This is a genomic window from Methanobacteriaceae archaeon, from assembly GCA_030656015.1.
GTDB lineage: Archaea > Methanobacteriota > Methanobacteria > Methanobacteriales > Methanobacteriaceae > UBA349.
Genome location: JAUSNX010000004.1, coordinates 576,714 through 618,379, shown reverse-complemented (window position 1 = coordinate 618,379; position 41,666 = coordinate 576,714). Strand labels below are relative to the sequence as shown.

General features: G+C 34.1%; 31 protein-coding genes (1 of these 31 only partly in view). 15 read left to right on the top strand and 16 right to left on the bottom strand.

Annotated features, from left to right (window positions below; all coding sequences use genetic code 11):
- Positions 1-266: 266 nt before the first annotated feature.
- Entirely contained in the window at positions 267-1,277 is a 1,011-nt protein-coding gene (gene hmdB, locus Q7I96_06150; protein MDO9627190.1) for a 5,10-methenyltetrahydromethanopterin hydrogenase cofactor biosynthesis protein HmdB, read from the bottom strand.
- A gap of 418 nt (positions 1,278-1,695) precedes the next feature.
- On the opposite strand from hmdB, the gene hmdC reads away from it, so the two are divergent.
- The 5 genes from hmdC to mvhB all read left to right on the top strand — a co-directional run bounded on the left by hmdC (position 1,696) and on the right by mvhB (position 7,815).
- Complete coding sequence (hmdC, locus tag Q7I96_06145; protein MDO9627189.1) at positions 1,696-3,228, top strand: 5,10-methenyltetrahydromethanopterin hydrogenase cofactor biosynthesis protein HmdC; 1,533 nt, start codon at positions 1,696-1,698, stop codon at positions 3,226-3,228.
- 543 nt (positions 3,229-3,771) lie between these two features.
- Positions 3,772-4,200 carry a hydrogenase iron-sulfur subunit gene (locus tag Q7I96_06140; protein MDO9627188.1) on the top strand — a complete coding sequence of 143 codons (429 nt, stop codon included), beginning with the start codon at positions 3,772-3,774 and terminating at the stop codon, positions 4,198-4,200.
- Between the two features lie 14 nt (positions 4,201-4,214).
- Complete coding sequence (gene mvhG, locus Q7I96_06135; protein ID MDO9627187.1) at positions 4,215-5,141, top strand: F420-non-reducing hydrogenase subunit MvhG; 927 nt, start codon at positions 4,215-4,217, stop codon at positions 5,139-5,141.
- Positions 5,141-6,559: a F420-non-reducing hydrogenase subunit MvhA gene (gene mvhA / locus Q7I96_06130; GenBank protein MDO9627186.1), complete on the top strand. Its 1,419-nt coding sequence runs from the start codon at positions 5,141-5,143 to the stop codon at positions 6,557-6,559. The genes mvhG and mvhA overlap by 1 nt, the downstream gene beginning before the upstream one ends.
- A gap of 17 nt (positions 6,560-6,576) precedes the next feature.
- Complete coding sequence (gene mvhB, locus Q7I96_06125; GenBank protein ID MDO9627185.1) at positions 6,577-7,815, top strand: polyferredoxin protein MvhB; 1,239 nt, start codon at positions 6,577-6,579, stop codon at positions 7,813-7,815.
- 294 nt (positions 7,816-8,109) lie between these two features.
- Here mvhB and Q7I96_06120 read toward each other — a convergent pair whose 3' ends face one another.
- Positions 8,110-8,757 (bottom strand): VTT domain-containing protein, encoded by a 648-nt coding sequence (locus Q7I96_06120; protein ID MDO9627184.1) that lies wholly within the window; start codon positions 8,755-8,757, stop codon positions 8,110-8,112.
- An 85-nt stretch (positions 8,758-8,842) separates the two neighbouring features.
- Positions 8,843-9,025, bottom strand: coding sequence for a CooT family nickel-binding protein (locus Q7I96_06115; GenBank protein ID MDO9627183.1), 183 nt, complete (start codon positions 9,023-9,025; stop codon positions 8,843-8,845).
- Between the two features lie 204 nt (positions 9,026-9,229).
- Between Q7I96_06115 and Q7I96_06110 the strand changes: the two genes are divergently transcribed.
- Complete coding sequence (locus Q7I96_06110) at positions 9,230-17,920, top strand: hypothetical protein (protein ID MDO9627182.1); 8,691 nt, start codon at positions 9,230-9,232, stop codon at positions 17,918-17,920.
- 107 nt (positions 17,921-18,027) lie between these two features.
- On the opposite strand, the gene pyrC is transcribed toward Q7I96_06110, so the two are convergent.
- Positions 18,028-19,359: a dihydroorotase gene (gene pyrC / locus Q7I96_06105; GenBank protein MDO9627181.1), complete on the bottom strand. Its 1,332-nt coding sequence runs from the start codon at positions 19,357-19,359 to the stop codon at positions 18,028-18,030.
- A gap of 288 nt (positions 19,360-19,647) precedes the next feature.
- Between pyrC and Q7I96_06100 the strand changes: the two genes are divergently transcribed.
- Together Q7I96_06100 and Q7I96_06095 are read left to right on the top strand one after the other, a co-directional pair.
- Positions 19,648-20,781, top strand: a complete 1,134-nt coding sequence (locus Q7I96_06100; GenBank protein MDO9627180.1) for a nucleotidyltransferase family protein — start codon at positions 19,648-19,650, stop codon at positions 20,779-20,781.
- On the top strand, positions 20,772-21,587 hold the full coding sequence (locus tag Q7I96_06095) for a peptidylprolyl isomerase (protein ID MDO9627179.1): 816 nt from the start codon (positions 20,772-20,774) through the stop codon (positions 21,585-21,587). Before Q7I96_06100 ends, Q7I96_06095 begins: the two co-directional genes overlap by 10 nt.
- 230 nt (positions 21,588-21,817) lie before the next feature.
- Here the strand turns inward: Q7I96_06095 and Q7I96_06090 are convergent, their stop codons facing one another.
- From Q7I96_06090 to Q7I96_06055, 8 genes are all read right to left on the bottom strand, one after another.
- Complete coding sequence (locus Q7I96_06090; GenBank protein MDO9627178.1) at positions 21,818-23,470, bottom strand: histidine kinase dimerization/phosphoacceptor domain -containing protein; 1,653 nt, start codon at positions 23,468-23,470, stop codon at positions 21,818-21,820.
- A gap of 60 nt (positions 23,471-23,530) precedes the next feature.
- Positions 23,531-24,808, bottom strand: a complete 1,278-nt coding sequence (locus tag Q7I96_06085; GenBank protein ID MDO9627177.1) for a histidine kinase dimerization/phosphoacceptor domain -containing protein — start codon at positions 24,806-24,808, stop codon at positions 23,531-23,533.
- A complete protein-coding gene (locus Q7I96_06080) occupies positions 24,795-25,889 on the bottom strand; it encodes a hypothetical protein (GenBank protein MDO9627176.1) in 1,095 nt (364 codons plus the stop codon). The genes Q7I96_06085 and Q7I96_06080 overlap by 14 nt, the downstream gene beginning before the upstream one ends.
- Positions 25,890-26,409: 520 nt before the next feature.
- Entirely contained in the window at positions 26,410-26,772 is a 363-nt protein-coding gene (locus Q7I96_06075) for a DUF2085 domain-containing protein (protein ID MDO9627175.1), read from the bottom strand.
- A gap of 99 nt (positions 26,773-26,871) precedes the next feature.
- Positions 26,872-27,336 (bottom strand): B-box zinc finger protein, encoded by a 465-nt coding sequence (locus tag Q7I96_06070; GenBank protein MDO9627174.1) that lies wholly within the window; start codon positions 27,334-27,336, stop codon positions 26,872-26,874.
- A 174-nt stretch (positions 27,337-27,510) separates the two neighbouring features.
- Positions 27,511-29,109: a serine--tRNA ligase gene (gene serS / locus Q7I96_06065; protein ID MDO9627173.1), complete on the bottom strand. Its 1,599-nt coding sequence runs from the start codon at positions 29,107-29,109 to the stop codon at positions 27,511-27,513.
- A gap of 169 nt (positions 29,110-29,278) precedes the next feature.
- Positions 29,279-29,512, bottom strand: a complete 234-nt coding sequence (locus tag Q7I96_06060) for a KEOPS complex subunit Pcc1 (protein MDO9627172.1) — start codon at positions 29,510-29,512, stop codon at positions 29,279-29,281.
- Between the two features lie 107 nt (positions 29,513-29,619).
- Positions 29,620-30,408 carry an AAA family ATPase gene (locus Q7I96_06055; GenBank protein MDO9627171.1) on the bottom strand — a complete coding sequence of 263 codons (789 nt, stop codon included), beginning with the start codon at positions 30,406-30,408 and terminating at the stop codon, positions 29,620-29,622.
- A 525-nt stretch (positions 30,409-30,933) separates the two neighbouring features.
- Between Q7I96_06055 and rplJ the strand changes: the two genes are divergently transcribed.
- The 4 genes from rplJ to Q7I96_06035 all read left to right on the top strand — a co-directional run bounded on the left by rplJ (position 30,934) and on the right by Q7I96_06035 (position 35,821).
- Positions 30,934-31,416 (top strand): 50S ribosomal protein L16, encoded by a 483-nt coding sequence (gene rplJ, locus Q7I96_06050; protein MDO9627170.1) that lies wholly within the window; start codon positions 30,934-30,936, stop codon positions 31,414-31,416.
- Between the two features lie 215 nt (positions 31,417-31,631).
- Positions 31,632-33,914 carry a phosphoenolpyruvate synthase gene (ppsA, locus tag Q7I96_06045; GenBank protein ID MDO9627169.1) on the top strand — a complete coding sequence of 761 codons (2,283 nt, stop codon included), beginning with the start codon at positions 31,632-31,634 and terminating at the stop codon, positions 33,912-33,914.
- Between the two features lie 78 nt (positions 33,915-33,992).
- A complete protein-coding gene (gene mfnA, locus Q7I96_06040) occupies positions 33,993-35,156 on the top strand; it encodes a tyrosine decarboxylase MfnA (GenBank protein MDO9627168.1) in 1,164 nt (387 codons plus the stop codon).
- 170 nt (positions 35,157-35,326) lie between these two features.
- Entirely contained in the window at positions 35,327-35,821 is a 495-nt protein-coding gene (locus Q7I96_06035) for a fumarate hydratase C-terminal domain-containing protein (protein ID MDO9627167.1), read from the top strand.
- 27 nt (positions 35,822-35,848) lie between these two features.
- Here Q7I96_06035 and upp read toward each other — a convergent pair whose 3' ends face one another.
- On the bottom strand, positions 35,849-36,484 hold the full coding sequence (upp, locus tag Q7I96_06030) for a uracil phosphoribosyltransferase (protein MDO9627166.1): 636 nt from the start codon (positions 36,482-36,484) through the stop codon (positions 35,849-35,851).
- A 215-nt stretch (positions 36,485-36,699) separates the two neighbouring features.
- On the opposite strand from upp, the gene Q7I96_06025 reads away from it, so the two are divergent.
- A complete protein-coding gene (locus Q7I96_06025) occupies positions 36,700-37,743 on the top strand; it encodes a PQQ-dependent sugar dehydrogenase (GenBank protein ID MDO9627165.1) in 1,044 nt (347 codons plus the stop codon).
- Positions 37,744-37,828: 85 nt separating this feature from the next.
- Here Q7I96_06025 and Q7I96_06020 read toward each other — a convergent pair whose 3' ends face one another.
- From Q7I96_06020 to cobZ, 3 genes are all read right to left on the bottom strand, one after another.
- On the bottom strand, positions 37,829-38,368 hold the full coding sequence (locus Q7I96_06020; GenBank protein MDO9627164.1) for a tRNA (cytidine(56)-2'-O)-methyltransferase: 540 nt from the start codon (positions 38,366-38,368) through the stop codon (positions 37,829-37,831).
- A 177-nt stretch (positions 38,369-38,545) separates the two neighbouring features.
- The gene (gene cobS / locus Q7I96_06015) at positions 38,546-39,364 is read right to left on the bottom strand and encodes an adenosylcobinamide-GDP ribazoletransferase (protein MDO9627163.1); all 819 of its coding nucleotides are present in this window, start codon (positions 39,362-39,364) and stop codon (positions 38,546-38,548) included.
- A 125-nt stretch (positions 39,365-39,489) separates the two neighbouring features.
- Positions 39,490-40,617 carry an alpha-ribazole phosphatase CobZ gene (cobZ, locus tag Q7I96_06010; GenBank protein MDO9627162.1) on the bottom strand — a complete coding sequence of 376 codons (1,128 nt, stop codon included), beginning with the start codon at positions 40,615-40,617 and terminating at the stop codon, positions 39,490-39,492.
- A 54-nt stretch (positions 40,618-40,671) separates the two neighbouring features.
- Here cobZ and Q7I96_06005 point away from each other — a divergent pair, with 54 nt between their 5' ends.
- Together Q7I96_06005 and larC are read left to right on the top strand one after the other, a co-directional pair.
- The gene (locus Q7I96_06005) at positions 40,672-41,004 is read left to right on the top strand and encodes an MJ1244 family protein (protein MDO9627161.1); all 333 of its coding nucleotides are present in this window, start codon (positions 40,672-40,674) and stop codon (positions 41,002-41,004) included.
- A gap of 212 nt (positions 41,005-41,216) precedes the next feature.
- Positions 41,217-41,666: the 5' end (the start) of a nickel pincer cofactor biosynthesis protein LarC gene (gene larC, locus Q7I96_06000; GenBank protein MDO9627160.1), read on the top strand. Its footprint extends 759 nt past the window's final position; the window shows 450 of its 1,209 coding nt (coding positions 1-450); its start codon is at positions 41,217-41,219; the stop codon falls past the right edge of the window.

Genomic DNA, 41,666 nt, shown 5'->3' with positions numbered 1-41,666 from the left:
AAAGACTGACCCATTTTATATTCTCTTAAAACCATGAAAAACACCATGAAAAAACTATAAACAACTAAATAAATAATAGAACAACCTACAATATAAAATTAACCCCACACAACAAAAAAAACAATTATGAGTCAACCTCATTAATAAATAAAAAAATAAAACATAATCAAGTAAACTCAAAACAGTAAGAATACTTTAGAAAATAAAAAATATTTTAAAACTTATAAAATTAGTTGGGGGGGAGATATTTAATGTTATTTATTTATTTATTTTGACGCATTTAGATATTCTATTTTAAGCCCCATTGATTCTACAACTTTAACTACTTCTTTAAGATTTCCATAAGCTGGGGAACCCACACCTTTAACATGAGATGGGTAATGGTCTGGAATCACCGTAGCTAAATTATCTGCACCGGCCATTAAAGAATATTTAACATTTTCTGGCCCAATAGTCGGTGTAGGAACGGTAATTCTAATATCATGGTACATTATTCGAGTAATGGCTATGGTTTTCATTTGTTCTTCAAGAGAACATGGGGGGTGACTGGCCATTGGTGTGTCTTGATAAGGATTGAATCCCATAATGGGTATTTCTCCCAGACTTGAAAATTGTTTAAGGAAAAATAAATGATTTACTCGGTCTTCGTATGATTCTCCTAGCCCAATTAAAAGCCCAGATGAAAGTTCCAGATCAAGTTCACTTACCATTTCACAGATTTTTATCCGGTTTTTGAGTTTTTCACCTGGCTTTAGTTCATTGAAAATGCTTTCATTCACGGTTTCCAGATTGCAGCACACAGTATCTGTTTCATAATGAGAAAGTTCATTTAAGGATTCAGTATTTAAATCAGATCCTACATTTACCAGAAGTTCTAAGGATGTATTCTCCTTAACTACTTTAGCAGCAGTTACTGCTTGTTGGCCATGGTAACCGTGGGCTCCGGAACAGCTAATCCGAGGGATACCAGAATTTTCCACTGAAAGTGCGGCTTTCAAAATTTCATCCTCTTTTTTATAAAATGGATGATAGTATCCTTCAGATGAGGTACGGGCTGCAAAACCACAGTATTTGCATTTAGGTGTCACCTGGCAGACATTGGTAAGATGCACAGTTGAGGTGAGTTTGATTTTTTTGCTTTTCTGGTCTCGGATGGTAGCCGCTGTATCCATGACTAGTTGAATTTCTTCAGGTGAAGTCACATTAAATAGTTTTAGTAACTCCTCTTTCTGAAGATTTTCACATTCCAATGATTTATTAAGGATTTTTTCTATCAAATTAACACCTAAACCGATTTTGTGAGAATTATTATGTAATATATTTATGAATATGTTATAAGTTTGAATTTAAGAGATTATTTTAAAATGATTTTTATCGAATAAATTAATCTATTTTTATTATCTATTTTATGTTGATAGTTATTTTATTGAATATTTTAACTATAGCTAGTTCACAAAAATCATTAATAAAAATTATTATTAGTATTTATTATTAGTTTTAATTCAGTATAAATTTATAATTATTATAATAGTATTTTAGTATAATGATATTCTGAAATTTTTATATAATTGACAATTTAATATAAACTTAATATAAAATATAAAAATTTACTCAAAAATTATTAACAAAACTAATTATTAAATAATTTTTACTAGTATCAAAATATTAATTTATTAGTTTATTTCAGGTGAAAAGATGCATGATATTATTAAAGACGCAATTAATGATTTAGATGCTGCATGGGAGCTTTCTAAACTAAAAAAAGATCCTTTAGAAATCATAGACGCGGTTTCCCAGCTCAGCAGAGCAGATGCCCAAAAACTGGGAATGAACTTCAAAACATTCCCTTTAGGATGTGATTTGACTGAAATTTTGGCGGGAACATGCGCCTCTGACTTGGATAAAATTGATTTAATAGGTAATTGTGTTCTATCAGATAGTATTGGGGCATCTATTCATGTGTGTGCCTATGCATTTGCTGATATTGCTGAGGCCAATGGGATGAAACCTCTGGATTTAATCAGGGAAGTAAGAGAGGCCACAGACGTCCCAATGGATTTAGATCATTTTGGCCGTTTTGGACCTATGAGGTTTCCTAAAGAGATTATTAAATGTCCTGGACAGTGTTATATGCAGGGCCCTCCATTTGATGGCTGTCCTAGGGACAGAATTCATTCCCGGCTTTTTGATAAAGAGGAAGATGGGTTGGCCGATAGGGAAGAATGGATAAAGCTAGCCTCTTCGGTGGCTATTAATTTAACCTCTGTTCAGGGAGGAGAAGGCCATGCTGCACCTCTAGATGAAGCGCGTGAAGTTGCAGAGCTGGCCAAAAAACATGGAAAAGGTATCGAATCTATAATGTTTGTAGGGGATGGATATGATGATTTGATAGCTGGTTTTAGCACGGCTTTGGAAATGGGGGCTGATGTTTTCGTCTTAGAAGGAGGCCCCTTCAATCAGGCTCCAAACCGACTAGATGCTTTTGCCAAGGCCATTACCATTGCTAGAATACTAGTTCCTGGAAAAATAGTGGCTACCAATGGTGCCTATGAAGATGAATGCCGTGTAGGATTAAGAGCAGGACTCAATGCTATTATTACGGGTTTCCCTCAAAATCACCATGGATATATGTGCGGATATTCTCCTAAAACTGCTAAAAGAGGTAATTTTGGTCTTCCACGGGTTATGCAAATTATCCGAGAAGAGATTAATTGTGGCTGCGGATGTGGTGGGCAAACTCAAGCCCCAATTGGAAAAGGCGAGCTGGAGGCCCTGACTGCCTCTGTAAAAGTTGTTGGTCCTGAAAATGTTTATCCTAAAAAGATTGGAGATTCAGTTTTAGGAGATGCCCATTGGGTATGTGTGGCAGCAACACCCCTTTATGCCAAGGCCCGTGTGGAAAATACGGTTTCAGATATTGTTAAAATGGTTGAAAATGGTCAAATAAAAGATTCTGTGGCCCTATTTGGTGGAAGATTTGTTTCTTGGGCCATGGCCAAGGAACTAGATGGCTTGGTGGATGAAATTATTATTAGTGACACTGATCCTTGGGTAGAAAAAGTCACGGTTGATAATCTTAGATCTGAATTGAAAACGGATATTATTCAAGCAAACTCTGATGATAAAAAAGCTTATAATGATGCTCAAAGTTCAATTATAACTTCCACGATTCCAGGGTTGGCCCAGAGATTATCTAAAAATCTCCCAGGATCTATAACTCTGGTTTAATTTCCTTAATTATTTTTTATTTTTTAATTTCAATTTTCTTGGAACTTTTTGCAACTATTAATTAGTAATTTTTCTAGATATCCTAATTGATTATTATTTAATTTTTATTAATGGATGTTCGAATTTTTTAATTTTTATTTAGTAGCATTATATTTGATTAATAGAAAATTACTTTAAAAAATTTGATTAGTTCTATGGAATTTAATTTATAATATAATAATTTATAAATGTATTACTGACTATAGGAAATGAGTTGAGAATAGCGCGGACCCTATCTTATAATATAAAATTAGATTTAATTATTTTTTATTTTAGTTTACTAGATTATAAAATAGCATTTAATCGTAAAAAAGAACTGTAATTAATCCTTCAGCTATGTAATACTAAAAATAAAATTATTAATCTAATATATAAAATTTTCTACTTGTGTTTATAAGTAACCTTTATACTTACTTGGTTTAAATCCATATAACAGGTACAATTAATAAACCAATTCATGGTAAAATTGATAGTACAGTATTGTAATAGCAAGGAGGAAACTCTATGGCTGAGGATGACGTAAAAATTGTAATGTTTTGTTGCAACTGGTGCTCCTATGGTGGGGCTGACACTGCTGGTACAGCAAGGATGCAATACCCGACAAATATCAGAGTAATTCGAGTAATGTGTTCTGGAAGAATTGAACCGCAGTTTGTTTTGAAGGCCTTCCGTGAAGGCGCAGATGGTGTTTTAGTAACTGGATGCCACCACGGTGACTGTCACTATGACGCAGGAAACTACAAACTTGATAGAAGAATGAGATTAATTTATAAACTTGCAGAAGAAATGGGAATTGGCAGAGATAGAATTTATCACGACTGGATTTCCGCTTCTGAGGGCGAAAAATTCGCGGATACCGTTAAAATGATGGTTGATCGAATAAAAGCTCTAGGACCATCCCCTTTAAAAGAACAAATTCAGGCTGAGGCCTAATTGGAGGAAAGAAAATGGCCGAAAAAGCAAAAATAGGAACTATGTGGCTGGGCGGATGCTCTGGATGTCACTTGTCCATTGCTGATTTCCACGAAGCAATTTTAGATGTTATGGAATTGGCAGACTTCGAATTCAGCCCAGTTCTAATGGACACTAAATATGATGAAGTTCCAGAATTAGATGTTTTAATAGTTGAAGGTGGAATTCGAAACGAGGAAAACCGAGAATTAGCCGAAATGCTAAGAGAAAAAGCTAAGTTCCTAATTAGTTATGGAACTTGTGCGGTTTACGGTGGAATCCCAGGATTAGGAAACCTTCACTCTGTTGATGACTTAACTCAAGAAGCTTATATTAACTCCCCAAGTACTATTAACCCAGAAGGTATAATTCCTAATGAAGAAGTACCGCATCTGGAAAGCAGAGTAAGACCACTAGCTGAAGCAATAGATGTGGATTTATCCGTACCTGGATGTCCTCCACGATCTGATGTGGTTGCCCAAGCAGTATTGGGATTATTAAAAGGAGAAGCTGTGGAATTACCATCCACCAACCTGTGTGAAGTATGTCCAAGAGAAAAACCACCAGAAGGTTTAGCTATGGACTTCATCAAAAGACAGTTTGAAATTGGTAAACCAGAAGAAGAATTATGCCTAATCTCTCAAGGATTAATATGCATGGGACCAGCTACTCTATCATTATGTGGAGCAGAATGCCCAACTATTGCTATCCAATGTAGAGGATGTTACGGACCTACTCCTAAGGTTCAAGACCAAGGCGCAAAGATGATCAGTGCTATTGCTTCTGATTATGGGATCGAACAGGATAAGACTGTTGACCCAGAAGAGGTTGCTGATCAACTGGATGATATAGTAGGTACTTTTTACACTTACACACTCCCAGCTGCTTTAGTGCCAGTCAAAATGAGAAAGGAGGGTAAATAATGGTAAAACTCACTATGGAACCTGTAACTCGTATTGAAGGGCACGCAAAAATTACAGTGCACCTGGACGACGCCGGAAACGTGGAAGACACCCGTCTACACGTTATGGAATTTAGAGGTTTCGAAAAATTCATGCAGGGCAGACCTGTAGAAGAAGCAGCACGGATAGTACCTCGTATTTGTGGTATCTGTGATGTTCAGCACCACTTGGCTGCGGCCAAAGCTGCAGACCAGTGCTACGGATTCCAAGATGATGAAATCTTGCCTGCCGCTTATAAAATGAGAGAACTAATGAACTGGGGTTCATTTATGCACTCTCACGCGCTTCACTTCTACTTCTTAGCTGCTCCTGATTTTATTGCTGGAAAAGATAGAAAAACCAGAAACGTATTCCAAATTATTAAAGATGCTCCTGATTTAGCTCTACAAGCTATTCAACTCAGGAAAAACGGTCTAGATATTGTTAAAGCTGTTGGTGGACGACCTATTCACCCAACTTCATCCACTCCGGGTGGTATCTCCACTGAACTGGATGCTGAAACTCAAAAAGACTTACTTGGAAAAGCTCAACAGAACGTCGAATTAGCCCAAGCTACTTTAGATTTAGCTATACCAATATTTGAAGAAAATATTGACTTGGTTAACACTTTAGGTAACATTGAAACTCGACACACTGGTTTAGTTAATGATGGTGTATGGGATGTTTACAACGGTGATGTACGGATTAAAGAAAAAGACGGAAGCATTTTCCGTGAATTCAAATCCAACGAGTACTTAGACACTGTTGCTGAGCACGTTAAACCTTACTCTTGGTTAAAATTCCCTTACATCAAGGAACTAGGATACCCAGAAGGTATTTACCGGGTTTCCCCATTATCCAGATTAAATGTTGCTGATAAAATGCCAGACGCTGCACCATTAGCTCAACAACGCTTCACGGAATTCCATGATGCTTTTGGCTATGGTCAACAAACCTTACTTTACCACTGGGCACGTCTCATAGAAATGTTAGCTGCTGCAGAATGTGCTGCTGACGCTCTAGAAGGAGATTTATCTGGACAAAAATTCCCAGACGCTATCGAAAGACAAGCTGGTGAAGGTGTAGGAATTGTAGAAGCACCTCGTGGAACTTTAATACACCACTACAAAACTGATGATGACGGCCTCATGACCGACGTCAACATTGTAGTTGCAACCATCCAGAATAACCCTGCTATGGAAATGGGTATTCAGAAAGTTGCTAAAGACTACATTAAGCCTGGTGTAGAAGTAGACGACAAGATCTTCAACTTAATGGAAATGGTTATCAGAGCATACGACCCATGTCTATCCTGTGCTACCCACACCATCGACAGCCAAATGAGACTTGCCACCTTAGAAGTGTTTGACAAACAGGGTAACCTAATCAAACAAATATAATATTGCAGGTGGTAAAAATGATAGTAGTCAATAAAGAAGACTGCATTAAATGTGGAGCCTGTCAAGGTACCTGCCCCACCGCAGCCATAGAAGTAACACCAAGCAATGTTATTTACTGTGATATATGTGGCGGAGATCCTAAGTGTGTAGCTACCTGTCCTCAGGATGCTTTAAAAGTCGAATCCATGGTTATGGATGAAGAAGGTACCACTCAAGAACGGATCGTTTTCAATCCAGTTAAGTGTAATGAATGTGGCGACTGTGTAGATGTCTGCCCTCCTCAAACATTGAAATTGGAAGAAGGAAAAGTCCAGAAGATCCCACTGCAAGGTTTCTGTGTAATGTGCCAGAAATGCGTTGACATCTGCCCGGTAGATGTTATTGGTATTGATGGTATCAAGGAACCTGCTCATAAGGAATTGAATATCGAAGGAGCTATTTTCATTGCTGACTGTGTCGGCTGTGGAATGTGCGTCCCTGAATGTCCAGTAGATGCTATAACTCTCCCAGAAATTGGTGGAGTTATTGATATCGATGAGGACACCTGTATTAAATGTGGTGTCTGTTCCCAGACCTGCCCATGGAATGCAGTATTCATTTCTGGTAAAAAACCTGAAAAACGTACCAAAGACATGAAGAAGTTCGAATTGGACGCGGAAACTTGTATAGGATGTAATTCCTGTCTAGAAGCCTGTCCTGGAGACTTCATCGTAGCTAAGGATTCTAACCTTACTGTGGAACTACCTGCAATCTGTACTGCTTGTGGTTTATGTGAGAAGATTTGTCCTGTGGATGCTATTGATCTGGAAGTTGAACTGGGACCTGCTAAACCTGCCAGTGAAGAAGGCCTCGTTTATGATGCTGAGAAATGTGATTTCATCGGAGGTTGTGCCAACATCTGTCCAAACGACGCTATTCGGGTAGTTACCAAGACTGGTATGCAATTACCAGAACAGGTAAAAGTAGACGCAGAATCATCATACTCCATGTGTACCCGGTGCGGTGCATGTACTATGGCCTGTCCAAAAGATGCTTTATCTTTAGTGGAAATGGACAAAGTCGTGGATGGTCAAGTTGTCAAAAGGAAAAGGGTTCAGTACAATCCTTCTCTGTGTGATGAATGCGGTGATTGTGTCGACGTATGTCCATACAACATGCTGAAAATCACTGAAGACAAAGTACCACTCAAAGGTTTCTGTATCCTTTGTGACCAGTGCATACCTGCCTGCCCAAAGAATGCATTGTCTTTAAAATAAATAGTTTAGACGGTTTTAAACCACTAAACTCTATTTTATTTTTTTTATTTTTACAAGAACTGGAATTTAAATAATTAATTGTAGTGATCGTTTTCGGGACTTAAATTAAAAATCAAACTTATTTAAAAATTTATTTTTCTAATATACTTATAATTCCCATAAATGAAAATTTAATGTCTGAATTTATATTATTCATCAGGGTTAAATGGTTAATATTCATATATTTTTAATTCTAAAACAAGACATTAAAATGTAATATTAAAATATCCAAAAAAATATCATGAGAATATTAGTCTAAAATGATTTTTTATTTTTTAGGTATTTAATATATATCAAGTATCCTATAACTAAAATAATAATTCCCATAACTACTATTTGTTCTAAATTAGATATTTGTTCGGCTAATTGTTTGTAAGCAATTCCAAATTGCCATCCAATGAATCCCAGTGCGGAAGCCCGAACTAAACTTCCTAAAAAAGTAATAATGATATAATCTTTTAGGTTGAATCGTATGAAACCGCAAAAGGTGCTTATAGCTACACTTGGAACAAGAGGTATAGCCCTTAAAGTGAAAAGGATTATGTCATCACTTTTACTTTCAGCAAACTTTTTCTGTGTTTTTTCCACATCTGCCCAACTAAGGCCCAGATATTTACCCCATTTTACGATGAATGGTTTTCCTAAATAATAGCCTAGGCCATATAATAAAAGTGAACCTATGGTTAATCCCAGTGAAGCAGGGATGGAGACATTCAAAAATAGTTTAATAAAACTTGAAATGTTCAGGGGATCCGTTCCCATTATAAGAAAGCTACTTCCCATAACCACGATGGCCGAAGGAATGGGGGCTATTATTTCTTCAAGTAAACTCCCCAAAAATACCCCAAGAGCACCATAAGACACGAAAAAACTTTTTAGAGATAAAAACAGTTCATTAATCATTTAGATCACTGTTTTTTAGAATATTTCTAATATTTTCTGCAAATATAATTTAATGCACTAACCACACAAAGCTTTTATTTGCTCATTATTTTTCTAAATTAATATATATTCCGTGTTTATCAAGGTCTATTTCACTTATATGTCCTTTAATAGTTTTCTTTTGGTTTAATATGTCTGTTAAATCGATTTGATTTCCATCTATCTTTATCAATAAAACATCTTCCATTATTAAAGATCCATCTGTAGAGTATGCTGTCGATTCGCACATATTATCTCCTCATTTTATATTTTAATAGCATATTATTTTCTATTCATTTATTATTTACTCATACCTAATTAAATTTTTTTATTAGGATAGAATTTTTGCTATAAATACTTCTTAAGCTCAAATGGATAAACTTATATTAATCTTTGACCAAAAACATATTTATTATAATAACGTTTAATAACAAGTTTAGTGGGGGATATGGACTTGAAAAAAATATTTTTAATAATTTCTTTAGCAATATTAATTTTATCTATTGGTTCTGTTTCAGCAGCAGAAAATTTCACGGGTGATAATGCTACAAATAATAGTGTTTCATTTGTTTCTAATCAATCTTATCAATCTAATGATTTTAATAATTCAGTTAATTCTAATCATAAATCAGTTTCAATATCGGGTGTAGTTTCTGATTGCATCACAAGTAAACCATTTCCTGGAGTTAGTGTAAAAGTAAAAACACTATCTGGCGTAGAATTAGGCCAGACAACTACTGGTCAAAATGGTATTTATAATCTTTCATTTTTAAGTAATGAAACAAAATTTATTGTTATAGCCGCATATGCTGGACACCTGTCTCCCACACAACAGGTTTTAACCGTTTTAAACAATAGTACTGGAATAACTAGTGCTGTAGCTAACTTCCGGTTAGGACAGCCTTCAGTAGCAATTGGTTCTCCCGGTGAAACATTTATTAATGAAAGTTTTTCACTACAAGTTACTTTTGATAATCCGTCCAATACCACTGGGTTTGGCCCAATTGTAGAACTTTCTCTCCCATCTCAAATTACATTTAATAGTGCTAATTATTTAGGTAATCCCATAAAAACATATGATCTGGGAATATTCGGATTGTCTGGTCAAATTTTTAACCCCCTTACTCACCAGATGGCAAATGGTACTCCGGGTTACCATTTATATATTTTAGAATATCCCTTTGGAAGTTTTACCCCGGACCAACCTGTAGCACCAGTAACAGTTAATTGTTTCATGGCTGCTAATGCAACTATTGCGGTACCCCTAAATGTGAGTGCAGTTCCAGTATTTAGATTTGGTGATGACCCCATTGATAATCCTTCTACTGATCCGGCAATATATGGGCCAAGAGTTAACAGTACAGTTACTCCAACCGTAATACGTCTTACAAAAACTACTACTGTAAGTGAGAATGAAATTTCAACAGGACCTAACTATCCAGTTACTTACATATTAACATTGGATATTGCATCAGGGGCAGTAGTAAATAATGTTACAATTTCTGACTTACTTTCTGGTAATATGCAATTCTTAAATATGGTTAATCCTTCTGGTGGGAATTTCACTGCTCCAAATAGTACAACTCGGGGTGGAATTATAAATGTTACATTCGGAACTCTTGTAGGCATAGCAGGTACTGATAAAACAGTTACTTATCTTGCTTATGCTCCTGAATTTAATAGTACTTCCCAACCAGTTATAGATCCACTTACTGGTTTACCATCGTCAGGACCAAATGATTCTTGGGCTACAGGTAAATATGGTAACCTTACAGTTACAGATAATGGAACTAATACTAATTATAATATTACTTTGAGATCACTATCTATACAAAAATCTGTTTTGGATCTAAATGGGACTAATGTAAAACCAACTGATACTTTGCAATATACTATTGCATTTCAGGTATCTGATTATTTCCAATTTAAGGATATAATAATTACTGATATAATCGGTGATGGTCAAAGCTTCCTATCATCATTCATACCTTACTTAATTATCAATACCAATGGGACAACTAATAACATTACATTTAATTCAAGTAATTATATTGTTACTCACAATAATGCTACAGGGACATGGACCATAGTATTCAATGTTTCTCAACAGATGATAGATTCTGGACTATCTGGCATATTAACTGGAGGACTTTACAATAACCGTTCCATTAATTTAGGGGCCACCACGGGAAGTATATTTTTCAGGTCTCTAATTGATATAGCTTTCGAAGATCCAGCTAACTTTCATGGGGGTAACCCTTTCTTAACATCTAATGATGATACTACAAATGCAGTAAATATTGCTGCGGGATTAACTAATTCTCCTAATAATGTTACTGAGAGCAGTGGGACCTCAATTACAATAGTGGCCCCAACTATTGAAAAGAAATTATATGCTATAAATGGGAATACTACTAATCTAACTAACTTTATAAAGCCGGGTGACTTAGTGACTTTCTCTTTAAGAGTTGCTGTGCCCACAACTAACCTGGAAAACTTTACTATTAAGGATTTCTTGCCTATACCTTTCTTTAATGCTACTCAAGTTTCTTTAACAAATAGTACTCAGGGAGACACGCCACCAGGTGTTGGACAATGGTGTTTGGCTAGTGATGATACTTTAAGCAGTTTTTTGGGCAGGGTGCCTACATTAACTATTGGTGCTTTGGATAATACTCTTTCATTTAGTTATGGTCTGGTAAATAGTACAGATCAAAATGTTAGAATAGCCCATATCTTATTCACAGTCAATGCTACGAATAATCCAATGGCGGATGGCCTTTACTTGACTAATTTAATGAATATCATGTATGAGAACAGTCCGGGAGCTATTTTTTCGGATAATGCTATAATTTCATTTATTACTCAGGAACCGGCTTTGAATATAACTAAAGGTATCTTGAATACCACTGGAGCAGGAACTATTTCTCCACTTCCAAGCATATTACCTATTAATGGAAATCTTACGGGGGCTGATGCTGGAGATAAAGTAACATTTGTTATCACCATTGGAAATCAGGGAAGTTACAATGCGTATAATACAATAATTAAAGATAATATTTTATCAGGATTTGTCAATTTTAATATAATAAGTGTGGTCTATGGAAATGGAACTCCCATTATTAACTACACTGGTAATTTAACCAACGCTACGGGTCTAATATTGAATAATATTATTCCAGGCAATTCCACAGTTTTAATCACTTATAGTGTTGATGTGGCTTCTAATGTGTATCCTCGTCAGATAATTAATAATACTGCTCAAATTACTAATTACGGTTCAACTGATGGTGGACCTAATTATGTTCAAGATCAAAGTTTATTCCAAGATCAGGCTAGTGTAACTATCGCAGATCCTACTATTTCTAAGAATTTAGTAAATAGTACTGATCCTGGAACATCTGGAAATAACCTTACCATTGGTGAACAGGGAACATTCCGCATTACAGTCACCCTACCTGAAGGCCAAATTCAAAATCTAAGAATATCAGATATATTGCCTTCGGGACTTGCATATGATGGTAATTATACAATAGATCTGTCTGGATTCAATGGAACTTTAGGAAGTCTAACTTTCGCAGTGGTTGGAAATAATATAACTTTCTTATTCAATGGAAATAGCACAATTTTAGGAGATAACAATAATTCTACAAACACGTTTTATATAAATCTTAAAACTGTGGTGCTCAATAATTTAGCTTCTAATCCTATAACTGGCACGGTTCTTTCCAAAACAAACACAGTGAATCTTAACTGGGACAATAATCCGGGATCTCAATTAACTACTAACTATAATTTTAATGTTTTACAACCTCAACTGAACTTGATTAAAACTATTACTCCTAACCCTGCTGTTGGAGGCCAAATTGTAACAGTTAGACTAAATTTAACTAACAATGGTTTATCACCAGCATATAACATTACAATTACTGATTCATTAAATGGGACTGCATTTAACTGGGCTACTGTTGTTGCCAATAGCACACCTTATGGATTCTCATTTAATTACAATTCGTCAACTGGAATAGTGACTTACACTGATGGAACTTTACTCAATGGCCAGAATGCAATTTTCACATTCAATGTGACATTGATGAATAATATAATCTCTAATTCATCTTACAATAACTCTGCCACGGCAACCTATGATTCATTAAATATTACTACAATTCCACGGACTGAAAACAGGAATTACACGGTTACTAATAGTACTTTACTTAGAACTGTAGCCCCATCAATCACTAAAGGTATTTTCAACACTTCTGAGATTGATTCAACAGGAACTAATATTTTTATAGGGGAAGTTGTGACTTATCAACTTAATATTACTATACCTGCCGGAGTTACTCAAAATCTAACAATAAGGGATGTTTTAAACAATGGACTCTCTTATATACAGTTAAGATCATTAATTAGTAGAAGTAGTGGTAATATTACTGCCACAGGATTCAACTTTACTTCTCTAAATATTACTGATTTCCAAGCAATAAATGAGACTACTATTAGCCCTTTGACATTTTCTCTGGGTAATGTTACAAATAATAATCCTAATAGTTTAAATGAAACTATTAGCTTATTATTCAGTGTAGTTTTAAGAAATGATGCTGTGAACACTGGTAATAGAACCATAGGCAATATAGGCAATATAGATTTCCTTAATGCTACCAATCAAAGCCGAACTATAAGTAGCAATACTCAAAATATCGTGGTTAGATTACCTAATTTAAGTGTAACTAAAACTGCTAGTAATACTGCTCCTCAAGGAACTGATTCTATAACATTTACTATTGTGGTTAGAAATAATAATGGGGCCATGGCACCAGTTTATGATGGAGTAATATGGGATATGGTTGACGCTAACTTTGTAAATGTTCGAAATATTACTATTACTAATAGCACTCTAATTAATTTTAATCAAACATTTGATAACAGTACAGGAAACCTTACAGTTACCTTTGATAGGCTTCCTGTAAACCAAAACTTAACTATTACATTTGTGGCCGATTTAAAACAGAACATAACTTTTAATCAAACCACAGCCAATCGGGTTAATGTAACAGGTACTAGTTTGCCGGGAACAAATGGATCTGGTGGCCAAACACCTGGCGCACCAGGCACATCTACTGGTGAAAGGACTGGGGATCCAACCATGCCTGCTGGTGCAGTTAATAACATAAATGCTACTGCTCTAGTGAATATCACTGCTCGTTCACCATCTATAAATAAGACTTCTGGCGGATCTAAGAATGTAAACCTCACTATAGGGGCCACAGCTCCTCAAACTATAGTTATTAGTATCCCGATTGGTACTACCAATAATTTGAAAATAACTGACTTGGTTCCAAATGGACTTAGTGTGGTAGCTGGATTATTTAATTATACTATAGGTTCGAATTTAACAGTTCAAATCAGTACTCCTACAGCAATTTTCAATAGCACTACAAATACATGGGAGTTTGTCTTTGGACAGGTAAATGCAACTCAGTTCAGCAATATTACTATTGATTATACAGTAATGGTTCTTAATGTGATAGGTAACCAAAATGGAGTTAATTTAACTAATAATGCAACTGTTTATTATCAAGGTGCTACTGGTGAAGTCAATGGAGGTTCTTCTACTACAACTACTAGAGTAATTGAACCAGATTTACAAATAATTAAGACTGCTAGTACCAATATTAAACCTGGAGATATTTGCACATTTACTTTGAATATTTCACACAAAGTTTCCAGCACTTCAAATGCTCATGATTTAATTATTGTAGATAATATTCCTGCAGGAATGACTTATCTGGATACTACATCTCTTCCAGGTGCATGGACCGCAGATGCAACGCAGCCTGGAAAAATAATATTTAATGGCCCAGCTCTTCTACTAGGCCAAAATGCAACCATTATATTTAGATGTGCAGTTAATAATAACGCTTCTCTAGCAGGAACTAATATAACTAATATAGCAAACTTAACTTACAGTTCTCTTAGTGGAAATGATACTAATGAAAGAATTTACAATACTTCTGGAAGTTCTGTAACTCATATACTGGGTGCGGATATATTTGTTACTAAAATCGCCCCACCTACAATATATGCTGGTCAGCAAATTAACTTCACTATAAATGTGGGAAATAATGGTCCAGATACTGCAATTAATGTGGTATTAAATGATCTTATAGATCCAGTTTGGTTTGCTAGGATGAATAATGTCCAGTATATGCTTAGTGGTATTTGGTACAATTTAACCAATCCACTTACACTAAATCTTGGAAATATCTCTTCATTAAGTAACATAACCATACTGGTGAGTGGAACTATTAATTCTTCAGCTCCAGTGGGAATTTTAAATAATTCAGTCAATGTAACAAGTGATACTCCTGATCCAATTTCCGGGAATAATTCTGCCCAAACCAGTACCACGGTGCAACAGCTGGCAGATATAGTAGTTGATAAAAATGGTCCTGCTATAGTTATAGCTGGAAACAATATTAGTTACACAATATTAATTACTAACAATGGGCCTTCTGATGCATTGAATGTGCATTTATTTGATTCCATACCTGCCCAACTAATAAATATTATATACTCTACAAATGGAGTAAACTGGATTACATGGCCTCCTGCGGGTGGTTTTATTGATTTAGGTACTTTAATAGCAAACCAATCAAGCACAGTATGGGTTAATGCTACAGTACCATCTTCTACTGCGAATGGCACAGTATTAAATAATTCAGTAAATGCGACAACTACTACTCCAGTTAATCGGACTGCTACGGATTCTGTCAATACCACAGTTAATACACAAGCGGATTTACAAGTAGATAAAAATGGCCCTTCAATTATCATAGCAGGTAATCAAATATTTTATACAATATCTGTCACTAATAATGGGCCTTCTGATGCATTGAATGTACAGGTTTATGATAATGTCCCTGCACAATTAAATAATGTCAAGTACTCTTTAGATGGTATAAATTGGATTAATTGGCCACCCATTGGAGGTTATATTAATTTGGGAACTATTTTAGCCAATATAACTAATAATACTCGAATAATTTACTTGAATGGAATTGTTAATCCATCAACTGTTAATGGAACTGAATTAAACAATACTGTAAATGTAACTACCACTACTCCTGATCCAACACCAAATATTGATACAGTAATTACTACTGTGGAATCTATTGCTGATATTCATGTTTCTAAACTAGGGCCTGCTTCTGCAATTGCAGGTCAAGATGTAATTAAATACACAATAAGTGTGGGAAATAATGGTCCTTCAGTGGCTCATTCCACTATGCTTTATGACAATATTACATTCTTAAGTAATGTTCAATACTCTCTAAATGATGTAAACTGGTCTTCTTGGACGGGATCACTTTTACTAGGTGAATTAAATCCAGGTTCGGTTACTAACATATTTATAAGAGGTTTATTACCTGCTAATGCCAGTGGTACTTTAAATAACACAGTTACAGTAAATACAACTTCTCTTGATGAACATCCTGAGAATAATACTGCTTCAGCACTTACTAATGTGAATACTACTGCGGATGTTTATGTGGTTAAGTCGGTTGTGGGTCCGGTTGTTGCGGGTTTGAATGTTACTTATAATTTGTTGGTGGGTAATGTTGGTCCTTCGGTGGCTCGTGATGTTGTTTTAACTGATCTTGTTCCGGTTAGTGTTTTGAGTCCGGTTTATTCGGTTAATGGTGTATCGATGGGTATTTGGTCTGGTACTTATTTGGTTGGTAATTTGACTCCTGGTAGTGTGGTTAATGTTACTATTAGTGGTTTGTTGTCTTCGGATGCTTTGGGTGTTTTGAATAATACGGGTAGTGTGAATTCGTCCACGTTTGATAATTTCACGGATAATAATACGTCTAATGTGTCTTCTTTGGTGAATACTACTGCGGATGTTTATGTGGTTAAGACAGGCCCAGTAATTGCAATACCTGGAAAAGATGTGGTAACCTATGTAATTACTGTGGGCAATAATGGTCCTTCTGACGCTAGAGAAGTTGTATTAACAGATTCAATTCCATCTGTAATATTGAGTCCGTTATATTCCATGGATAATGGTTTTACTTGGAATACTTGGTCTGGAAATTTATCACTTGGCAATATGACACCTGGAAGCGTCCTAGAAATTTTAATAAGAGGTGCATTGTCATCTTCAGCAACAAAAGCATTTAATAATACTGCCATAATTAATTCATCAACTTATGACCCAATACTTGAAAACAATACTAGTACAGCTGAAGTTAAAATTAAAACAGCAGATATTGCAGTAATAAAATCAGTGAATGTTTCCAATCCAAAATACTGGAGCAATGTGATTTTCACTATCCGAACAATTAATAATGGTCCAGATGGGGCTACTGGGGTCAAGGTAAAAGATATTCTACCTGCTGGTCTGAAATTCATTTCATACTCCACAAATCGAGGAACATACAATCATAATACTGGTATTTGGGATATTGGTTCGATTAATAATGGTTCTTATGTATTGCTTAACATAGTTGCTCAGGTTGTCAAATCCAATGTATTTATTGTAAATACTGCCAAAAAATACTCCGAAAACGAGTATGATCCATATCCTGAAAATGATTCTGATAATGCGACTGTAAATGTGGCGGCTGCAGCAGATCTTGGTATTAAAAAAACAGTTAGTGCTAAGTCAGCTTACTTCGGTAAAAAACTCTACTTCACAATTATAGTCCAAAACTGGGGTCCAGACACATCTACAGGAGTTACTGTGAAAGATGTTCTTCCTAAAGGGCTTAGATTTGTGTCATACACTACTAATTATGGTACATATAATCATAAAACTGGAATTTGGAATATAAACCTTTTACCGGCCCATAAAATAGCTAAACTCACCATAACCTTTTATGGTGTTTACTCAGGGAAAAAAATTAATGTGGCTAGAGTTTCATCCAAAACTTATGATCCAATTATTAGGCCGGGCGATTCTAAAGTATCAAGTGCTACAGTGTTAATTAAGAGACCTAAACGCCATTATCGCCCCCACCATAGTCATCAAAACACAGTCCCAATGCAGCATACAGGTTTACCATTAGCAGCATTAATAATGGCCATATTAATGATAATGGGTGGTGTTATAAGTAGTAAAAAGACAAAAAAATAACTAAATGGTATATAACTGGAAATCTGTTTATTCTATTTTTATTTTAAAATAGTTTTTTTTTAAATTTGATCAATAGAATAGAATATTTTTTATTTTAAGACGTAAAATTAAGGGTAGGCAGGAATTCCTTGGTTTTGGTACACATCATTATTTTCCATGACTAAGTTACCTCTACAAATGGTCATTATGGGGGCTCCATGGTATTTCATACCTTCAAAAGGAGTGTAATGGCCTTTACTATAAAATTCTTCTGAATTTATAATTCCCTCTCTTTTGAGATCTATAATTACTATATCTGCATCCATACCTATTTTAATAAACCCTTTATTTTTCAAATTAAATATTTTAGCTGGATTTTCACATAAAAGTCGTTTTATAGAATCTAAACTAATTTTTTGTTCATGGTATTTTGATAGAAGTAATTTAAGAACAACTTCTAAGTTGGGAATGCCCGGTGACGAATCCCAAACCCCTTTTTTCTTTTCTTCTATGGAATGGGGTGCGTGATCTGTTCCAATTAAATCTATTTTACTCAAATTTTCCCAAGAGACTTTTTCAGAATATTTTCGAAGAGGAGGATTAGTTTTGGATAAATTACCAAATTTTTTAAATGCAGAAGAATCTAAAAACAAGTGTTGAGGAGTAATTTCAGCTGAAATATTATTTAAGAATGACTTTGAGCTATTTATCATATCTAAAGATTTTTGAGTGCTTACATGGCAAAAATGGGTCTTGGTCTGATAATGATAAGTCAAGGCTATGGCTTGAGCCACAGCAACTTCTTCAGCCACTGATGGTCTGGCCAGAGTGTAATCCGATGGAATATTTTGTTCTTTTGATTTTAACTGTTCTGTACATTGATTCACGATGTCTTTATTTTCAGCATGTAAAGTAATCACAGGTTTTGCTAAGTTTGAATTATTTTGAATATTAATATCATTATTTTCTTCTATGGAAAGTTCAGAGATAGTTTTAAATGATTCCTTGAGAAAACCACCATCAACAGTATCCATGAATATTTTAAAGGAAGCAGGGCTCAAAGGTGCGATTTTTTCTATTTCTTTTAAATCAGATACTCCTGCATGCAGCCCGAAATCAACAATACTTTTTTTTGAAGCGATTTCAAGTTTGTTTTGGAAATTTTTAGCAGTATTGGTAGGCGGAACTGTATTGGGCATGTCCAGAATAGTGGTAAATCCACCATTAGCTGCTGCATGGCTTCCACTTTTAAAGTCTTCTTTATATGTCAGCCCGGGATCTCTGAAATGTACATGGACATCAATTAATCCGGGTAAAACCAGATTTTCTTTAGCATCAATAGTTTTTTCAGCTTTTGAAGGAGTTTTCCCTATATCTACTATCTTGCCTTGGTTTATACTGATGGAACATAAATTCCTTTCTGATGAAATCTTACAGTTCTGAATACACAGGTCTATCATAATTGACACCAACATCCATATTTTAATGCTACTATTGATTTTATTGCAATTACAACTAGTAATATTGTAATTATTCTATCTAACGGTTAAATTATTAATCGATAAATTAAAATTATATGCTCAGATTCAATATCAATTTTTACTTAACTCATATTAGTTTAAGAATTTTGCTGGATTAAAAAACATATTTGTTAATTTTATATTTTCTATCATTAATTATGTGTATTATTATATTTTAAACAGAACAATTTATTATTTATTTTAAATATAAAATAAAATTAAGATAATATGATGGAAAGAGAAGAACTGGCCAAAAAAATAATGCAAAGGGATAGGAAAATAATTTTTAGTGATGCAGCTAATACAAAGCCAAGCTTGGAAGAATCTGAAGAAGAATATTCTTCTAAAAGAGACATGAAAAACGATCCTAAAATAATTGCTGACTTCACAGAATACTCTCCCCTACATAAAGGCCACCTACATTGCATGAGACAGGCCCAGAATGCATTTCCCGATGCTCTTTTTGTGGCCATTGTCCCTGGACCTACTGAGCGCAGTGGCCGTGGGTTGCCTTATATAATGACTCGCCAAGCCCGTGCCAGAACTGCAGTAGCTGTGGGAGCTGATTTGGTAGTGGAAGGCCCACCTATGGGAATAATGGGATCTGGTCAGTACTCTTTGTGTCTGGCCAAGATGTTCCAGGCCCTGGATGCAGATATCATTCCCCGAGGTTATAAACCCGCGGAAGGATTCGATTTAATCATGGAGAGAATTTCTATAGGTCATGGTGTGGCCCCTAAACCATATAAAATGGTGGATATGGAAACTAAAGAAATATTGCTGGAAGGAAAACTAAAGGAAGATAATTATGTTATTGCTTCACTTTCTAAATCACTTAAAAAAGTTAGCTTTGATTCCAAGGATAAATTCTTTTTTGTTAAAAGAATAGAAGGTGTTAGTGGCACGCTTATTAGAAAATCTGTTCTTGATAACGACCTGAGCATGGTGAAAGACATGCTTCCTCCAGAAACCATTGAAGTTTTAAGGGAAGAGATAGAGAGTAATTATGCACCACTTCATAATGTAAGAAGTGAAGAATTAATACTGGAAACAGTGAATGAATCTTCCAGAGATGAATTATTAAATCTCTCTTTATTAAATGAAACCACAGTTAATGATATTATTGATAAAAGGCCTTATAATTCTTTAAATGAGGTTATTAAATCTATTTCTCAAGGTTTCAGTACTCATCATAAAAGTAGGGTTTTATCTTCTCTGGAGGCAAAAGTAGATAAGGAAACAATTTCTAAATATATAGAAAATTACCCTTCTCTTATTCGTGTATTAAATTATAAAGATAAACACGTTTTACAAGAGTTTAAAAATAGAATACCTCACAGGAGGCTAAAAATATGGCAGTGAAAGAAGGAGACTTTATAAAATTAGAATTTACAGGACGAACCAAAGAGACCGGTGATGTCTTTGACACTACTATTGAAGAAGTAGCTGAAGAAGCTGGAATTAAAGTTGATAAAAAGGCCTATGGGCCCATACCAGTTATTGTAGGTGGAGGACACTTACTAAAAGGCCTAGATGAATCTGTAGCAGGAATGGAAGAAGGAGACAAGAAAACAGTCGAACTTCCTCCTGAACAAGCTTTTGGTGAGCGAGATGCTAAATTAATTCAGCTAGTTCCTATGAAGGAATTCAAAAAGCAAGGTGTTAATCCCTATGTGGGTATGACTCTCACTGTGGAAAACCACAATGGGCGAGTAATAAACATTTCTGGTGGCCGAGTACGAGTGGATTTCAACCACGAATTGGCCGGCAAAACTTTAGAATATGATGTGGAAGTTATAGAAGTCACCACTGATGACTTGGAAAAAGTCAAAAGCATGATCAAACTCCACTACCCTAACCCAAATTTGGATGTTTCCAAGACAGAAATCACCTTTGAAGATGGTAAAGTTGTTATTTCCATGGATGAAGTGGCTAAATTTGATAACCAGCCTTATATGGATATTACTTTTGCCCGATTCAGAATTTCCCGTGACATCTGGGAAAACATCGAAGGCGTAGAAAAAGTAGAGTTCACTGACGTCTTTGAAAAAAAGGCTGAAGAGGAAGCTGCTGAATCTGCTGCGGAAGAAGTGGCCGAAGAAGTTATTGAAGAAGTAGCTGAAGATATTCCAGAAGTTTTAGATGCTTCTGAAGTGAAGAAAGAATAATTTCTTATTTTTTCTTTTTTCTATATTATTTATTTTCCAATTCTATTTTTATTTTTAAATTTTTTTTTTTTTTTAAATAAAATTATTGAATTTTATTAGTATAATTTCTTTAGTATATTGATCTGATAATAATAATAATAATTCAGAATTAACATTCAATTCAAATTTATTTTTATCTCTTTTAAAAAGTAATTATTAAAAAAAAATACTAATAATGGTGTTTTTAAAAATTATTTATATAATTCTTTAAATTTAATTTTAAAGTCAGTTCCATTTGTTTTATTTAATTCCATTTCCCCATCAATTTGTTCAGTTAAACTAGTAATCAACTGCATTCCTAATGTCCCGGTATTTTCTAAATCCAGATCCTGAGGGAAACCTATTCCATCGTCTCTAACATTCAGAATAAATATGTCCTTTTTTTTATGGAAATTTATGTATATTTCCCCTTTTCTACCATCTGGAAATGCATGTTTCATACAATTGGTTACCAGTTCATTTAAAATCAGTCCAAGGGGAACTGTAGTGTTTATATCTAACATTAGGTTTTCAACATCCATATTTAGGCTGATAAGGCTGGGATCGGCCACATAAGTGTGGAAAAGATCGGTGGATAATGTGCGAATATATTCTCCAAAATTTATTCGCTTTAAATCACTGGATCGGTATAATTTTTCATGTATAAGTGCCATTGAGTTTGCACGACTTTGACTTTCTTTAAAAATACTTAATGCTTCTTTATCTTTAATGTAGCGAGATTGGAGGTTAAGTAGGCTGGATATTACCATTAAATTGTTTTTCACCCGGTGATAAATTTCCTTTAAAAGCATTTCTTTTTCTTTCAAAGAAGAACTCAGTTGGTTTTGAATGTGCTTACGCTCTTCTATTTCTGCTTTCAATGCCAGATTAGATTCCATTAATTCTAAAGTTCTCTCTTTTACCCGAATTTCCAATTCTTCTTTTGATTTCTGTAATTCCTCCTTAGCATTTTTTTGAGATATGGCGCTTGATATGATATCTCCAACAATTCTAAGCAAATATAAAATGTCATCGGGCCATATCAATGGCTTATGGACTGAATCAAAACCAAGAAACCCAATAAGATTCTTATCCGCAATCAAAGGAACAACTACTACTGATTTGATGTTTTGACTTTCCAATATCTCTTTTTCATTATTTGCTTCTGGAGGGAGTTCTGAAACGACTGGAACATGGATAGTTTTAGATTTATTTAGATTCTTCATCCACCATGGAAATTCACTGACATCCAGGCCTTTTAAATTTTCAATTTGAGGTTCTATACCTTTAGCACACCATTCATGAGTATTGTCCATTTTTTCTTTATTATCATAAAATAAAAACACATAACTACGGTCAACACCTGCAAAATCACCCACTAGGTGCATGGTTTCGGTGATATTTTCATCTACTTTACTTATACCAATATCAATAAAAGAAGCTGAAACATCCATTATGATTTTTTCAAATTCTAATCTATATTTCAAATCCTTTTCTACATTTTTTAATTCACTGATATCTCGGCTATTAATTACACTCCCAGTAATCTGCTTTTTATCATTAAATAAAATATTTACGATGCTTTCCATCCAGATATACTGTCCATCGGCTTTCCGAGAGCGGTGCTGAATTTTAATAGATGAATCCATATTTAAAGCTTTTTTAACACTATATTCGAGCTTTTCTATATCTTCGGGATGTAAAATTTGATTTAAGGGGGTTCCAATTATTTCTGAGGGAGTATATCCTAATATCTTTTTAATGGAAGGAGTTGTATATTCGACAATTCCTTGTGAATCAAGTTTTACTATAACATCTAGGGTGTTACTGGTTATGATTCTTAAAAGTTCATTATTTTCTTTCATAGGATTCCTCCCAGATTAGCAATATTATTTTTATTTTAATATATAATTCTAAAGATATATTCACATTCTATCCTTATATTTCAATTCTTTAAATTTAATCTTGAAAAGTGTACCTTGGCTTCTATCTAGAATTATATTTCCGTCAAGCTGTTTTACTAATGAATTTATTAATAGTAAACCCAATGTTTTTATTTCTTCAAATTTTATATCTTTAGATATCCCTACTCCATTATCCCCTACACATAGTAAAAATTCGTCTTTTCCGAGTGGTTTTAAATCAATGTTTATCGCACCGGACATATTATCTGGAAAAGCGTATTTTAAAGAATTAGTGACTAATTCTGTAATAATCAAGCCACAAGGTATAACTGTATCCATATTAAGCCAGATATTTTCAAAGTTTATTTTTAGTTTAATAAGATCTGGATCTTTTTTAAATGAAACTAATATTCCATAGGTTATGGATTTAACGTATTCCATCATGTTTATTCTGGCCAGGTCTTTGGATTGATATAATCTTTCATGGACCATAGACATGGATCTAATTCTGTTTTGACTTTCCTGAAAAATCTCACGAGCTTTTTTATTATCAAGGTAATTTGATTGAATACTAAGCAAGCTTGAAATTATCTGCATATTGTTTTTTACTCTATGATGGATTTCTCTAAGAAGCACTTCTTTTTCTTTAAGGGAGTTTTTAATTTCATTTTCAACTTTTCTAAGTTCAGTAATATCTAAAAAAGAAACAACAATTAGTTCTGTCTCAGGAATCCTATCAATTGTTAGAATGATATTTTTAATTTGTCCATCTTTAGAAATTCCAGTGGTTTCATATCTGCGAGGTATTATTTCAGGAGTGCTTTTTCTTAAATTTTCATAAGATTTTATTTTTACAATATCTGATGGCGCAATGAATTCTGTCCATTGTTTACCTTCCATTTCTTCTTTAGAATAACCGGATAATATACTGGTTTCTTCATTGATAAGGGATACATTACCATCATTTTCAAGAATTATAGTAGCAGTTCCTGTATTTTCAAATATTGATCGATACATAATTTCTGATTTTTTAAGTTCATTTTGTATCCTTTTTCTTTCAGATATCTCTTTGCGGAGTTTTTCATTAATATGTTTTAATGAAGATGTACGTAATTTGACTAGATCTTCCAAATGTTCCTGATATTCTTTTATTTTTCGCTCTGCTTTTTTACGTTCGCTGATGTCTCGAGCAATACCTAGGATAAGTTGTTGGTTATTGAATTCTATTAATTGTGTATAAACTTCCACGGGTTTTATAGAACCATCTTTTCGAATATTTTCAGATTCAAAAAAAAACATGCCCTTTTTCCATAAGTTCTTTAACACGGAATGGCATTTTATTCTGTTCTTGTTGAGATTCCATTTCATGGAGTGAGATATGCATCATTTCTTCTTTATTGTAGTTCAGTGATTTGTAAGCGGATTCATTCATATATATGGGATTTCCATCCAAATCATGTAACATAATGGAATCATTAGAGGAATCTAATAGTTTTGCTTTTAATTTTAGTTCTTGCTCGGTTTTTTCCCGTTCAATAATTTCATTTTTTAATTCCAGGTTTATATTTGCCAGATCTTCTGTTCGTTGTTTAACTCTAATTTTTAATTCATCATGGGATGATTCTAACTGGTTATACAGTTTTTTATTTTCATTTAGGACCAATATATGTCTTATAATAATTAATCCTATTATTATACCAATACTTAATGCTAAAATATGGAATTCAGTATTTATTTTATTGTAATGGCCCCATATTAGTAGAGAAAATGGAACTAGAATCCAGAAGTAAGTTAAATAATTATACCAAGAAGTTACTTTTCCTGAAATTTTGTTTTTAGAGAAATATTCTGGGTTATTGGCCTTAAAATACATTTTTTCAGCATGTAATATTCCGGATAATCCTATAAGGATAAATGAAACCATCCAACCAGCATCTATGGCACTTCCCGATACATAAGTTCCTAATAATGATTGATAAGCAAACAAAAAATCTGATATTATCATGGCTATGATGCCTAATATTAAAAGTATCAAAGAACCTTTCATGGGCTTTGTCAGAGGCCTGAAAATTAATATTAATAATCCAAATATTAATAATAAATCACCTATGGGATACGCTGCAGATATTAATGCTAATGCTAATGAATCACTTGAATTGAAAATTGGTTCAATTAGAAAATTCCAGATTATTATTCCAGCAGAAATTATTATAATGCCCATATCCAGTAATATTTTGGTGTATTCACTGTGTTTTAATTTTTTTGAGGGTAGATAAAAGATGCCTATAATAAATAGAGGGTAAGCTCCCAAATAAAATAAATCTGCCAGAGATGGAAATGGTTCTTGCTGTAGAACAATCTCGAGAAAAGTATATATCATTTCTCCTAATCCCCATGATATTAAAGCAAGACTAAAAAAAGTCCATGCAAGATATGTACGTTTTGAATGAAATTTAGAAAATTTTGCAGCATACAAAAGGCAAATTGCAGCTAATATTGGGGTAAACGAGTTAAATAAGTCACTAGTAACTAATTTGAAATAAGGGTCAGTGGAATATAAAACTAAATAACTAAAACTAATTAGAATTATTAAAGAAATAAGTATGCCTTGGAAAAATGTAATTTTGGGTTGAGTGGATATTTTCATTATATGCCTCATTAAAACCTAAAAATACTAATTTATCAGATTAATTATTATTATAACTTTTAATGATATATTAGAGCTTTATTTAATCATCTGTTGTCAATAATTATTTAAAATTCCAATATATATTTATATTCTTTTCTTTTTATATTTATTATTTATTTAATAGCCAAAATCTTCTTGATTTTCTTATTATCTCGGGCTTTTAGTTAATAATTTGTTAGTTGGTCTAATTACCCTATTTAGCTTAATATTATTAGTATAAAAATAAATTAATTAGATTTCGCACAATAATTACTATTAATGAAGCTAAAGAACATCCTAAGAGAAAACCCGTCATTAATCTGAGTAAATTGTTACTATTTCTCCATCCCCAGTATTGGGTGGTTGCATCAATGGTAGCGGGCAATGCCAAAAGAATTGTATTAATAATATTAGGATCAATTATTCCTCCATGAAATAGAGGTAATGTAAAAATCCCTAAAAATGCACCAGTACATCGAGCACATAATGGTAATGGATGTTCTCTAATATAAATAGTTCGATCGGGTAGTCTATGGCATAATGGGATGTGATATCTTTTTAAAGGCCCAGAATTTCGCTGATCTTTTTCAGACATTTTAGCACTTCAAAAAATTAAATGAATTTTATTTTGTTATTTATTTCATTTTCTAAAAATTATAATGATATTTTTAATAAATAAAATAAATTTGATTAATTAAAATCCTAAGGAGTTAATAACGCCCCTAGGATTATTCAAAATCTGATTTATTAGGCTATTAATATCTCCATAGGATGGGGCCAGATAAATTACATAAGCCGCATATAAAATAACTCCTAAAATTATTAGAGTTACTAAAAAGGCCACACAGAACAGTAAAAATGTATTGCTTTTTTTAGGTGTTTCTTCTTTTCTTGGTTGAGGCATTCCTCTGGTGTATTTTCGTGAATATGGTTCAGGTTCATTTTCAGGTTCAGAATATGGTTCTCGTTCCAGATATGTTTCTTTAATTGTTTGTTCTGACTTTTTATAGGGGTCTTGTTTTCCCTCAACCAGTTCATCAGCACATTCCTGACAGTAGTTCTTACCGGCCAATTTTAGACGACATTCCCCACAAATAACTTTACCACAACTTACACAGGCGGCCACACCTTCTCTATCTGGATGATTTTCACAGTTCATTTTTTCACCTGATGAATTTAAACTAATTGTTACTCCGGATTTAATGGAGTTTTTTCATGGACCTAATTTGTTTAAATACACTCTAAGATATTTTATTATCAAAAATATTTGAATATATCTTTTAAAATACTGAAAATTTAAGATATTAATTGAGTAAATAGGAAAATATGGAATTTAAGGCCAGGTAACCATCTTAGGCACCTTAACCATTTCTACTTTTTCCCTAACCAGTTCTGGCCATTGTGTGGTGTCAAATCCTTTCTGAGCCAAGAATCCGAAGACCCATCGGGATAGTCCAATACCAGTACATCCAGTCCATATTCTTTGATTTCGAGCTTCTTTAATAGAAAATCCTTCTATAAAGTGTGTTCCATGGACATTGGCAGAAACCACAGCTACTCCTTTATCTTGACCAGGTAAACTTAATCTCATTTCGTATTTAGGTACGTCTGGGAATTCTATTCCTCTTTCTTCCACTTTACGTCCTTCTAAATAAAATGGATCGTCTCCGATTTCGGTGTACCATTCCAGTTCCATTTTATCTGCTATTTGATGGGATAATTCTAGGGTTTTATCTCTTATTTCATTGGTCTGCTCGGGAGTTCCTAACCATACTAGTTCAGTTCGCTGGAACTCATGTACTCTATCCAGGCCTTTTGCTCCACCGGCTTCCCACCGGTAGGTCCATCCACTTTTATCATAGGCTTTAATAGGTAGGTCTTGTTCATTAACCACTTCATGGCTTAAAAATTCGTAAAATGGTTCGCATTGGGCCGGAGCAATTACATAACCTGGATCTTTAAGCCCTTCTTTTAATAAGTCAATAGGAACTTCTTTGTTTATTATTAATTCATTTTTAAACTTTTCAAAAGTCGCTGGGTCTCTTTTGGGGGCACTGCAATAATACATTCCTTCGGGAAGCCCTTCTAGATATCTCATTTTGTGCATTATTGGAATAGGAATCAGTTTGGGGAACAAATATTCCTCAAAGCCTAAAGGAATTACAATGTTTTCCAGCAAAATTTCTTCCAAAGTTCGCTGCAAGGCTACCATGGGTGGTGCATAGGTCCATTGACCCCTTCCAGGGAATTTTTTTACCCAACCCTGTTTTATGGACTCTTCAGTAGGGTCCCCTTCAAAAAGAGGAGTTCTTTTTTCACTGCGAGCTATTATTTTACCGGGGGTGACTTTAGTGACCTGTCTGGTAAGTATATCTGTAGGTTTATCTTCATCGGTGCCTTCTTTAGTGGTGTTTTGGTCATTTGTTTTCCCATCACCAGTTTCTGGTGCAGTAACATATTTTAAAACTCTGTTGACGATATGCTTCCTTAAATCTGCCTCTTCCATATCATGTACTTCTACAATCACTTCATTGTCGTTTATTTTAAAATCAGTGATTTGTGGTAATTTTTTGGCTAAATCAAAATTCACATCGTATTTGTCCTTTCCAGTAGGAATAATAGTTTTGTATTTGGGTACAAAGATTTTACGTATTCCCATGTGATATTTTTGGCCTAATAATTGGGTTAATGGCTTTTTCATTCGCAAAATGGCATCGTGGGCCCTTACGCGATGGCCAGATTCTATAGTGACTTTTAAGATACTGCCATCTATTTCCCAATCGGTAATTTGAGCTCCTTCTTCTTCTTTACCTTCAGGAACTCCTTTTAGAAGTAATTCACTGTTAGCGTCTTCAATAAACTTTTTTATATCTTCTTGAGCTTCTTCGATGTATTTACTGAAAGTTATTTCGCCCTGGAGTATGAATTTCATTATTTTCACCTTTTAATATGATTTCGATTATTATTCCTTAAAATATGATAATTGTCAATATTTCAATTGATATTATTAAATTCAACTATACTAGTTAAATTTTAGTTAAATTAAATTCAGTTAATTAAATGAATGGTTTGATTGGCCATTAATAGCCGCTAAATTTACTTCACGACCCTTTTATATCTTCTAAAATTTTCTCTACCGTCATTTCGCAGAATATGAGGTCGTCTGCTGTAGCTAAGAATGTACTGAGTGAATTTCCTTTTATCTCAAATTTCACTTCAGAGCCTTCAATTTCGGATTCCAAGTAATTTTTGTTTTCTGGATCCAGAGATTTTAAGGAAATTTCTGCCTGCTCTTTATTTTCATATTTCATTAATATTTGGGCCTTAATAAACATGATATCATCTTTAATTTATGTTATTCCATTTATGATTTCAGAAATATTGATTGATTATAATTAATTGATTTAATAATTTATGAATAATAATTATTTAATCGATTCCATTAATCCATACCCGAGATATTTAATATTTTTTTTCCAATATCTTCAATCGATTTTAAGGCATCTGAATCAGGGTATTGATTAAGAGGCTTGCCTTCCATGTCGGCGTTGATCACAAATGAATCGCGGGGAATGCTTCCTAACATGTCAACATCCAGTTGTTTTAGTTTTTTCTCAACGAATTCCTCTTCTTCCACGCTAGAAACTTTGTTAATTACAGCCACTATATTCTGTACTCCAATGTCTCCGGCCAGTTTTTTTATTCTCTGGGCAGTTTCCAGAGATTTTAAACCGGGTTCAACTACTACAATCATCATATCCACAGATTCTGCAGTTTTACGTCCTAAATGTTCTATTCCAGCTTCCATATCTAGAATAACTATTTCGTCTTTTTTTAGTATCATATGTCTTAAAAGAGCTTTCAAAAGGACAGAGGCTGGACATACGCATCCATCTCCACCTTTATCTACAGTTCCCATGACTAGAATTTTTAGATTTCCATCAGGACCATAATCAATGGATAATGTCTCGGGAAGATCGCTGATTTTAGGGTTCATTTTGAATACTTCTCCAAAGGAAGATCCTGGTTCTGCTCCAGTCCTATCCTTTATTAAATCCCTCATTTCAGATATGGGGGTAATTTTATCATGTATTCCAAGACTAGATGCTAAATTCATGTCTGGATCAGCATCTATAGCGAATACTTTGTACTTTTTGGAGAAAATACATGACAATGTACTGGAAAGAGTTGTTTTACCTACTCCTCCTTTTCCGGTTACAGCGATTTTCATTTTAACACCTTATCATAATATTTAAATAGGATTTTAATTATTTTTAATTAATTTAATTTATTTTTAATTCTATTTTGCTTTCAATAAAATTTTCCACATAAAAATTTCAAATAATAAATACTTTATTAAATATTAAATTAATTAGTAGATAATTATTTAGTATATATTAAAAATAATCTTTATAATAATATGGACTATTTATGTTAAAAAATAATATTAAAGATATATTTAAAATTGAAGATATATTAAAGATAATAATATGAATGAATTGAGATGAATTTTAATAATGATTTTAATTAATAATTAATTTATTAAGAAAATTAATTTTATTTAGAATAATACTGATAAAAAGTTATTTGAAAATATTTCATATTTAATTATAATTTATATCAATTACATTTTTGACGGTAACGTTTATTAATGGTTATCAAGAAATTGAACTTAACTTAATCTAAGTTATCATTTCAGTTATCATTCTCAATTTTCAATGTTTAATTGATAGAAATTTTTATGGAGGATTTATTTATGGTTCGAGCATACACAAGAAGAGATTACATTAGAAAAATCCCAGGGTCAAGGATAGTTCAATATGATATGGGTAACTTATCAGCGGAATTTCCTATATCTGTGAGTTTAGCAGTGAAGGCCCCTACCCAAATTCAACACAACGCTTTAGAAGCATCCAGGATTGCTTCCAACAGATTTATGCAGAGAAAAGCTGGTAGAATGGGTTACCACCTGAAAATACGAGTTTATCCGCACCACATTGTCAGGGAAAACCCTATGGCCACTGGGGCCGGTGCTGACCGGGTACAAGATGGTATGAGAAAAGCTTTTGGTAAAGCAGTAAGTTCTGTAGCCATAGTGAAGAAAAATCAGAAGATACTCACTATTCAAACCAACAAGAAAAACTTTTTAGATGCCAAAGAGGCCCTTAGAAGAGCAGCTATGAAATTCCCAGTTTCCTGTAGAGTAGTTGTTGACAAGGGAGAAGAACTAGTCAAATAGATAATTATATTTAAATTGGTTTATTTAACCAATTTAACCTTTTAATCTTTTAAAATATATTTAATTTAAGTTTTAGACTACATTTGCGCGATCTGATTCGTAATTTATCTAAATATCTATGGATAAATAAAATTAGTTAATATCTGTAATTAATTAATGGATTTGATTAATCACAATTATTTTTGAACAATAATGAGGTTTTAAGGGGATAAAACATGTATGTGGCATTTTTTGAGGATTTAAACAAGGAAGATGTGGATATTGCTGGTGGAAAGGGAGCTAATTTAGGAGAATTAACTCAAGCTGGAATCCCAGTTCCTCCGGGATTTGTGGTAACATCCGAAACCTATGATAAATTTATGAGAGAAACAGGGATTTATGGTGAAGTAATGGGCTTTTTAGACTCTCTGGATGTTAATAACAATAAAAAACTCCAGGAAGCCGCTAAAAATATTAAAAAAATCATTATTGAAACCGAAGTTCCTGAAGACATTAAAACGTTGATTATAGAAGCTTACAATGCACTTTGCCAACGTATTGGTACTGAAAATGTTTTTGTGGCCATTCGTTCATCTGCCACAGCAGAAGATTTACCTGAAGCCTCTTTCGCAGGACAGCAAGATACTTTTCTTAATATTAAAGGCCCACAAGATGTCTTAGAATATGTGCAAAAATGTTGGGCATCTCTTTTTGAAGCAAGAGCAATTTTCTACAGAGAAGAAAATAATTTTGATCACTCCAAGGTATATATTGCAGTAGTAGTTCAAGAAATGGTGGAAGCTGAAAAAGCAGGTGTAATGTTCACGGTACATCCTTCTACTGGTGAAGAAAAGATTCTTATTGAAGGTTCTTGGGGATTAGGTGAAGCTGTAGTTTCTGGAACTGTTACTCCTGACACTTACTGGGTGGACAAAGCTACCGGTGAAATTCTGGAAGTTACCATCAGTGAGAAAAATGTAATGTTCAAAAAAGACCCTAAGGCTGGAAAGACCATTAAAACAGAAGTTCCCACTGATTTGAAAAACAAGCGGGTTTTAAATGAAGATGAACTGGAAACTCTAACTGAAATGGGTAAAAGGATACACGACCACTATGAATTCCCACAAGATACTGAATGGGCTTTTAAAGATGGTGAACTATTCATGCTCCAGTCCAGACCAGTTACTACTTTAGGTGGAAACCATAGCGAATCTCAAGATGCAGAAGAAAGAGAGAGAATAGTAATAACTAAGGGATTAGGCGCCAGTCCGGGTATGGCTTCTGGTGCGGTAAAAATAGTTAATGATATTGATGAGCTGGACAAAATTCATGAAGGTGACGTTCTGGTTACTGTTATGACCACTCCGGACATGGTTCCGGCCATGAAACGTGCCAGTGGGATTATCACCGATGAGGGTGGAGTAACCTGTCACGCTGCTATTGTTTCCAGGGAATTGGGAATACCTTGTGTGGTAGGGACATCGGATGCTTCTAAAACCCTTGATGAAAATCAATTAGTTACTCTGGATGGTAAAAAGGGAATTATTTACGAAGGAATACTCAAAGTTTCTGAGAAAAAAGTGGAAGATACACAAACATTTGCTGAAGCACCAGTATTAACTGTCACTGAGGTAAAAGTCAATGTAAGTATGGTTGAAGCGGCTCAAAAGGCAGCAGCTACAGGAGCAGACGGTGTGGGCTTACTGCGAACAGAACACATGATGTTAACCTCTGGAGTCCACCCTAAAAAGTTCATTACAGATGGAAGAGAAGATGATTTGGTAAAAATACTGGTAGAAAATATTCTAAAAGTAGCTGATGCATTTTATCCTCGACCAGTATGGTACCGAACTCTGGATGCCCCAACAGATGAATTTAAAACATTAGATGGTGGCCAAGACGAACCTTATGAACACAACCCTATGCTGGGCTGGAGAGGAATCAGAAGGGAACTGGACGAACCAGAAATCTTAAAAGCTGAATTCAATGCCATTAAAAAACTTCACGAACAGGGCTACACCAATATTGGTATTATGGTACCTTTAGTACAGCACCCTGACGAGCTTAAAAAGGCCAAGCAAATTGCCGAGGAAGTTGGATTGAAACCTCATAAGGATATAGAGTTTGGAATCATGGTAGAAACTCCTGCAGCAGCTCTTATAATTGAAGACTTCATTGATGTGGGACTTGACTTTGTAAGCTTTGGAACTAATGATTTAACCCAATACACTCTGGCCATTGACAGAAACAATGAGCACGTAGCAGGCTTATACACTGAAGGACACCCTGCAGTTTTAAAACTCATTGAAAGAGTTATTAAGAAATGTAATGCCGCTGGAGTCAAAACCAGTATTTGTGGCCAGGCTGGAAGTATGCCTAAAATTGTAGAAAAACTGGTAGAGCTTGGAATTGACAGTGTATCTGCAAATACGGATGCTGTAGCTGACGTCAGAAGGACTGTGGCCCGTGGAGAGCAAAAATTACTTTTAAGGGCTGCTAGGAAGATGGTTACGGAATAAACTTTTCATTGTTTATCTTTAACTAATTTTTAATTTTTTTAATATTTTTCTAATTAATTTATTCTAGGTGTCATTAAAATGGATAAAACAGGACTCAGCAAGTGCCAGGTCTTTGAAACGCTTCAGGAGTTCAAGAAAAAGGATCTAAAGTATTCTTCCGGCAAAATATTAGGTTCCATGTGCACCTGTGCGCATCCTATTGCTAAGGAAGTATATTGTGATTTTTTAGAATCTAATTTGGGAGATCCTGGCCTTTTTAAAGGTACTAAAGCACTGGAAAATGAAGTAATTTCTATGCTAGGTGAACTTTTAGGCAAAAAAGATGTTTATGGGCATGTAATTACTGGTGGCACGGAAGCTAATCTCATGGCCATGCGAGCAGCCAGGAATATGGTCCAAAATACTATGGGTGAAGAATTAAATGGAACTCTCGAGATTGTGGTTCCTAAATCTGCTCATTTTTCTTTTAAAAAGGCTGCCGATATCTTGGGTTTAAAATTAAAAGAAGTTGAATTGACTGACGAATATCGCATGGATTTGAATTGTTTTCAGGAAAATCTCTCCAAAAATACTATTGCAGTAGTTGGTGTGGCTGGAACCACGGAACTAGGTAAAATTGACCCTATATCTGAACTTTCCAAAATTTGTTTGGATTCTAATATTTATCTACATGTTGATGCGGCCTTCGGAGGGTTTTTAATACCTTTTTTAAAAGAAATTGGATATAAACTTCCTGATTTTGATTTTTCTCTGGAAGGAGTTTCTTCAATTACCATTGATCCTCATAAGATGGGTTTGGCCCCTATTCCATCAGGATGTATCTTGTTTCGGGAAAAAGAGTATCTGGATGTCATGAACATTGATACTCCATACCTCACTGAAAAACAGCAGTCCACTATTGCCGGTACCAGAACTGGTGCTTCTTCGGCTGCTACTTGGGCTGTAATGAAGTATATGGGTAGGGAAGGTTATGCAAAACTCGCGGCCAGGGCCATGGAAATAACAGACTTTTTAGCCAGTAATCTGGTCAAAGCAGGATTTGAACTAGTCAGTTCACAGGAATTGAATATAGTTGCATTTAATTCTAAGCAAATGCTGGCTCAGGAGTTGGCTGAAAAACTTGAAGCTCAAGGATGGGCAGTCTCTATTTCATCATGCCCTCCGGCCATAAGGGTAGTACTAATGCCCCATATAAAACGGGAACATATAATTGAATTCATGGATACCCTTGAAAATATTTAAAATAGCTATAATTAAATTAATATGGATTATATTTTCCTACTTTTTATTATTCCTAAAATTAATTATAATCAAGGTATATTGATATGGTGAAATTGGACTATGGAATAATATTTTTTATTTTTCTATAACTATTTTAGGTAAAATAATTTTATAGCTCATGAGGTTTTAAAATGAAAAAAATTACTATTCCCACCACTAAAGAAATAATTGACGATTTGGAAGTTGGTGATCAGATTCTTTTAAGTGGAAAAATGCTTACTGGAAGAGATGCTGCTTTACCAAGACTGGTTAAATCAATTGAAAATGGTGAAAACTCAATTGATATTCAAGGAGCGGCCCTGATGCATAGTGCAGTTAGTGATGCGGGAATCGCACCCACCACCAGTAACAAAGAAGAAATCGAGGGAAACATGCCCTATATGGCCAAAGCAGGCCTTTTAATCCATATAGGTAAAGGAAATCTAAGTGAGGATACTGCAAAATCTTTAGGTGATGCCGGAGCTATATTTGTGGTAACACCACCGGTAGCAGCACTTTTAACCAGCAAAGTAAAATCAAAAAAAGTTGCGGCCTTTGAAGAAGAAGGAATGGAGGCCATATTTGAATTGGAAGTTGAAGAAATTCCAGGAATTGTAGCTGTGGCCCATGGACAGTCTATTTATTGATAATATGCTTATGGATAATATCCAAAACTATTTGGATGGCTTGCCAAAGGCAATATCTCCAGCATCTCCCAGGCCAGGCACAATATATCCATCATCATTCAATTCTTTTTCCACAGAACAGGTATAAATTTCCAGTTCTGGATTATTTTCCATTATTTTTTCTAATCCTGGTTCAGAGCTTATTACAGTAAATAGAGCCAGTCTTTGGGGATTTCCAAACCTTTCCAGTTTTTTAAGTATTAATTCCATAGTATTTCCAGTGGCCAGCATGGGATCTGCTACAATCACGATTTTATCATTTAAATCTGGTATTTTGAGGTAATCCATGCATACTTCAAAGGGAGGTTCGTCACGTCTCCAGGCCCCAATCACTCCATACTGTGCTTCTGGAAAAACCCGCAATATGCCATTGGTTAGGGGTAAAGAAGCTCTTAATATGGTGATAATAACGATATCTTTTCTTGATTTTATTTCTATTCCCTTAGCCTGGCCTAATGGTGTTTCCACGCTGATATTTTCTTTTTCTAATGTATTAGCAAATTCATAGGCCATTAATCTACCAATTTCAATAATCCCTTTCCTGAAATGGGCCGAATTAATTCCTTTTTTTCTTATTTTGGTTAATTTTTCCTGAACTAATAGATGGTCAATTATTTTTAACATTTAATCACCAGATATGAGTTAAATTAATTGCTATTAAATTCTCCTTAATCAATTCACGATTTATTATTTTATTCAATATAGAAAATTATATGAAATAACTAAACTAAATAATATTACTAAGATTTGGCCTTTTTATTTAAAATAAATTCAATTGCTTATTTTAATTTTAGTATATTATCTAAAAATATAAATTCGGGGAAAAAAGGGGTTTTAAATTGAATAAAAAATTAATCATTGGGATTATAATTATTTTAATAGCTTTTATTTTAATCATGTTTGTCACATGGCCTCAAACAGCCAATCAAAAAGGATTTCAATCAGAAGTAGTTTTGGAAAATCTTAATACTCCTTGGGCCATTGATTTTCTGCCTAATGGAACAATGATATTCACCGAACGGAATGGAAAAATCAGTACTTGGGATGGTAAATCACTTATTGTAGTGGGTAATATCTCGGTTAAGGCTGAAGGAGAATCAGGACTCTTAGGGTTGGCAGTAGATCCAGAATTTTCTAAAAACAAATATGTCTATGTTTATTATACCGATAATGACTCTAATAGTATTTCTCGATTCAATTTAAATCAAAAACTGGAAAATGAAACGGTTTTGTTAGATAACATCCCCAGTGCATCAACTCACGATGCAGGCCGACTTAAATTCGGGCCAGACGGTAAATTATATGCAACTACTGGCGATGCCTCTCAAAGAGATCTGGCCCAGGATGTAAATTCTCTGGCTGGTAAAATACTTCGTTTAAATAAAAACGGTTCTGTGCCAACTGATAATCCATTTAAAAATTATGTATGGTCCTATGGCCATAGGAATCCTCAGGGAATAACCTGGAGTGACAATGGAACCATGTATTCATCCGAACATGGGCAGACCATGAATGATGAGATTAATATCATTGTAAAAGGGGGAAATTATGGTTGGCCATTAGAAGAAGGAGATAATTTAACGGGCAAATATAAAAATCCACTTATCTTCTACACAAACTTTACTTTAGCCCCGTCTGGAATTACCTTTTTCCAGGGAAATTTGTATGTGGCCGGCCTTAGAGGTAATCAACTAAGACAGATTTTTCTGGATGATAGTGGACAGAAAATGCTTAGTGAAGCAGAATTATTTAATAATTTGGGCCGTATAAGGGATGTGGTGGCGCATGATGGTTATTTGTATATCAGTACCAGTAATTATGATGGCCGGGGTGTTCCCAAGGTGGGTGATGATAAGATAATTAGAATAAAGGTTAATGGTTGATTAAAAAACATAAAAAATTAAAAAATAAGGATAAAAATAAAGATTAGGATATTATCTGATTAAATATTAAATTAATATTAAAAATTTAATCAAACTCTTCATGAGTTATAATCTGTTTTCCTTCAGCACAAGGGACTACTTCCAGTTTCCCCCCTTTAAAGTCCAGATCAAACTCCTTTCCATCCATTAGCATGTGCATGAATACGCCCAGTGAGGAAACTTCAGAATGGGGCTGATTGGTGACCGAAACATTCCAATCTGCGGCCTTATAAACTGGGGTAGGGACTCTAGACCCGCCCACAACTATAAGTTTATCTTTTTCACTTTTTTGAATCTCAGGAACTGCTGCCTGGACCGGTGTACCGTACATGGTGAGATGTATAACTTCTCCACCATTTTTCTGCCATTCTTCAATTAAATTGTCCCAGTTCTTTTGATAGGAGACCTTAAAAGATCCACCCCATCTTTCTCGAACGTCTTCCACATTTTCCATGAGTTTTTTGTCTCTTTCTCCACTTAAAATCACTTCACTGGCCCCAAAGGCCCTAGCTGTAAGGCAAACGTGGGTGGTGATTCTAGCATCTCTTCTTCGGCGATGATCTAATCTTAAAACACTGATATTCATGTTAAACAAGTCCCTTAATAAATAATTTAAATTATAATTAAAATTAAAAGTAATTGATTTAATTATTCTCTTTTATTAAATTTAAATTCATTATATTTCTATTTATTCCATTAATATTTTTAATAAAAATAATTTAATTCTTAAAATAGATTAAAACTAATTATAATTCTAATTTAATTAAATCCAGATAAAAGCCATTATCATAGCTAAAATAGCTGTCATTCGAGCTACTTCATTGGAAGCTCCCAAAACGTCTCCAGTAGCATATTTCATATTGATTTTGACATATAATGCAGTAATAAGCCCACCGGCGATTCCTCCCAGAATACCAATTAGGCCCATCCAATTAAGGGCCAGAAGGCCAATAATGGATGTGATTAAAGTGATTAAACTAAAATGTGGTAAATTTATGGCTTCTATGAAATGACGCCCAGTTCCATTACCAATAGGGGTGGATACAAGGCAACAACTTATCAATCCCATTTTGGCAGATATTTCTGATATAAACAATACTAAAAATATGTTAAGGATGGGTAAAGATGCAATAGCGGCCACTGTGGTAACAGCTACCATAAAGAATAGTGCAATACCACCAGTTCCAATTCTTAAATCGCGCATAATTTCTATTTTACGTTCCGGAGTGCCATGGGCCATTAGGGCATCGCCTAAATCCATTAAACCATCTAGATGATGAAATCCGGTGAACCATATGGCAAAGCTATAGACCACAGCAGCTGTAACTATGGGTGAAAACATGAAGACATTGGATAATAGTAATCCCACGACACCCACTAATGCTCCAATAAAGCCTCCAATAAAAGGCCAGATCCAAGTATATCTTGCCATTTCCGCAATGCTTGTGTGGATATTTATGGGCAGTATGGTGGAAAAGGATATTAGTCCAGGAATTCCCCTATACCATACATGTTCTTTTTGCCGATTAAGACTTTTATGATAACTACTGCTTCTAAGTGGTTTTTCTTTTCTCTGTAACATCTGAAAATCTCCGGCCCAAGTTTGCATCCCAATTTGAAATCTTTTTTAAAATTTATAATAAAAATTATAATTTATATAATTAATAAATTAACTAAATAATTCTATATTTTATTTATTTGTATCTATTATTCTTCAAATATCTTGGACATACAACCCGCAATTAAACCAGCAATTATGTCATCTACCATGGGCCCTAATGTGCTTATTATGCCTGGTTTTTCTTCATCATAGCGTTTAAAATTAAATGTAGCTTTGGTTCCTGCAATTTGGTTGGAGATTGCTATTCCCAGAACTTCATCGGTGTATAAATAAGCTGGATCATCATCCACATTTACTTCACGAACACGATGGTTTTGAAAGGTCTCTTCCACTCGAAATGCGGCCATTAAAAGGGCAATTACATTTAAATCCTCTAAAGATTTTAATATCTGTTTTTTTAATTTATCTTTTAAGGCATGATCAACTTCTACTCCCACACAAAGTTCCATACCAGATTCTACCATATCATCAATGTTTATTCCTTGTTCATAGATATAATCTAAAATTCCCAATGAAAATCCAGATTGATCAAGGGCCTCGGTGCAAGATTCAGCTACAAAGGAGTTTATTGAATTTGAAAGCTCGTTTATGTTCTCATTAATATTTGCCGTAACATTTTGAGCAGTATTTGCATCAGAATTATCTGAAAAGGCAGTACAAGCAACTATGATGGAATTATCCTTGCTTAATTTATTTCTCAAATTCAAAGGTATTCCTAAATTTTCCAAAACAAAATTTTTTGCTTCCAGAGCAGTTTTAAAGCATAATAAAAGATTTTCAGAGGATAATGCTTGATTTATAATTAATATAATATCTAATTGGGGCATATGCTGTGGATAATTTTCTAATTTTTCTAAATTATCACTTAATTTTTCTTTTTTGAATTTTTCAAGGCCAATAATCGTGGTTAAATCTTTAGAATTTTTAATATAGAAATTTTGATTTGAGATATTGTTTACTATTCCTGCAGAAGGCCCAGAAAATGTCAGGGGTGGAGTATGGTTGTTAGATTTATTTAAAATCTCATCATCAGTTATTTTACACCCATTTTCGGTAAAAAGAGATGTGCAAAATATATTCTCCACATTTTTGAATCCAGAACCTACATCACAAAGACTAATACTGTCAAAACCCTTTTTTCGACTGATTAAAACAAAATCTGAAGTTTGATGAACTGTTGAATCTGATATGTTTATTTTATTGGCCTTTTCCATTAAATCACCATTATTATATAATGTGGGCAACATATTTAATAAAAAGGTGGTATAATGAAAGTTCATCTTCGGGTTTTTGTAGAAGTGGAGAACCTGGGAAAGATAATGAATATATTATCAGAAAAAGGGGTAACGGGCTTTTATATAGTGGAATATAAGGGAATATCTCCTCAGGAATGGCAGGGCTTTGCTATTAAGGAAGATCCTAAATCAGCTATATCTGTTATTAGGGACTCGGCCAGAGATGCTATTTTAGTGTGTTCTGTATTAGACGAGGAGCGAGTGGATGCTATAATTGAGGAAATTAGCGAAACCATGGAAAACGAAAGATACACTATTGTGGAAGTTCCTATCCGTAGAATAATTGTTAATTCTCCAAAACAGTGAAATCAAGGTTTTCTATTAATTTTTTTAATTTTAAATTTTTCCTAAATATTTTTAATATTTCTAGAATATCTAATTCTTAGAATATTTTTAGTTTTATTTTTTAGATAATCAGTATTTTTATTCAAAATTTTACCAATGATTTATTAAATTCTTAATATAGATATTCAATTAGATTTTTGATTATTATAATTATTTAAAACTGGTGGAGAACCATGGTCGTTATAATTGATCCGCAAACAGCAGGAATTTCAGGAAATATGGTGGTAGGAGCTTTAATTGATTTAGGAGCTCACCCGGAAAAAGTAAAAGAGGTAATGGAATATTCAGCGTCTTTTTTTGGAGGGGCAGATGTTAATGTTTCGTCTGTAGATAAATCTGGTATTCAGGCCACTTATGTGAATGTAACATGCGATGAAACTCATTCTATTAAATACATGGATTTTTTAGAAAAACTGGAAGAAATAAATCATGAATTCATTGATGAGAGAATGATGGCCTTTTCTCGTGCGGTTTTTCAGAGAATTGCTGAATCTGAATCTCAAATACATGGATTACCATTATCTAAAATACATTTTCATGAAGTGGGTGCTGCTGATGCGGTTGCAGATGTAATTGGTTCTGCATTTGCTTATTTTGATTTGAATTTTGATAAGGAAGTTATT

Bases quoted from the DNA above. Each gene is read 5' to 3' on its own strand.
- hmdC (MDO9627189.1), top strand. From the start codon at position 1,696: ATGCATGATATTATTAAAGACGCAATTAATGATTTAGATGCTGCATGG.
- Q7I96_06140 (MDO9627188.1), top strand. From the start codon at position 3,772: ATGGCTGAGGATGACGTAAAAATTGTAATGTTTTGTTGCAACTGGTGC.
- mvhG (MDO9627187.1), top strand. From the start codon at position 4,215: ATGGCCGAAAAAGCAAAAATAGGAACTATGTGGCTGGGCGGATGCTCT.
- mvhA (MDO9627186.1), top strand. From the start codon at position 5,141: ATGGTAAAACTCACTATGGAACCTGTAACTCGTATTGAAGGGCACGCA.
- mvhB (MDO9627185.1), top strand. From the start codon at position 6,577: ATGATAGTAGTCAATAAAGAAGACTGCATTAAATGTGGAGCCTGTCAA.
- Q7I96_06120 (MDO9627184.1), bottom strand. From the start codon at position 8,757: ATGATTAATGAACTGTTTTTATCTCTAAAAAGTTTTTTCGTGTCTTAT.
- Q7I96_06115 (MDO9627183.1), bottom strand. From the start codon at position 9,025: ATGTGCGAATCGACAGCATACTCTACAGATGGATCTTTAATAATGGAA.
- pyrC (MDO9627181.1), bottom strand. From the start codon at position 19,359: ATGATAGACCTGTGTATTCAGAACTGTAAGATTTCATCAGAAAGGAAT.
- Q7I96_06100 (MDO9627180.1), top strand. From the start codon at position 19,648: ATGATGGAAAGAGAAGAACTGGCCAAAAAAATAATGCAAAGGGATAGG.
- Q7I96_06095 (MDO9627179.1), top strand. From the start codon at position 20,772: ATGGCAGTGAAAGAAGGAGACTTTATAAAATTAGAATTTACAGGACGA.
- Q7I96_06090 (MDO9627178.1), bottom strand. From the start codon at position 23,470: ATGAAAGAAAATAATGAACTTTTAAGAATCATAACCAGTAACACCCTA.
- Q7I96_06085 (MDO9627177.1), bottom strand. From the start codon at position 24,808: ATGTTTTTTTTTGAATCTGAAAATATTCGAAAAGATGGTTCTATAAAA.
- Q7I96_06080 (MDO9627176.1), bottom strand. From the start codon at position 25,889: ATGATATATACTTTTCTCGAGATTGTTCTACAGCAAGAACCATTTCCA.
- Q7I96_06075 (MDO9627175.1), bottom strand. From the start codon at position 26,772: ATGTCTGAAAAAGATCAGCGAAATTCTGGGCCTTTAAAAAGATATCAC.
- Q7I96_06070 (MDO9627174.1), bottom strand. From the start codon at position 27,336: ATGAACTGTGAAAATCATCCAGATAGAGAAGGTGTGGCCGCCTGTGTA.
- serS (MDO9627173.1), bottom strand. From the start codon at position 29,109: ATGAAATTCATACTCCAGGGCGAAATAACTTTCAGTAAATACATCGAA.
- Q7I96_06060 (MDO9627172.1), bottom strand. From the start codon at position 29,512: ATGTTTATTAAGGCCCAAATATTAATGAAATATGAAAATAAAGAGCAG.
- Q7I96_06055 (MDO9627171.1), bottom strand. From the start codon at position 30,408: ATGAAAATCGCTGTAACCGGAAAAGGAGGAGTAGGTAAAACAACTCTT.
- rplJ (MDO9627170.1), top strand. From the start codon at position 30,934: ATGGTTCGAGCATACACAAGAAGAGATTACATTAGAAAAATCCCAGGG.
- ppsA (MDO9627169.1), top strand. From the start codon at position 31,632: ATGTATGTGGCATTTTTTGAGGATTTAAACAAGGAAGATGTGGATATT.
- mfnA (MDO9627168.1), top strand. From the start codon at position 33,993: ATGGATAAAACAGGACTCAGCAAGTGCCAGGTCTTTGAAACGCTTCAG.
- Q7I96_06035 (MDO9627167.1), top strand. From the start codon at position 35,327: ATGAAAAAAATTACTATTCCCACCACTAAAGAAATAATTGACGATTTG.
- upp (MDO9627166.1), bottom strand. From the start codon at position 36,484: ATGTTAAAAATAATTGACCATCTATTAGTTCAGGAAAAATTAACCAAA.
- Q7I96_06020 (MDO9627164.1), bottom strand. From the start codon at position 38,368: ATGAATATCAGTGTTTTAAGATTAGATCATCGCCGAAGAAGAGATGCT.
- cobS (MDO9627163.1), bottom strand. From the start codon at position 39,364: ATGTTACAGAGAAAAGAAAAACCACTTAGAAGCAGTAGTTATCATAAA.
- cobZ (MDO9627162.1), bottom strand. From the start codon at position 40,617: ATGGAAAAGGCCAATAAAATAAACATATCAGATTCAACAGTTCATCAA.
- Q7I96_06005 (MDO9627161.1), top strand. From the start codon at position 40,672: ATGAAAGTTCATCTTCGGGTTTTTGTAGAAGTGGAGAACCTGGGAAAG.